We start from the raw sequence: 57,671 nt of genomic DNA, 5'->3' as shown, positions 1-57,671 counted from the left end.
CACCCGAGCCGGCTGCCGGTGGGGAGGCCGTAGTAGTCGAAGAACGTCGTGACGTAGGGTCGACGGCGATCTGCGAGGAAGTCGTGGAGCTCCTCGCAGACCTGCGCGAACGAGCGGAACTTGAGCTCGCCTTTGCCCTTGCCCGTGCCGATGATGGGGATGTGAAGATCGATGTCGAGCAGGCCGAGGTGTTCCCCCAGCAGCCTCTTGAAGAAGCCGTTCTCGGACTGCCCTTCGACGACCACGATCAGCGTGAGGCGTTGCATCTCAGGGCCCGGTCTCGACGATGTTCTTGCGGATGAGGTCGCCGAGGCTGAACTCGTCGAGCCAGCGCTCGAGCTCCGCAGGATCGAGGCGCTCGAGCACCGACTCGGCGCCTCGCCGACGTACGACGATGATGTCCTCCGGCTCGAAATTGTCGACCAAGAGCGGCGACTGGGTCGATATCACGAGCTGGGTCTGCTGCGAGGACTCGTGCATCAGCGCCGCGAGCACGTGCAGCGCGGCGGGATGAAGGCCGAGCTCCGGCTCATCCACCACCAGGGTCGCAGGTGGTGTGGGCTGGAGGAGCGCGGTGACGAGGGCGATGAACCGGATCGTACCGTCCGACAGCTGCCACGGCTGATAGGGGAACGTGCTGCCGCGCTGGCGCCAGTCCAGGCGCACGTGCTCTGCGTCTCCCTTTTTGCGCGGCTCGAGCAGGAAGTCGTCGAAGAACGGAGCGATGATCTGGATCGTCTCGCGGATCCGCTGGTAGCGCCTGGGATCAGACTCGCGCAGGTGTCGGAGGAACGCGGCCAGGTTGTCGGCGTTGGGGCGCAGCTCCTGGTGGTCCTCGATGGCTCCGTCGCGCCGCATGGGGGCCAGTGAGCTCGTGTCGTGGAAGTGATAGACGACCCAGCTCGACACCGCGGCGTAGATGAAGGCGAGGTTCGACGGCCAGTCACCCTGGCTCGACGCGTCGTTTTTCCAGGCCTCGACCCGCGCCTCTCGACTATCGCGGCGGAAGACCTTGCGATGTCCCGCATAGGAAGCTTCGAGCTCCTTCACGACCAGTTCGTCTCCAGGGATGGGTTCGAGTCGGAAGCGAACGTGGTTCGCAGCGAATTGGAGCGTGGCGCCGATCTCTCGAGTGTACTGCGGACCCTCGAAGAACAGGCCGTTGGCGCCGCCGGCTTGATTGACGAAGCCTTGGAGATTCTCCTGGAACATCGCCCGCAACATGCGGAAGAACTCGACGAAGTTGCTCTTGCCCGCGCCGTTGGCACCGACGAGCACGTTCAAATTCCTGAGCGGGAACGCCTGCAGCTCGCGGAACGAGCGAAATCCGGCGATGCTGAGGCTCTTGAGAGCGAATGGGGGCATGAGGTTGCCGCCTGGGAGTGTTCCGCAGGTCTGACAGGCGCGCAAGCCTCGGAGCCGTCGTGCGCGGGCGGTCAATCCACCCCGGGGAACATGCGGAGGCGGGCGACGCGGCGGTACTCGTCCCAGACAGGGCCGCAATCGGCGGCGCAGCGCTGCTCGTCGCGCCATGCGCGGTGGACGAGGGAGCGCAGCAGCCAGAGCGGGACGAGGAAGGGGACGACTGGCGGAGCCGGCGGTACCAGCCGGACACGAGCAGGCGATCGCCGATGAGGCGCGGGCGCTCGCCCGAGAGCCGAACTTCTCCGCGATGATGTCCCAGGATGCCGGCCGTGGAGCTCGACCTGCGCGACGGCGGCGACGAGGAGGTCGATCGGCGACGGTTGATGAGCGAAGGTCTTGAGGTCGACGCCGGGTCGGGTCGGGTCGAGGTCGATGCCCGCCACGGGCCGTGCAGCGCGCGGCGGCGCGGGTCGTCGAGGTCGAGGACGAGGCGACGACGCGCAGCGGCCGGAACTACGCGGTGACGATCGGCGCGATCGACACGTCGGTCAGCAGTGTGGCCCCGATCACGATCATGTGCGTGAGGACGAACAGACCCAGGCCGTTGAAGACGCCGTGCTCGCGGGGGCCGTCGGGCTGGGGAAAGCCCTGAACGAGCGCGCCGGAGAGCACGCGCGCGGTCCTCGGCGAGGCGGAGAAGAACGCGACGCAGGCGGCCGTGGCCGCGGCGGCGCGCGTGAACAGGAGGTCGCCGAGCTGCGCGAGTGCGGCGTCGATCGCAGGCGAGAGCGCGGGCGATCCGTATCCGCGGACCGAGGGTGACCACGGGTGAGCAGCGAGGATTTCTCTCACAGCACGCGCGCGGGCGCCGGTCCGGGCGCATGCGGTAGCTTGCCCCTCGATGTTCACGGTCCCCGAACACGTGCGTCAGACCGCGACGACGCTGCTCTCGACGCTGCGTCCGCTCCCGCTCGACCTCCCCAACCTGCCGCCGATGTTGCCGGGCGGGCTGCCGTTCGTCGGCCACGCCGGCGAGCTGCGCTCGAACCCCGTGGCGATGGTCCAGCGCGGGCGCGACATGTTCGGCGACATCTTCAGCGTGCGCCTGCCGGGCACGCTCGGGGTGGTGATGACGGGGCACGCGGCGCAGGAGAAGTACTTCCGCTTCCGCGACGACGAGGTCAGCCAGCGCGAGGCGTACCAGCTGATGACGCCGGTGTTCGGCAAGGGCATCGCCTACGACGCCGAGCCGCAGATCATGAAGGAGCAGCTGGGCTTCTTCCACGGGGCGCTGCGCGAGTCCCGGCTGCGGACGTACACCGACGGGTTCATCGCCGAGTCGGAGCACTTCTTCGGCCAGTGGGGCGACACCGGCGAGGTCAACATGCTCGAGGTGGGCAACGAGGTGACGCTCTACACCTCGACGCGCTGCCTGCTGGGCGACAAGATGCGCTTCAAGCTCAGCAAGGAGTTCTCCGAGCTGTACGCCGACCTCGAGGGCGGGATCAACGTGATCTCGTTCTTCGCGCCGTACCTGCCGCTGCCGGCGATGCGCCGGCGCGACAGGGCGCGGGTCAAGATGGTCGAGATGATCGAGAAGATCGTCGCCGAGCGGCGCGAGGACCCGGAGGCGCACGAGGACATCCTGCAGACGCTGGTCGAGTCGAGCTACGCCGACGGCCGCAAGCTGACGGTCGACGAGATCACGGGGCTCATCCTGACGATCATGTTCGCCGGCCACCACACCAGCGGCGTGACGTTCTCGTGGATCGCGGTGCTGCTGGCCCAGCACCCGCACATCTTCCGCCGCCTGGTCGCGGAGCAGCGCGAGATCCTCGGCGACCGCGAGCGCATCACCTACGACGACCTGCAGAAGATGAAGCTGCTCGAGGGCACCATCAAGGAGGCGCTGCGGCTGTACCCGCCGATCATCCTGGTGATGCGCCGCGTGCTCAAGGCGTTCGAGTTCCAGGGCAAGCACGTGCCCGAGGGCGCGATGATCATCGCCTCGCCGGCGGTCGGCCACCGCGTGCCCGACGTGTTCCCCGAGCCGCACCGCTTCGACCCCGACCGCTACCTGCCGGGGCGCGAGGAGGACAAGCGCTGGCCCTACGGACACATCGCGTTCGGGGCCGGGCGCCACCGCTGCATGGGCATCGTGTTCGCCCAGCTGCAGCTGCGCGCGCTGTGGAGCCACCTCCTGCGCAACTTCGAGCTCGACATGCTCGACCCGAGCTACCCGGTCGACTACACCAACCTGATCGCGGGCCCGCGCCCGCCGTGCCGGATCCGCTACCGCCGGGTCGCCAAGCCGTCCGCGGGGGCATGACCCGGAGGACATGGCGGCTGTGACAGGTTACGAGGGACATGTCCCGATGCGCAGGGCTGACCAGGTCCTGCTGGTGTTCGCGCTGAGCTTCTGCAGCACGTCGGTGCTGTTCGACCGCATGGCGGCGCTCGAGCCGGGGCCGATGGCGCCGGCCACGAGCGGGCTGGCGGGCTTCTTCTACTGGTGGGGCAGCACCTACGACCCGCTGATCGTGCTGAACCCGCTGTGGCTGCGGATCGCGTCGGGGGTGTCGGCCTTCGTGTTCGGGCCGTTCTACGCGGTGCTGGCGGTCGCGCTGGTGCGCCGGCGCGAGTGGATCCGCTGGCCGGCGATCGTCTATTCGGCGGTGATGCTGTACTCGATGGTGATCTTCCTCGGGGTGCACACCTTCGGCGAGCCGCGGCCGCCGGTGCTGTGGTTGGTGGCGCTGCTCTACGCGCCGTACGTGCTCTTTCCGCTGGCGCTGCTGTGGCGCATGCTGCCGCGGCGCGGGCCCGCGGGCGCGGTCCGCCCGCTGTTCGAGACAGGACGAGGATGACGATGACGGACATGCTGCACACGATCGGTCGCGCGCCGCCGCCGAACTTCGAGGAGGCGCGCAACAAGCGGCAGAAGGTGCGCGCCGCCGGGCTCGACCCCAACCACTGGTACGCGGTCGAGTACGCGCGCGCGGTGCCGCCGGGCAAGGTGGTCGAGGTGACGTTCTGGCGCCGCTCGGTCGCGGTGTTCCGCGGCGACGACGGGGCCCTGCGCGCGGTCGACAACCGCTGCGCCCACCGCCAGCTCAAGCTGTCGGGCGGGCGGGTGCACGGCTGCAACGTGGTGTGCCCGTACCACGGCTGGGAGTACGGCGGCGACGGCAAGCTGTGCAAGGTGCCGCACGAGCTGTTCGGCAAGCCGCTGCCGAAGATCGAGCTGCGCCACTACCCGGTGCGCGAGCGCTACGGGCTGGTGTGGGTGTTCTTCGGCGACCCGGCGCGCGCCGACGCGACGCCGATGCCGGAGATCCCCGAGCTCGACGGGCCGAAGCCGTGGGCCAAGCTGCTGGTGGACTTCACGTGGAAGGCCCACCACTCGATGATCATCGACAACGTCAGCGACTTCACCCACGCGTACCTGCACCGCAAGTACCGCCCGTTCACCGACTCGACGCTGACCGACCTGCGCGTCGAGGGCGACCGCGTGTACGTGTCGTACGATACGAAGGTGGCCGACGGGCCGCTGATGAAGATCTTCGTCGACCGCAAGCGCACCAACGTCAATGCGATGACGTTGTGTTATCAATACCCGTACCAGTGGTCGGACACCGACGGGAAGATCAAGGACTGGTGCTTCTGCCTGCCGATCGACGAGCAGACCACCCGCGCGTTCTTCCTGTTCTACTTCGACGGGTTCAAGATCCCCGGCCTGCCGCTGCGCATGCCCCGGCAGGTGATGGAGCCGGTGCTCGGGATCGCCAAGCAGGTGGTGTTCAAGCCGCTGCTCGAGGAGGACGGCGTCGCCGTCGAGGCCGAGCAGGACGGCTACAACCGCCACTGGCAGGCGCCCATCGCCGAGCTGAACCCGGCGGTGCACGCGTTCCAGGCGCTGACGATCCGCAAGTGGGAGGAGTACCTGGCGTCGAGCTCCGGCCGCGTGGCCGAGGCCCGCTGAGCCGGGCGGGTCACCGGCGGGGATGCCCCGCGGCGCCGTCGTAGGGGCGGAGCCGCGGCCACCAGCGCGGCCCGGTCGCGTGGGGCTCGCCGAAGCGGGCGGGGCGGTCGCTCCTCGAGGGGTCGCACGAAGGCATCCCAGATCACGCCGCCCGCGATCGCGTGGAGGATCGTGAAGGTCGAGGTTGCGGGCGAAGCCGGCGCCGAGACCTTCGAGCGCCAGGGGCGCCCGCGGGGAACGACCTGCGATCAATCGCCCTCGTCGTCCTCATCGTCGTCGTCGTCGGCGTCGCGGCTGTCACACTGCTGCGGCTGGTCCTGCCACTTGTCGCAGAAGCGGTTGGCCAGCAGACCCCCGCGGCTGGGGGAGAGGCTGCCGCACGAGCTGACGTCGTCGAGCGCGTCGAGGCAGGACGGGTAGGCGTAGGGGACGCCGGCGTCGTCGTACATCTTGAGGCGGATCTGGTCGCCGACGCAGACTGCGCCGCCCGGGCCCCACTCGGCCTCGGCGCCCCAGTTCGGGCGACTCATCGTGACCGCGGTCTGGATCCGCGGGGCCAGCCTGTCGGAGATGTCGATGGGCGTGCCGGTGAAGGTGTGCGAGGTGCCGTCGCCGCAATAGTCGGCGCGCGCCATCCGGGTACATGCCTGGTGGTGATCGGCGAGCGAGGTCGAACCCACCTTGGCCCACGGGCGGTAACCCCACTCGACGCACTTGGCGAGCACGGCGTCGCGGCAGGCGAAGGTGACGACGCCGGCGTCGGCGATCCGCGCGCCGGTGGCGAGGTCCCAGTAGTTGGCGAGCGGGATGGCCTGGGTCGGCTGACCGAGATGATCGAAGCAGAGCGGCTCCCAGCCGGTGTCGCCGGGGGCCTGGGCCGAGATCTCGTAGAACCACACGTCGCCGGTCGGGTTCGCGGGGTCCTTGTAGATGTCGTCGAAGCGGAGCTGCCACGGCGCGCCGGCGAGGTCGATGTCGATCACGGCGCCGATCAGCTGGGCTCCGCCGAACACCTGCGAGGTGCCGTTGACGACCGCGGTGGCCGTGAGGCTGCTGCCGTTGAGGCTGAGCCCGTTGAGGTTCCAGCCGTTCAAGCGCATGCCGTTCATGCGCACGCCGTTCAGCGTCGTGCCGTTGGTGCGCATGCCGTTCACGCGCATGCCGTTCAGCACGGCGGAGTTCAACGCCATGCCGTTGTCGACCCCGTCGCGCAGGTCGACCGCCGCGTCCGCTTCGACGGCGCCGTCGCACGCGGCCAGAGCACAGAGGCACACCACCACCGATATCGCGCGGGACAACATCATCGTCGACTCCTGTCCCCGCTGCATGATCGCGGTGGTCGAGTCGCGCAACGTCGACTTGGGTCACGCGATGTCGATCCGGACGAGCCGTCGAGACCGCCGCGTCGGGCAGCCCCGGACGCTTCAGGGGCGCCCCGACAGCGTCACGGGCCCGATGCGGCGAAAGAGGCGGGACGGCCGCTCGCGGCGGCGCGGGCGACCCGCCGACGAGGCCGCTGCGTCGAGGCTGGCGAATCGAGCCGAGGCCGCGGCGCCGAGGTGGTTTTGGCGACGACGGCGCTGCGGCGGGTCGCGTCTGACTCTTCGGACATGTCCATGCAATCTGCCCCGCGGTCGCACGATGTTGTCCGTCAGCCGGCGAACGGGTTGGCGAAGATCTGGACGACGGGGGGCTCGCCGAAGCCCTCGCCGGCGATGATGGCGAGGGTCGCGTCGTCGGGGGCCACGAAGTCGTCGATATAGTCCGCGGTGAGGGCCGCGAGCGGGACCTCCTGCTTCTGCGTGAAGGTGACGGGATCGAGGTCACGCAAGACGGAGACGTTGTTGTCGAAGTCGGGCGGGGTGAGCATGAGGACGCGGCCCTGATCGAGACGCGGGAGGACGGCGCCGGCGAACGGGAACACGCCGCTCTTGGCGGGCGCGGCCGGGTTCGAGACGTCGACGACGTCGCCGCTGGTGGCATAGACGCGGCCATCGGCGTAGACGATGTCGGTGTAAAAGCCGCTGACGAGGCCTTCGTGCTCGGTCTGCGTCGGACCGCCGGCCTCGACCTTGATGGCGTAGAAGCCGAAGCCGGTGTGGAGGTTGTTGTAGCCGAACAACCAGCCGCTCGGGCCGCCGGTGAGGCGCGAGGCGCCGGTGTGACCGGAGGTCTTGGTCGCCCGCGGCACGCCGTCGTCGAGGACGGCGACGCCCTCGAAGCTGGGGCTGTAGTTGTAGTTGTGCAGCGACACGGCGACGCTGTCGGTGGTCCCCGGCAGCACGACCATCGGCCCGGCGACCGCGGGGTCGAAGTCGCCGGGCGGCAGGCCGTGCTGGGCCCCAGGCGTGGGGCTGGCGGTGGTGAGGTCGACGCGCCGGATCTGGAGGCTGCCCTCGAGGCTGATCCACAAAGTCGTGTGATCGTCGGACAGCGCCATGGTCGACGGGTCGGAGCCGACGAACACCGAATCGACGATGCTCGCGGTGGCCGGGTCGATGACGACGAGCTCGTTCGGGTGCATCGGGCTGTCGCTGCGCACGGTGACGTAGAGCCGTCCGCGCGAGCGATCGGCGATCATCCGCACCGGGCGGATGCCGTCGATCGTGCCCTCCTCGCACGGGCCGCACTCGAGCTGGCCGCCGCAGCCGTCGCCGACGCTGCCGCACGCGACGTCGACGCCGCACTCGAGCGGGACGCAGCCGCCCTCGGTGGTGCTCACGCTGCTGTCGCTGCTATTGGTGGTCGGGCCGTCCGAGACGGATGAGCCGGTGGTCGGGTCGGGATCGGCGGTGGTCCAGCCGCCCGGGCCGCCGCCGGTCGGATCGAAGGTCGTGTCCTCGATCGTCGTCGTGCTGCCCGGTTCCGGGCCGTCGGGCAGGCAAAAGCTGCCCTGGGCGTGGGTGCCGGGCCCGCATTGGAGCTGGGGGTCGCCGCAGGCGGCGACAGCGGCCAGCGGGAGGATATGAAGGGCGGACAGCGCCTTGGCTCTCGTCATCGCCTCGGATGTGTCCCCGACCCCCGCTCCGGATCATTTCCTGGTGGAAAACCTGGGGCGAGTTTTCCGTCGTGGACGAGACCTCATGTGTGGTCTCTGAACCTCTGCTCGGCGGGCGCGCCCGGCAATGGTGGCAGTCGATGTCCAATGCAATACCTGCAGCAATGCACGAGGCTCCTCGCATCATTCCAGGTCACGGCATCGAGCCGTTCGAGGTGGGTCGGTCGGGCGAGTCTCAGATCGCGTTGCTCACCGGGGAGCAGGCGGCCGAGGCGCGCGGGCCTCCAGTACGACGCGCTCACCGACACCTATCCCGACGTGTGGAGGACGCAAAAACGGTGGAAGAACACCTGCCGGGTGCTCATCCTCAGTCTGGACGACGGCACCGAGCACCTCGCCTACTTCAAATTCACGAAATGAGCGAGGCTCGGCGGTGAGGCCGGTGGCGACGGGCCGTTCGTCTTCAGTCGACGGTGAAGGGGACCTCGACGGTGCCGAGGGCCTGGCCGGTGTGGGCGTCGACGAGGTGGGTGACGAAATTGACGCGAGAGGTGTCCTCGACGCCCTCGAAGTAGAGATAGCCGGTGATCCGACCCCGGGGCTCGAGGACACCCTCGGGGAGGGCCTTCTGGATCATGTCGCCGGTGGGCAGGGCGACGCGCTCGAAGGCGGTGTAGTAGCTGTCGTAATAGGGGGCGCGGTAGGGGAACGGGCCGTTCCAGGTCGACCAGCCGGGGTACCAGGGGGAGAGGTACGGGGCGACGCCGAAGTGGAGCGGGGGCGAGACCCTGTCGACGGGGGCGTAGACGATGTCGTGGATCTGAAACGGCGGGAGGGCGGCGTAGCGGACGCCGCCAGGGGAGACGAGGCCAAAGTACTCGTAGCGCAGCTCGATGGCGTGAGCGCTGTTGTTGGTGATGGTGACGAGCAGCGGGGTGATGCCGCCCTCGAGGTCGGGCGGGAAGCCGCGCCAGGCGTTGGCGGAGGCGATGATCTCGACGCCGAGGTTCTCGGCGACTGCGGCGTCGCCGAGGCCGGCGACACGCCGGGCCTCGGGCGCAGGCTCGAGGGTGTGGGCGCAGCCGATGAGCACGGCAGACAGCAGGAGGAGCGCGGCCGGACGAGCAGACATGACTGAAAGACCATGCGAGGCCTGCGCCCGACGGGCACGCGGCGGACGGGACGTTGCGAGCGGGCGCAGCGCGAGCCGGCGGGCGAGGCCGTGGATCTGCGGATGCGGTGGCGCTCCGCCGGTGCGACGGTCGGGCTCTCGCGCGGGGCGATGCGCGAGGGTGAGGCGGGGCGAGCGCGAGCGGTATTCACAATCCCGATCGGCCGCCGCCGGAGGCGCTGGAGAGCCTGCTGTTGCCTCCTGGCCGTCGGCGCGCTGACGCTCCACGCGTTCTTCGGGACGCTGCCCGATCCGTCCACGGTCGGCGTCGGCCGGCTCGCGCTCGAGCAAGGGCTGGCGACGCTGGTCGGGTTCTGCTTCGGCAAGCGCTCGTGAGCGGTGGCCGGTCGCGGCGCGGTGGATCAGGCTGAGGCGATGCTCACCGATCGCGGCGGCCTCGATCCCGCGAAGCTCGCCGAGATCGCGGCGGTCGTCGGTCCGCAGCGCACGCTGGCTGCCGTGGCTCGCTGGTGCGGGGCCCGTGGGGGAGCGCTGCCCGAGGTGATCACGCAGGACGAGTACACGCACGACGTGGTGGTCCACTGCGAGGGCGCGCTGCACCTTGTGTACGACACGACGTGACTCGGCGGCGTGACGGCGGTCGCCGTCTGGGACCACGCGCCGAGTGCCGATGAATTGCTGGCAGCGCGGGTGGCCGCGGGTGGCGGCCGACGCCGACGGCGACCCGCGAGGGCGACGTGATCCTCGGCCACGCGGCGTGCCTCGTCCCGCGCACGTGAGCGGCGTTCATGTCACATTCGCGGCGACGGACTGCGGCGATTGTGGGGTGCATCGGGGGCGCCGGGATCCACCAGGCCGGCCCGCGGTGTCGGGAAGGATGATACCGCGGCGTGCAGCCACGGGACGCTCGCGGGCGCGCGGCGGTGGTAGCATCCCGGCCAACCAGGACATCATGGGACTGCTCAACAAACTCTTCGGTGGTGGAACCCAGCTCGAGCTGAAGCTCGACATCGACAAGATCCCGCCCGGTGGCACCGTGGCCGGCTCGCTGACGCTGACGGGCGGCAAGAAGCCGCTCAAGCTGACGGCGCTCAAGGTCGACATCGTGTCGGTGCTGGTGCAGTCGAAGGAGGGCAGCTCGCTGCCGTCGATCGACGTCAAGGTGCTGTCGAGCAACATCGTCGCGCAGGACCGCGACCTGGCGCCGGGCAGCCTCAACAAGTTCGAGTTCCGCTACAAGCTGCCCGAGGACGTGAAGCCGGAGGCGACCTACAAGATCGTGGCGGCGGCCGACATCCCGGGGGTGAAGGACCCGTCGGCCGAGGCGCCGCTGACGGTGCTGGGCGGCGGTCGCGGGGTGCTGGGGGCGGTCAAGTCGCTGCTCGGGATGGCCGACAACGAGAACGCGGTGCTGGAGCGGTTCCCGGGGCTCACGTCGCGTGACACCGACGAGCTCGAGTCGGCGCTGTCCGACCTGCAGTGCGAGGCGTACGACCGCGACAACAACTTCACGGGCATCGGCGGGTTCCTGCTGCGGCTGGTCGAGAAGCACCCCGAGGAGGGCGTGCGGCGGGCGGCGCTGGCGGCGTGGGGGACGGTGCTCGACGACCGGGCGAAGCCGGAGCACATCCGGGCGCTCGAGGCGCTGGCGAGCCGCGACCTGCCGGGCTACCTGATGGAAGAGGTGGTGTCGGTGGCGGCCAAGTTCGCCGAGGAGGGGGCGCTGCCGCTGGTGCAGCAGCTGGCGCGACACCCGGCGCCGGAGGTCCGCACGCGCCTGGCGACGGCGCTGTACCTCGACGCCGACGCCGACCTGCCGGGGCGGCGCGACCTGATCGTGCAGCTGTGCCAGGACGGCGACGTGGGGGTGCGCGCGGCGGCGTTCGGCGCGTGCGCGAGCATGGTCGAGGACCTCGAGCTGATGCGCTGGGTGGCCGCCTGCGCCGGGCAGGACCCGTCGCCGGAGGTGCAGGCCCAGTGCATCTCGGCGATCGCGCTGGCGCACAACTACGGCGGCACCGACCTGGTGTTCGACACGTACCTGCAGCACGCGCAGGGCAACCCGAGCGCCGACGTGCGCAAGGAGATCACGGAGCGCGTGCACTGGTTGCCGACCGACCCGCGGCTGACGCAGCTGGTGTCGACGCTGCTGTCCGACCGCTCGGCGGAGGTCCGCCGCTCGATGGCGTGGCAGGGCTGCAACATGGAGGAGCACCAGGAGCTCGGCCAGCTGTTCCTCGCCGCCGCCACCAACGACCCGGACGACGAGGTCCGCGCCGACGCGCTGCGCGGGGTCGACAAGTTCATGCCGCTGCCCGACGCGGTCGCGTTCCTGCGCCAGCGCCTGGCCCAGGAGCGCAACGAGAAGGCGTTCTGGGCCGCCCTCAACGCCGTCGAGGGCCACATGCCGGCGCGCGAGGCCAGGGCGCTGCTGCAGGAGATCGCTCGCGGGCCGTTCTCGTCGGCGGCCGAGCGCGCGCGCGAGGTGCTGGCGGGCGAGTAGGCTGTCCTTCGGGGCAGATCGACGCGGCCTGTCCTGCGGGACAGGCCCGCGTGTCCGCGGGGACAGGTGGCCTCACGGCGTCGGATCGTACTTGACGCGGGCGATCGTCAGGGTGACCGCGTCGAGGCTGCCCTTGTCGCTGAGGTTGGAGTCGCCGACGCACAGCTTCCAGGCGCCGGCGGCCAGGTCGCCGTGGAAGTCGGCGAGGGCGCCGCCCGGGCCGGCGCCGGGGCTCGGGACCCACTCGCACGCGGGCATCATGTCGTCCTTGCATACGACCTGGGTCGGGTTCGGGAGCGACGCGCCGATCTGCTCGGCCTCGGCGAGGCCGCCGTCGCGGAAGGTCAGGGGGAACGCCTTGGACAGGTCGGCGCTGTCGCCGCAGCAGCCGGTGCCGTCGTCGACCTGCTCGTCGAGGCCGGGACGGCTGAGGAGGGTGAGCGTCTTGCCCTCGGGGCTGATGAGCTTGATCGTGAGGTCGCCGGCCCAGACGTGGTCGATGCCGACGCGGACCTCGACGTCGTCGACGAACGCGATCGGATCGTCGGGGACGACGAGGTCGCGGCAGAGCATGCTGGCCGGGCTGCCGTCGTAGATCGAGTCGGGGATGGCGGCGGCGAGGCCGGTGTGCTCGACGACCTCGAGCTTCTGCGCGCCCGGGCACGCGTTCTTCCACTCGAGGGCGACGATGTCCTCGCACCAGTCGGCGAGGACGGCGACGATCGCGTCCTGGTCGGCCTTGGCGACGGCGTGCGCGGCCATGGCGTCGACGAGCTCGCCGAGCAGGTCGCCGAAGTCGTTGATGTCGATGCCGAGGTTGTTGGCGTCGAGCAGGTCGGCGTGGGCGTCGGCCATCGAGCGACACGGGTCGCCGAGGCCGACGCCGGGATCGGCGGGGGCGGGGGCGTTGACCTCGAGGCCGTACTTGCTCGGGCCGTCGATCGCGGCGAGCTGGCGCGTGAGACAGGTGCGCAGGCGCGGGTAGTCGGCGAAGCCGAAGAAGACGTTGATCGCGGGGTTGAGGGCGACGTTGTCGAGGAAGGTGTCGGCCTCGCCGGAGACGCCGATCATGGCGCGGATCGCCGGCTTGCGACCGACCCGCTGGTAGATGGTCTGGCTGCCCGCAGGGTCCTCGACGACGCCGGCCTCGAAGGCGCCGAGCTGGCTCAGGACGAGGTCCTTGAAGGCGTCGTCGAGCTCGGGGTGGAGGTCCTGGTGGGCGTCGAGGGCGAGCGCGAAGTCGGCGACGAAGTCGGCGAAGTCGTGGCCGGAGATGCCGAGGCCGGCGTGGGCGCTCTTCATGTCGAGGCAGTCGTAGACGACGCCGTCGCACCCGGCGAGCGCGCCGATCTGCTTGCCGAGGCAGGTCCTCAGGTTGTCGGTGTCGACGTCGCTGTTGAGGAAGTAGGCGTTGATCTTGTCGTCGAGGAGGACGCGCTGGACGGCGGCGGCGACGAGGTCGGCGACGCCGGGCGGGCCGCCGAGGGCGCGACAGAGCAGGTCGGTGGGGTCGCCGGTGGTGGTGGGGACGGCGATGGTGGTCGTCGACGGGTCGGCGGCGTCGGTGGTGGTCGAGGCGTCGGTGGTCGGGGCCGCGGTGGCGGTGCCGCTGCTGGCGGACGTCGTCGGCTCGTCGGTGGTGGTCCCGGTGAGGACCGGCGGCTCGCCGCCGCTGCTCGTGCTCGTCGTGCCCGCGCCGTCGGTCAGGAGGCCGCCGGGGGCCGTGTCGGTGGGGCACGCGGTGAGCAGGCCGAAGCCGCCGAGGAGCGCGAGGGAGCGACGATGTCGTGAATGCATGGCAATACCGCGCGGGCCCGGACGGGCCGGAGACTCAGGAGGCGCCAGCCATCAGTTGTGATTCGAAGTGGCGCCCGCGCAAATGTGGCGAGGCGCGACGCTCGCTATAAAACGACGTTCGTGGGCGCGTGGGCGCGGACCCGGGGGAACGATCGATGGCGCGATTCGACCGCCCGGCGCGGCGCGAGGGGGGCGCAACTCGGACCATGTGGAATTGTCGAGTCGACAGGTCCGCGCGATCGATCGAACCGGTCCCCTCCGCGCAATCGAAGGTGGCCGGCGAATGTCGGCAGGCGAGTTCGTGCGAGATCAGGGGCGCGGCCGCGCACCTGTCTTTGCGGACATCTTCTCGATCGCGGCGAGGGCCCGCACGGCGGCGGTCTTCCCGGCCTCGGCGGCGCGCCGCAGCTCGGGTTCGGCGAGCAGGAGCAAGGCGAGGCGGCGCTTGCCGTCGGCGCCGCCGGCGGGGAGCAGGCGGGCGAGCGTGGCGCGGATGATCGCGGACTCCTCGGCGTCGGGCGCGCCGCCGGCGTGGGCGTCGAGGTCGGCGACGGCGCGCTCGCCGGCGGTGCGGGCGTCGGCCTGGCGGCCGAGCGCGAGCAGGGCCTGGGCCCGCAGCGCGTGGAGATAGGGCAGCGGCGGCTGGATCGGCGGCTCGCTCGGGGCGCTGGCGATCAGGCGCTCGGACAGGGCCAGCGCGGCGCCCGGGTCGTCGGTCCACAGGGCGACCTCGACGAGGTTGCGCTCGACGATCCGCGCGTAGACGTGCTCGGGGCCGAAGCGCTGGCGGTACAGCGCGAGCGCCTCCTGGTAGTGCTCGCGGGCGCGGGGCAGCTCGCCGCGCTTGTCGGCGAGCATGGCGAGGTCGTTGTGCAGGGTCGCCCGGTGCATGAGGTCGACGTCGGGCTGGTCGCGGAAGATCGCCAGGGCCTCGTCGTAGCGGGCCTGGGCGCCGTCGAGGTCGCCGCGCTGCTCGGCGATCTCGGCCAGGGTGCGGGCCGACTCGGCGAGCATGGGATTGCCTCTGGGCAATGTCTTTTGGCGCACGTCGTGGGCCTCGCGGGCGAGCGCCTCGGCGCGGTCGAGGTCGTCGCGCTCGAGCGCGAGGACGGCGGCGTGGTTGAGGAAGGAGGCGATGGCCGGGTGGGAGCGGCCGTAGGCGCGCTCGCAGGCCGCGATCGCGCGGTCGAACACGCGCTGGGCCTCGTCGAGGGCCTCGAGGCGCTGGTGGGTGAGGGCGAGGCTGTGCAGGGCGTCGGCGAGGTCGGTGGCGGCGCCGGCGACGTCGCGCTCGTAGATCTCGAGCGCGCGCTGGGCGGGGGCGAGGGCCTCCTCGTAGCGGCCGAGCAGGCGCAGGCCGTTGGCGACGCCGAGGTCGAGGCGGGCGCGCAGGGCCGGGTCGTCGCCGGCGCGGACGATCGCGGCCGCGGCGGCGAGGCGGTGCGACTCGAGGCGGACGGCGTCGGGCTCGTGGGTGCCGACGTGGTAGACGAGGTCGGTCCAGGCGCCGGCGGCGGCGCGGTCGTCGTGGCCGCGCGCGGCGGCTGCGATCGCGGCGGCGAGCGACTCGGCGCTGACGTCGTAGCGGGCCAGGCGCCGCTGGATCCGCGCGCGCACGCGCAGGGCCTCGGCCTCGAGCGGGGCGTAGGCGAGGGCGACGGCCTCGTTGACGGCGACGAGGGCGAGCTCGAAGGCCTGGGTGTAGTCGCCGGCGAGCTCCTGGGCGCCGGCGGCGGCCAGGCGGGCCTCGACGTCGGCGACCTTGACCGGGTCGTCGGGCGGGGGGACGACGCTGTCGAGGGCGTCGGTGGCGGCGCAGCCGGCGAGGTCGCCGAGCAACGAGATGGCCTCGGGGGCATGTTCGATCGTACCGGCACCCGCGCGCGCGAGGCCGTCGCTCAGGGCCTTGAAGCGGCCGAGGTGGCGGTTGAGACAGCGGGTGCGGAGGTCGAGGATCCGCCCGGACTGCTCGCCGAAGATGTGGGTGGCGGCGCAGGCGTCGTGGTGGGCCGCCTGCCACTGGTCGGCCCAGGCCGAGAGCGCGGTCTTCGTGGTCTGCCAGGTGTCGAGGGCGTAGGGCGCTCCGGAGGCGAGGAAGGCGCGCTCGATCTCGGCGACGCGGGCGTCGTCCCAGATCCCGGCGAGCTTCTGCGCGGCGCCCTGGCACGGCGGTTCGGCGACGGGGCCGCGGACGAGCCACAGGCCGAGGCCGAGGCCGAGGCCGGCGAGGCCGGCGAGGGCCCAGGCGCCGCGGCGGCCGAGGCCGCGCTCGCGGGCGAGGGCGTCCAGGAGGGCGCGCATCGACGGGTGGCGGTCTTCGGGGTCGAGGGCGAGGCCGCGGGCGACGATCTTGCGCAGCCACTTCGGCACCTGGGCGCCGGCCGGCGGGGCCTCGACCTTGCCCTTCATGATCTGGAACGCGAGGGCCGACAGGCGCGTGGCGGTGAACGGGCGCACGCCGTAGAGCGCCTGCCACAGGGCGACGCAGAACGAGAACTGATCGCTGAGGGCGTCGGCGGGGCGGCCGAGGTGCTGCTCGGGCGACATGTACGCGGGCGTGCCGATCAGCGCGCCGGTGCGGGTGACGAGCACGGCCTCGGCGATGTGGTCGCGCGAGCGCGAGGCGGAGGTCGAGGCGGAGGCGATGGCGGCGAGGGCCTCGCTGTCGCCGGTGACGCTGTCGGGGGCGTCGCCGTTGGCCCGCGCGAGGCCGAAGTCGAGGACGCGCGGGCGGCCGTCGTCGCCGATGAGGACGTTGTCGGGCTTGAAGTCGCGGTGGACCAGGCCGGCCGCGTGGGCGGCGGCCAGGCCCTCGCCGGCGCGGCGCATGACCTCGAGGACGTCGGGCCAATTGCGCGGCTGTTCTTTGAGCCAGGCGGTGAGGGTGCGCCCGGCGACGAACTCCATGGCGAGGAAGATGTGGTCGCCGTAGGTGCCGACGTCGTGGACGCCGACGACGTTGGGGTGCGACAGGCGGGCCAGCGACTTGGCCTCGCGCAGCAGGCGGGCCCGGGCGTCGAGGCTGGCGTTGCCGCGCGCGTGCAGCAGCTTGAGGGCGATCTTGCGATCGAGCTCGGGGTCGTAGGCGGCGTAGACGACACCCATGGCGCCGGAGCCGAGGCGGCCGAGGATCATGTAGCGGCCGACACATGTCCCTGTGGACAGGTCGTGCGCGGCCGGAGGGGCGCGCGCGAGTTCGCCGTCGCGGGTGATCTCGCTGGTCACCGAGGTGTCCTGCGACGGCGTCCGATCGATCTCCACCGCGCGGGATCTTGCCTCACCGGGCCGGCCCGCTCAACGCCCCTCGCCGCCCGCGGGGGCGGGCGGCCGCGCCGGCGGCGGACGTCACGGTTCGCGGGCGATGGTCCGCGGGCCGCGCGAGAGGTACCCTGCGGCCGACCATGGTCGACGAACACCTGACGCCCGTGCTGATGGCCTGCAGCGAAGCGGAGCTGGCCGTGCTTATCGAGTTCCTCGGACGTCCGCCGTCGGGGCTGCTGTGGTTCGACCGCCGCCTCCGCGACCCCCGGTCGACGCGGGCCGAGCGGGTCGCGGCGGTGATCGAGCGCATCGTCTGGCTCGGCTCGCACAGCGTCCTCGGGCGCACGGGGCCGGGCAAGCAGGCGTACCTCCAGATCGTGTGCGACGCGCTGGCGGAGTTGCAGCTGTCCGAAGAGCCAGCCGAGGACGGGCTCGCGGGCCTCGAGCTGCGGGTGGTCCGTTACGTGCTCGACGCCAACTTCGAGGCGCTGCCGGTCGAGACCCAGCAGGTCCTGCTCGACCAGTTCCGCGCCGGCGACACGTACGCCGAGGGGGTCCGCGACCTCGGGGTGCTCCACGACTTTCTCACGCACGCGAAGGGGCCCGAGCGGCGGGCGCTGCCCGTCGGACACGCGGCGCAGGTGGCGACCGACAAGCTGCGCGACGCGGCGGTGGAGCAGGTGCAGAAGCGGCTCCTGCACGCGGGCCTCAAGGTGGTGCTGCGCGGGGCGGCGGGGCCGGTGTACAACGCGATTCGCCTGTGGGGCTGGGCCGGACCGGCGTTTCGCTACACCGTGCCGGTGATCGTGTACGTGGCGTACCTGCGCGGACACGTCGTCGTCGACGCGGCGGCCTGAGCGCCAGGGACAATCCCGGGCCCTTGATAGGCTCTTGATCGTCGCGTCTGCACTCCTGACGCCCGATTGATCGCGCGCCTGCGATCGTGAGCGGCGAACGAAAGGACTGCACCATGCTGCGTCAATCGCCGAATGCCGTCGTCACCACCGCGCCCGTGCGCGAGACCTCCGACGGCGACGCGTCCGTGTCCGCGGTCAGCGTCGCCGCAGAGGCCGGGAACCTGCTCGCGCCCTACTTCCGCGACCTCGCGGGGGTCGAGGTGATGACCAAGGAAGAGGAGCTCGCGGCCGCGATCCAGATCGCGGAGCTGCGCAAGGGCTTCTGGCGCTCGATCCTGAATTACCCGCCGTTCATCGACGGGATCTGCGGCCTCGCCTCCGAGGTGCTGCCGCCCGAGACCTGCCCGGCCGCGGCGCTGGCGGCGATGAAGCAGACGTCGCGGGCGCTGCGGGACCGCGACCTCCTGACCCACCAGAAAGCGTTCGAGGCCGCGCGCGAGGCGCTGGCGGAGCAGATGGGGCTCTCGGACGTCGACAGCGTGGTGTCCGACCGGATCCTCGCCGACCTCGCCAGCGTCGAGCTCGGGGTGGCGTCGGGCCTCAGCATGAAGGTCAAGCTGCCCCGCCGCGGCAGCGCGCCGTTCTTCCAGTACGCGACGGCGGTCCGCCGCGACCACCACGCGCTGACGCTGGCCAAGAACGCGTTCGTGCGCGCCAACCTGCGCCTCGTGGTGACGATCGCGCGCCGCTACAACCACGGCAAGATGCCGCTGCAGGACCTCATCCAGGAGGGCAACATCGGTCTGATGAAGGCGGTCGACCGCTTCGACCACCGCAAGGGCTTCCGCTTCTCGACCTACGGCTCGTGGTGGATCCGCCACGCGATCAGCCGCTCGATCGCCGACAAGGCGCGCAGCGTGCGGCTGCCGGTCCACATGATCGACGCGTACAACAAGGTCAGTCGCGCCCGGCGCGAGTTCGAGGCGCTGCACGCCCGGCGCCCGACCGACAGCGAGCTGGCGGCGCTCACGGGGGTCAGCACCGAGCGGATCGCGCGCATGCGCTGGTCGCTGGTCGAGGCGCCGATCAGCCTCGACCAGCCGCTGTCGGACGACAGCGGGCTGTCGCTGCTCGACGCGGTCGAGGACCCCAGCCACGTCGCGCCGGCCGAGCAGATCGACGCCGCGCTGCTGCTGTCGCAGCTGCAGGAGGTGTTCAGCCAGCTCAGCCCGATCGAGGCCGACATCCTGCGCAAGCGGATGGGCATCGGCGAGGAGCCGGAGCTGACCCTGAAGGAGATCGGCGAGCGCTACTCGCTCTCGCGTGAACGGATCCGTCAGCTCCAAGAGCAGGCGCTGACCAAGCTGCGCGGGGAGTTCCGCCGGCGAAACCTGTTGTAGGCCGCGCGGGGGGCGGCGCATCGGGCCCCGAGGCCCGCCCCGGCCGGCGGGCAGGGCGTTGACCCCGGGGCCCAACCGTTGCACGCTTTCGCCACCCCCGCTCATGGTTGTACCGGCAAGCCCCTCCGACACCAGGCCCAAGCCGCGTCGGCCGCGGTCGTGGACGATGCACTCGATCCCCATCGACGAGGAGCCGCTGCCGGAGACCCTCGGCGGGCCGATGGGCGCGAGCGGCAAGCCGGTGGAGGTCGAGGTGCTCGGCGACCTCCGCGGGCACGTGCTCGCCGGTCGCTACGTGCTCATCGAGCTGCTCGGCTCGGGCGACCTCGGCTGCGTCTACTCGGGCCGCGACCAGGCGAGCAGTCAACAGGTGGTGGTCAAGGTGCTCGCGGCCCCCGAGCAGCGCGAGGTGGTGGCGCGCATCGCCGAGCGGGCCCGACGTCGCCTCGGCGTGCGTCACCCGTGCGTCGCCGCCGTGCTCGCCGAGGGCACGATGGGCGGCCTGTGGTACGCGGTGATGGAGCACGCGGAGGGCAAGAACCTCTACCACGCCGAGGGTGACCCGCGCTTCGAGGGCGCCGGCCTGCTCAAGCTGGCGGCCGAGCTGGCGGAGGGCCTGGCCACGCTGCACGCGCTGGGGGCCCCGCACGGGGCGATCTCGCCCGGCAACCTGGTGTGGAGCCAGGCCGGCGTGAAGCTGGTCGACCTCGACGTGCAAGCTGCGCCTCGCCTGGCCGAAGGGGCAGAGGCCGACGTGACGCAATTGGCGTCGGTGCTGCTCGAGGTCGTCGGCGTCGGCGAGGCCGAGGCGCCGTGGATCGCCCCGATCGCGCAGGTGGTCCGCGGCGAGGCGCGGCCGAGCGCGGCCGAGTGGGCGCAACAGCTGCGCGCGGCCGAGATCGACGCCCTCAAGCCGCGCGTCGCCGACGCCGCTCGCCACGCCGAGGGCGCCATCGATTCGGCGTGGGACCAATTGTTCGAGGGCGCCGACTTGCCGCACCGGCCGTCGAAGGGCAAGGTGACGATCGATACGGGCCTGCACCGCATCGAGCCGCCGCCGAACCTGGCGGTGCTGTCGTACGAGGTCGAGGCCGAGACGCCCGAGCTGCCCGACCTCGACGACGACGAGCCGTCGGAGGGGCTGTCGGCGACGTCGCTGACGTCGCTGACCGCGCTGGTCGAGGAGCTCGAGCCGGAGGTGGCGGCGACGCCGCTGCGCCCGAACAGGGCCAGGACCGAGAGCAAGGCGAAGGCGGAGAGCAAGCCGAAGGCCGAGGTCAGGAGCAAGCCGGCGTCGGAGAGCAAGCCGGCCGCCAAGCCCAATCGGCCGCCGACCCGTCCCCCGACGGCGCCGCCGGCCGCCGCGGCGGCCGTCACCCCGGCCGCGGAGTCGCCGGCGACGCCTCAGACGTGGCCGGCGCTGCCCGAGCCCTCGCTGCCCGGGGCCTCGCTGCCCGGGGCCTCGCTGCCCGCGACGTCGTCGCCCGGCGCTTCGCTGCCGGAGACTTCGCTGCCCGGGACGTCGTCGCCGGCGACGTCGCTGCCGGGGGCGTCGCTGACCGCGGCCACGGCACCGCTCACCGCATCGACCACGACCCCGGCCACGCGCGTCGAGCCGAGGTGGTCGGCCTCGCCGGCGAGCCGCAACAACACGCAGCTGGCGCTCGGGCTGCTGGTGATCGCGGGGCTGTGTGCGCTGATCGCCTGGCGCTTGCAAGCCTGGGCGACCGCCGACCCGCGTCCGCCGGCGCCGGTGGTCAATCAGCCGCCGACGCCCGAGCCGACCCCCGCGCCGGCGCCGACGGCGGGGCGACCGGACCTGTCCCCGGAGACATCCACGCTGGCGCGCGTGGCCCAGGCCGAGACGCCGCCTGCGCCGGCCCCGGCCGCCGCCCCCGAGGAGGAGCTGCTGATCGCCGATGAGGGGAGCGACGACGCGCCGCCCCTCAGCGGCGGCCTCGAGCAGTTGAGCGCGGGCGACTTCCGCAAGACGCTGCTGCGCACCAACCGCTCGCAGAAGGTCCGCAGCTGCTACGACCGCCACGGGCCCGGCGACGTCCAGCTGGTCGCGCTGGTCGGCCGCAGCGGCAAGGTGCTGAAGCTGCGCATGGACGACGGGCCGCTGGCCGACTGCCTGCGCAAGGTGGTGCTGCGGCTCGAGTTCCCGCGCGCCGCCAAGCAGGCCCAGCACAATTACGTGTTCCACCCGCCGGGTGACGCCGAGGGCTGAGCATCTGGCCTTCGGGTCAGGTGGGTGACCTGTCTGCAGGGACAGGTCGCGGGCACCTGCGGCGGGCCGTCGAGCGTCACCCCGAGGGGCCGCTCGCCCGAGATCGAGAAGGCGGTGATGCGCGCGCTCGCGGCTGCAGGGGCCCGGTACGGACCCGGCGTGCCGGGTTACGGGCGCTTTACGTCCCGTGGACCCCGGGTTTGCGCGGCGAGGCGCATAGCTGCGGGCGCCGGGCGTCGAAACGGCCGTGACGAAAGGAACCACGATGCTGACCACGATTTCGAAGCTGGTGATGACTGCGGTGTTTGGCCTTACTCTGTTCGGTGCGGGCGAGGCGGCGGCGGGCGGCCACCGCGGGGATCGCGGCGCCAAGATGTGCGAGCGCCTCGAATGCACCGACGCGCAGAAGACCCAGCTGCAGCAGATCCGCGAGGCCCACAAGCCGGCGATGAAGGCCGAGCGCGAGGCCATGCGCGACCTCCACCAGCAGCTCACCGCCGAGTACGCCAAGACCCCGATCGACACCGCCAAGGTCAAGTCGCTGCGCGCGCAGCTCGACGCCCGCGAGGCCACCTTCAAGGGCCAGCGCGAGGCGATGAAGGCCAAGGTCGATGCGATCCTGACCCCGGCGCAGCGCACCAAGCTGGCCGAGTTCAAGGCCAAGCACAGGGAGGGCAAGGGCAAGGGCCATCACCGCGGGGGCGGCCGCGGCGACCGCAAGGGCCCCAGCGCTCGCGGTTGAGCGCGCCGCGACCGAGCCCATGGGCCGCGACGGAGCAGCCCGGCGTGCGCTGCTGCGGAGCTCACGTGCCGGGCGCCGGTTCGCCGTCGATGGCGTAGGTGGCACGGCAGTCGACCGGGCCGTCGGGGAGCTCGCCGAGGAGGCGATGGGCGAGCTCGCCGTGCAGCCGGCGCTCGGGGTCGAATTCGCCGTCGAAGCGGGCGTGGAGGTCGATGGTGAACAGGCCGATGGCCAGCCCCGAGAGCCCGGCGAGGGCGAAGCTGCGGTCGCGCTCCACCGCGCCCGACAGCGCCCACGGCAGCGCCGCGGCCTCGGGCGTGAACGTCAGCCAGCCGTCGACCTGGACCACCTGGGCCGCACCGTCGAGGCCGAGCAGCTGGGCCGCCCCGCCGGCGCACAGGTCGACGCCCATGCGCTGCGGGCAGTCGCACTCGAGCACCTCGCTGACGGTGAAGTAGAGGCCGCTCAACGCCTCACCGCGGCCGCGGCCGCCGGCCTCGGCCAGCGCGACCAGCAGGTCGGGGTCGAGCGGATCTTGCGGCTGGTCGTCCGGACATGCACCCAAGAACAGGGCGCAAAGGACAGCCGACCAGGCCGGGCGACGGCGACGCACCCCGGCAGCGTAGCACCATCGCCGCGATCGGACAGGCCGCCGAGGGCCTCTCGTACGGCGTCAAGCGGGGCCGGCGACGCTTGACGCAGGCGGTCCCGCCGTCACCCGGATCGTCACGGCCCCGTGGCGCCGTGTTCGGCGAGGTAGCCCTCGATCGCGCGCAGGCGCGCGTCGTCGATCACGCGCGGGTGGAGGTAGGCCGCGATCTCGCGGATGGTGACGATGGCCCGCACGGGGGCGCCGAGCTCGGTCTGCAGCTCGGCGAGCGTGCTGACGGCGCCGCGGCCCCGCTCCATGCGATCGACGGCGACCACGACCCCGGCGACGGTGACGGCGGCGGCCTTGCGCAGCAGCTCGGCGGCCTCGTGGATCGACTTGCCGGAGGTGATCACGTCGTCGACGATGACCACGCGGGCGCCGTCCCACGGCGCGGTGCCGACGAACACGCCGCCCTCGCCGTGGTCCTTGGCCTCCTTGCGGTCGAAGCAGAACGCGACGTCGCTGCCGGCCCGCGCCCGCGCGATGGCGGTGGCCACCGCCAGCGGCACGCCCTTGTACGACGGCCCGAACAGCAGGTCGCAGGCGAGCCCCTCGCGCTGCAGGCACTCGGCGTAGGCCTCGCCGAGGCCGGCGATCGCGGCGCCGGTGCGCAGCTGGCCGGCGTTGATGAAGTAGGGCGAGCGGCGCCCCGACTTGAGCGTGAAGTCGCCGAAGCGGAGCACCTCGTGGCGGACGAGGAGGTCGATGAAGCGCTGCTTGTAGCTGTCCACGGCGCGGCCTATAGCACGGCCGCGTCGCGCCCGGCGAGCGGCAAACGGACCTGCAGCCGCGCGCCCGGGCGATCGCCGGCGCGGCCCTCGGCCGCGATCGTGCCGCCGTGGGCCCGTGCGATCTGCGCGCACAAGTAGAGCCCGAGGCCGGCGCCGCCGTGGTCGCGGGCGCGGGCGTCGTCGAGGCGGTAGAACGCCTCGAACACGCGCGCCCGCTCGGCCGGCGGGATCCCGGGGCCCTCGTCCTCGACCGCGAGCACGACGTGATCGCCGGCGGCCGCGGCGGTGATCCACACATGTCCCTGAGGACAGGCCCGGCGGGCGTTGCTCAGCAGGTTGGTGATCAGCCGCTCGAGCAGCAGCGGGTCGCCGGCCAGCGTCAGCGCCGGCGGCGTGACCTCGACCTCGGCGGCGAACGGGCCGCCGATCCGGGCGAGGAACGGCGCCAGATCGATCGGCGTGCGCTGGACCGGCGAGGCGTGCGGGCCCGACAGCTCGAGCCGCCCCGACGTGAGGAGGTCTTGCACGAGCGTGGCCAGCTCGCCGAGGTCTTGCTCGAGCTCGACCGCGCCCTGGCGGATCCGTGCGCTGGCAGGGTGCTCGGGCAGCGTCTCGGCGCGCTCGGCCAGCAGCTCGGCGAGCACGCGCAGGCGGGCGATCGGCGTCTTGAGCTCGTGCGAGACGTTGGCGAGCAGCGAGCGCTGGCCGCGGAGCAGCTCGCCGAGCTGCTCGGCCATGTCGTTCATGGTCCGGCCGAGGCCGTCGATCTCGTCGCCGTGCGGGTCGACGCGCACGCGGTGACCGAGCTCGCCGCGGGCGATCCGGGCGGCGCCGTCTTCCAGCAGCGCGAGGCGGCGGGTCAGCGAGCGCGCGAGCAACCACGCAGAGGCGCCGAGCAGGCCGATCAGCGTGGCGATGGCGAGCGCCAGCATGCGGGTGCGGCGGGTCCCGTGATCGCCGGTGTCGGCGACGAGCACGGCGCGGTCGCCGATCGCGAACGCCAGCTGCGGCTCGCCCGACTTCTCGCGCAGCATCACCGGGGCGCCGCGCTCGAGCCGGCTGCGCTGGCGCGGGCGCAGCGGGCGGAGCGGGTGGGTGGTCGGGTCGCCGGCCAGGAGCGCGCCGTCGCGGTCGCGCAAGGCGATGCGCAGCTCGAGCTCCGCCGCCAGCGCCGCGACCTCGCGCTCGAGATCGCCGGCGCCGGCGAGCGCCGCCAGCAGCGCCGACCGGTGGGCCTCGACCGTCGCGTCGGCCGCCTCGACCCACCCGGCGTCGTGGCGCTCGCGGGTGGCGAACTGGACGATCGAGGCCATCGTCACGAACGCCAGCACGGCGGCGAAGAAGGTGAAGAACACCCGGCCGAACAGGCCGCGGCGCCAGCGGGCGAGCGCGGGCGGGCGGGCGCGCGGGGTCTGGTCGCTCACGCGGCGCCCTCGGGCGTGTCGTCGAGGACGTAGCCGACGCCGCGGACGGTGCGGATGAGGCCAGCGGCGCGCGCGTCGGCGGCGGCGAGGGTGCCGCGGATCTTGCTCAGCTGGACGTCGATGCTGCGGTCGACCGAGGGGTCGTAGGTGCCGGGCGCCTGGGACCTCAGCGCGCGCAGACGTTGGTGCAGCTGCTCGCGCGAGAGCACCTGCCCGCGGGCCTCGATCAGCAGCCAGAGGAGGTCGAACTGATGGGCGGTGAGGTCGCAGGCGGCGCCCGCGACCTCGACGCGGCGGCGCGCGCGGTCGACGACCAGCGGCCCGCAGCGCAGGGTGCTGGTCGGGCCCTCCGGCGACGGCACCGCCCGCCGCAGCACCGCCCGGATCCGGGCCACCAGCTCGCGCGGGCTGTACGGTTTGGGCAGGTAGTCGTCGGCGCCGAGCTCGAGGCCGAGGATGCGGTCGATCTCCTCGCTGCGCGCCGACAGCATGATGACCGGCAGCGCCGAGCGCTGTCGCAGCCGCCGGCACACCTCGAGGCCGTCGAGGCGCGGGAGCATGAGATCGAGCAAGATCACGTCGAACTCGCCGCTGAGGGCGCGGGCGAGCCCGAGTTCGCCGTCACCGGCGATCTCGACCGCGAGCTCGTGGCCCTGGAGGTATTCCGCGGTGCGCTCGGCCAGGCGGACATCGTCTTCGATCAGGAGCACCTTCGCCGGGGTTTGCATGGGTCCCCTTCGTGGGGTGACAGGGGGTGGAGCGGTGGAGCGCGAACCGGCCGGGAACGCCGTGGCGCCGGGGGCTCGGGGTGTACGGGGTGACGCGGCGTGCCGTGGTTGACACGACAGCGGGCCCAGAGTACCCCATGAGCCATGCAGTACCACTGCTCCCGCTGCCACTACGTGCTCACGGCGCCGGCCGGGAAGGACGGCGACGGCGGCGAGCTCCAGTGCCCGCGGTGCAAGGCCGAGGCGGGGCTCGAGCCGCAGAGCGCGACGCCGATGCCGATGAAGCTGTTCGCCGCGTTCCTCGGGCTGTCCCTCGTGGCGGTGCTCGCCTCGCTGGCGATGTCGGGCTCCGGCGCCGGCTGACGGGTGTCCGCCCCCTTCTGCTTTGTGCTATGGTGCCGCGAGCGAGCTAGCCCTTGATTATCCGTTGCACAAAATGCAGCACCGAGTTCGACCTGGACCCGAGCCAGGTCGGTCCCGAGGGCGTCACGCTGCGTTGCTCGGTCTGCAGTCACATGTTCCACGCCGAGCCCGAGCCCGACCCCGACGTCGGCGGCGGTCCGTGGCGCATGTCGACGGTCGAGAAGCACCTGTTCGAGCTGCCGACGCTGCGCGAGATCGTCGAGCAGGTCGCGGACGGTCGCCTGCGTCCCGACGACCAGATCTCCCACTCCGGCGGGCACTGGATCAAGCTCGGCGAGATCCCGGAGTTCTCGCCGCTGTTCATCGGCAAAGAGGGCCTCACGCGGATGTTCCGCGCCATCGAGGCGCCCTCGGCCCTCGAGCTCGGGCCGCCGCCGACGTTCGGCACCGGCGTCGACGAGCCGGCGCCGATCCGCCGCGAAGAGACGCACCGCTTCGACCTCGGCGGCGAGCTGCCGGAGCCGGCGCTGCCGCTGCTCGACGACGACGGGCCGGTGCCGGCGCCGCCGCAGTTCGACACCCCGTCGCCGCCGCCGCGGACCACCCGCGCGCAGCGGCGCACCGGCAACGTGTCGTCGATGCTCGACGCGGTCACCAAGGCCGTCAGCAGCGACAGCCTGCCGCGCGTCGAGGACGAGCCCGACAGCCCGCACAACGTCGACCCGCGCGAGCGCAGCCAGCCGATCCTCGTGTCCGACCTGGCCCGGCGCGCGGCCCAGAGCGTGGCGGCGGCGGTCCAGCGGGTCGAGGGCCAGCGGGCCAGCGAACGCGCCGCGCGCGACAAGTCGCGCTCCGGCTCCGAGTCGTCGCGCCCCGGACCTGAACTTTCGGCCAGACTCGGCGAGCGCTCGTCCGAGCTCGACGCGTCGGAGCGCCGGCCGGTGCGCGACGGTTCGTCGGGCCTGCACCGGCCCGAAGAGCGCTCGGCCACCTCGGCGGCGGTCAGCGCCGCGGTCGCGGGTGCGGCGATCTCCGTGCCGCCGACGTCGTCGCTGTCGACGCTCGGCAGCGAGCCGTCGAACCCGGCCACGGCCTCGCTCACCGCCCCCGAGGGGCCGCGGGCGCCCGACGTCGTCATCGTCAAGGTCGAGAACCCGCAGAACAAGGGCGCCGCGGGGGTCTACGCGCTCGCCGGCGTGCTGGTCGCCCTCGGCATCGTGTTCGGCATCCCCGGCATCCGCGAGCGGCTGCTCAACCTCGGCGGCGAGCCGCCGGTGGCCGCCAAGACCGAGGTCAAGCCGCCCGCGGCCGAGCCGAGCGAGTTCATCGCGGCGCGCAACGCCATGCGGACGCTCGGCCTGACCAAGACGAAGCAGGCCATCACCGACCTCGAGCGCGTCGTCGACGACCCCGAGCGCGACCCCGGAGTCGTCGCCGCCGCCAGACTGACCCAGGCCGAGGTCATGCTCCTGCGCGTGTTGTCGGCCCAGATCGCGATCATGCTCGAGCCCGAGAACCGCGACCTGCCGCAGGCCGTCGACGCCGACCTCGCCGACGCCGGCGCGCTGGTCGAGGCCGCGGGCCCCAGCGCCGACGCCACCCAGCTGGCGCGCGTGCAGGTGCTGCTGGCGCTGGCCCAGGGCAAGCTCGACGCCCCCGCGCTGGCCGACGTCAACGCGCCCGAGCAGCGCGTGCTGATCCTCGGCGCGCCGCTGTGGCGCGACCCCAAGGCGCCGATCCCCAACGGCCTCATCACCTCGCTGCAGGGCGTGCCCAACCCGAGCGCGCTGCATCAATCGCTGCTGGCGCTGGCGCTGTGGCGCAGCGGCGACGACGAGGGCGCGCGCAAGGTGCTCGACAGCGTGCTCGGTCGCGTCGGCGACATGCAGGCCGCGGTCGCGCTGCGGGCCGCGCTCGACCGCAGCGCCGCCGAGAAGGGCGAGACCTTGCCGCCGCCGCCGGAGCCGCCGCCCGAGCCGGCCACGCCCGGGGCGTCGGACCCGAACAACCCGGAGGCGCCGCCCGAGGACCCGATCCGCCCCGACGGCGAGCCCGGCACGCGCCCGGTCCGTCCGGCCACGCCGACGTCGCCGGAGAACGAGGCCACCAGCACGCTGATCTCGACCGGCTGTCAGAAGGTCCGCGGCGGCGATCCCGACGGCGGCATCAAGCTGCTGCTGGCGGCCCACGACAAGCTCGGCGGCTCGCGCAACCTCGATCTGTGTCTGTGCCTCGGGACAGGTTTCCTGGCCAAGAACACCCACGACTCCGCGCTCTCGTGGTTCAAGCGCGCGGTCAGTCAGGCGCCCGCCAACCGCGAGGCCATCGCCGGGGCCGCGCGCTCGGCCGAGCTGGCCGGCAAGCACGGCGTGGCCGTCGAGTACTACCGCAAGCTCGTCGAGATCGAGCCGGGCAACCAGACCGCCCGCAACTACCTGCAGAGGCACGACAGCGCCGGCAAGAGCGCCCCGCCGCCCGAGGATCCAGGGGACCTCTTGCCGGTCGGGAAGAAGTCGCCCTGAGCGGTCGCCGCCGCTTCAGGGCCCGGGACGGAGGGCGTGATGAGCAGCGGAACTCTGAGCGAGCAAGAACAGCAGCAGCGCGAGGCTCTCGCGCGGCAGCGCGAGGCCGTCCAGGTCAGGCAGTCCCAGATCTCGTCCGACGAGCGCGAGCACCAGCGCCGGCTGCACTGGATGCACTGTCCGAAGTGCGGCAGCGAGCTCGCCGAGGTCCAGTTTCGCGCGGTCAAGGTCGACAAGTGCTTCTCGTGCAACGGCGTGTTCCTCGACGACGGCGAGCTCGAGCAGCTGACCGGAAAGCCAGGTTGGCTCGAGAGCATGCTGCGCCTGTTCAAGAGCTAGCGCGCGGCGATGCTGTCCTCGCTGGACGACCTGCGCTACCTCGAGGCCTTCGAGCGCCTCGGCTCGGCCGCCGCCGCGGGCCGTGACCTCGGCGTCGCGCCCTCCACCGTGTACCGCCGGATCGCCGCGCTCGAGCAGGCCGTCGGCTTCGTCTGCCTCGAGCGCTCGCGCGGGATCACGGCCGCCGGTCGCGAGCTCGCCGCGCTCGCACGCACCACCGGCGTCACCCTCGCCGGCATCGCCCGCCGCGCTCGCGACCGCCGCGAGGAGGTGCGTGGCACGATCACCGTCACCACCATCGACGGCTTCGGCCCGCTGCTGGTCGCCCCGATCGCCGCGCTCGCGGCCACCTTCCCGCGGCTGCGGGTCGACGTGCACATCTCCGACGCCGGCCTCAGTCTGCGCAAGGGCCAGGCGGAGATCGGGCTCGGCCTGCTCTCGGACCCGCCGCAGACGCTCGTCGGGCGCAAGCTGTTCCCGGTCCAGTTCGGCGTCTACGGCACGCGGGCCCTCGCGGCCGAGCCGGCGCACGCGCGCTGGCTGGTGCTCGGCGCTCCCCTTCACAACACCTGGCTCGGCCAGTGGGAGCGCGAGCACGTGCCGCAGGACCGGGTCGCCTTCGCCACCCCGTCGCGGCGCCTGCTCGTCGACCTCGCCGTCGCCGGCGTCGGCCTCAACCTCATGCCCGTGCGCCTCGCCGCCGAGCACCCCGAGCTGATCGAGCTGAGGCAGTTCCGGGCCACGACGGCGCCGCTCACCCGGCCGGCGTGGATCTTGACCCACCCCGACCTGCGCAAGGACGCCCGCGTCTCGGTGGTGATGAAGATGTTGGCGCGACACCTCGCGCAGAGCGACGGCTGAACCCCGCGACCGGGTCTTCGATCCTTCGTCGGTCGTCCTCACGAACATCGTCGAGGACCGCTGCCCTCATGGGCGCTTGCGCGCTCGCACCACGGCCGTCAGGACGAAAAATCTTTCAAATCTCCTGCGGCGAAGTCCAGTTTTGGTTGCTATGGTAGCAATCCGACACGAGACCGGCGCTCCAGGGATTCTCCATGACGCACCCACGCCCCTTCATCCTCCCCGTTCTCCTCCTCACCCTCGACATCGCCGGTTGCACCCCCCCGGGCAACGACGGGACCGACAGCGCGACCGAGACCGACGCGACGACGACCGACGCGACGACGACCACCGTGAGCACTCTCGAGTCGACCGGCGATCCCACAGACACGTCCGGGCCCTCGACGAGCACGAGCGGGGGCGACGACACGACGACGACGAGCACGACGTCGACGAGCACGACCGAGCCGGTGGACGACACGACGTCGACGAGCACGACCGAGCCGGTGGACGACACCACCACCGCCCCCGACGACACCAGCACGAGCACGAGCGGTGGCGACGACACGACGAGCACGACGACGGGCACGACCGGGCCGGACGACACGACGACGACGGGCCCGGACGACGACACCACCACGACCGGAGGTGACCCCGTGTGCGGCGACGGCGTGGCGTGGGTCCGGCACATCCCCAACCACGCCAAGGCCCGCCTCTTCAACGAGCTCGTCGTCGACGCCGGCGACAACCTGTTCGCCGCCGGTAACTTCTGGCAGACGGCCGACTTCGGCGGCGGCCCGCTCGAGGCCGGGGACCCGACGGCCGCCGATGGCTTCCTCGTCAAGTACGGCCCGCAGGGCGAACACCTGTGGACCCGCCAGTTCGGCGGCGTCGACGAGCAGCGGCTCTACGGCGTCGCCGTCGACGCCGGCGGCGACATCGTCGTCGCCGGCAAGTTCCGCGGCACGCTGGTCCTCGGTGACGCGCAGCTGCACAGCGCCGGGCTCGACGACGGTTTCGTCGCGCGCCTCGACCCCAGCGGGGCGCCGCTGTGGAGCCAGCGCTTCGGCGGCGCCGCGGACGACTCCGGCCTGCGGGTCGCCGTCGACGGCGCCGGGGACGTCGTGCTCACGGCACGCTCGACGGGTCCGCTCGACTTCGGCGACGGGCCGCTGGGACAGGGGGTCGCCGCTCACGTCGTCAAGTTCGACCCCGACGGCGCGCTCCTGTGGCACCGGGCCTACGACGCCCAGCTGATCGACGCGCGGGGCGTCGCCGTCGGCCCGGACGACACCGTCGTCGTCGCCGGCGATTTCAGCGGGACCTGTGACTTCGGCGCCGGCCCGGTGGACAGCCAGATCGGGGGCGACGTGTTCGTCCTCAAGCTCGACCCCGACGGCGACCTCGCGTGGTCCGTCGTGAGCAACGGGTCGAACGACTTCGGCAGTCCCAGCGTCACCGGCGTGGCGATCGACGGCGCCGGGAGGAGCCACCTCGGCGGCTGGTTCACCGGCGAGATCGGGTTCGGCGGGCCGGGCGTGGTCACCGAGGGCCAGCTCGACGCGTGGGTCGCCACGCTGAGCCCGGACGGCGCGCAGGTGTCGATCAGCGCCCACGGCAGCGGCCCGAACACCTGGCAGATGATCACCGACGTGGCGGCCGACGCCGCCGGCCGCACGGCGGTGTCCGGGAGCTTCCAGGGCACGATCGCGTTCGGCGACGACCTCCTCGCGCTCAGCCCCGGGGACACGAAGTTCGACGCCTTCGCCGCGCGCTTCGACGAGGCCGGCGCGCCGATCGAGGCCCACGGCTTCGGGGCGCTCGGGGAGCAGTTCGGCGACGTGATCGCCCTCGGCGCCGACGGCAGCGCGTGGCTCGCCGGCAGCTTCAGGGACACCTTCGAGCTCGGCGGCGAGACGCTCACCGTCACCGAGGACGACGGCTACGTCGCGCGCCTGTGCCCCTGAACCGGACGTCGGGGGCGGTGTCGCCGAATGACTTCGGCGACCCGGACCCCGACGCGCGTCACATCTGCGGCTTGAGCAGCCCGATCTCGATCAGCCGCTGCGTCAGGTACGCGTCGGCCGTGATCGGCTCCGGATAATGATTCGGGTTGTCCGGCGTGACGCAGCTGGGCAGCGACTCGATCAGGAACTCCGAGTTCGGGTGGAGGAAGAACGGGATCGAGTAGCGCGGGATCTCGGCGTAGGGCGACGGCGGGTTGACCACGCGGTGGGTCGTCGAGCGCAGCACGTCGTTGGTGAGGCGCTGCAGCATGTCGCCGACGTTGACGACGATCGCCTCGGGGATGGTCGTCACCGGCACCCACTGGCCGGCGCGGCTCAGCACCTCGAGGCCTGGTTCGCCGGAGCCGATGAGCAGGGTGATGAGGTTGATGTCTTCGTGCTGGCCGGAGCGGACGCTGCCGGGGTCGCCGCGGCCGGGCTCGAGCGGGGGGTAGTGGATCGGGCGGAGGATCGAGTTGCCGTGGTCGGTCTTGTCGGCGAAGTAGCGCTCGTCGAGGTCGAGGCCGAGGGCCACGGCGCGGAGGACCCGGTCGCCCAAGTTTTCGAGCTGGCGGTACAGCTCCCACGTCGCCTCGCGGAACCCGGGGATCTCGGTCGGCCAGATGTTGGGCGGGTAGTGGGCCGTCCAGGCCGCGCCGGGCACGTGTTCGCGGCCGACGTGCCAGAACTCCTTGAGGTCGACGGCCGGGCTGTCCTTGGCGTGTTCGACGCCGAACGGCGTGTAGCCGCGGGCGCCGCCCTTGCCGACGTTGTAGGCCATCTTGGCCGCGGCCGGCAGGTCGAAGAACGCCTTGATCGCGCGGTAGGCGTCGGCGATGAGCGCGTCGGGGATGCCGTGGTGGGACACCGCGACGAAGCCGATCTCGCGGTAGGCGTGGTTGAGCTCGCGGACGAACCCGGCCCGCTCGCGCGGGTCGTCCGAGCGGTCGAAGCGGCGGATGTCGAGGATCGGTACCAGTTCGGTGGACATGTCTTTTGGTTCCTGGCCTGTGGACCAGCCCGACGAGGAGCTCGCGGCGAGCGGGTCAGAGCAGCGCGCCTGCGACGCAGGCGGTGGAGAAGTTGGCGAGCGTGGCGGCGACCAGCGCCAGCGCGCCGAGGCGGGCGATGTCGGGCTTGCGCTCGGGCACCAGGGCTCCGAGCCCGCCGATCTGGATGCCGATGCTCGACAGGTTGGCGAACCCGCACACGGCGAAGGTCGCGATCGCCACCGTGCGCGGGTCGAGCCCGGACGCGGCGTGGAGCTGCTGGAACGCCACGATCTCGTTGACGGCCATGCGCGTGCCGAGGACCCCGCCGACGGTGGTGGCCTCGGCCCACGGGATGCCCATCAGCGCGGCGATCGGCGCGAAGCCCCAGCCGAGCACGCGCTCGATCGACAGCGGGGCCCCGAACGCCGGCACGAGGCCGACGATCGCGTTGAGCAGCGACACCAGGGCGACGAACGAGATCAACATCGCGCCGACGTTGGCGGCCAGGCGCAGGCCGTCGCTGGTGCCGTTGGCGGCCGCCTCGAGGATGTTGCGGCTGCTCTCGACCGGCGCGTCGCGGACCATGCCTGCGGTCTCGGGGGTGCCGGTCTCGGGCACGATCAGCTTGGCGAACACCAGGGAGATCGGCGCCGTCATCGCCATCGCCGTGAGGAGGTGCTCGATCTTCACCCCGCCGAACAGCACGTAGGCGCCGAGGATCGCGCCCGACACCGAGGCCATGCCGGCGACGATCACGGTGAACAGCTCGGACTCGGTCAGCTTGCTGAGGAACGGCCGGATCGTCAGCGGCGCCTCGGTCTGGCCCATGAAGATGCTGGCGGCGATGCACAGCGACTCGGCCCCGCTGGCGCCGAACACGTGGACCATCGCCCGCGCCAGCACGCGGACGATCAATTGCATCACCCCGAGGTAGTAGAGCACCGCGAACAGCGCCGCGACGAACACGATCGTCGGCAGCACCTGGAACGCGAAGATCATGCCGATGCCGCTGGCGCCGCCCTTGGGCAGCCCGAGCTCGCCGAACAGGAAGCCCGAGCCGACGAACGCGTGGTCGAGCACCGCCTGCACCGCCTGGGCCGCGTGGGCCAGGCCGGCGCCGCCCTGGGGCAGCTTGAGCAGCAGCAGGCCGATGACCCATTGCAGCGCCACGCCCCACAGCAGCACCCGCAGGGACACCGCCTTGCGGTCGCGGCTGAGGGCGTAGCCGACGCCGAGCAGGACGACGAAGCCGACGACGCTGACGAGCTGAAGGGGCATCCGCCGCCGACTTTAGCAGCCCGCACGAGGCGCGTGGAGGGAGGTATCCACATTTCACGGCGCCGCGATCGCCGGCCGGCGCGGCTTTACAGGGCGGCGCCCCGCGAGGCACCATCCCGGCGCCCGCATGGCCAAGCTCTACTTCCGTCACGGCACCATGGACAGCGCCAAGACCCTGAACTTGCTGGCGGTGGCCCACAACTACCGCAGCCAGGGCAAGCGCGTGCTGCTGCTGAAGCCGCGGATCGACGACCGCTTCGGCGCCGGCGCGATCGCCTCCCGCGCCGGCCTGCACGCCGAGGCCGACCTCCTGATCGAGCCGGACAGCGTCCTCGACCCCGCGCTGTTCGCCGGCGTCGACTGCGTCCTCGTCGACGAGGCCCAGTTCCTGTCGGCGCGGGTCATCGAGCAGCTGCGCGTGCTGACGCAGGGCGGCCCCCCGGTGATCTGCTACGGCCTGCGCACCGACTTCCGCACCGCGCTGTTCGAGGGCTCGCGCCGCCTGCTCGAGCTGGCCGACAGCATCGAGGAGGTCAAGGTCACCTGCCAGTTCTGCAACCGCAAGGCGATCTTCAACCTCCGCCACGGCGGCGGCGAGGCGGTCACCGAGGGCGAGCAGATCCAGCTCGGCGGGTCCGAGAGCTACGCGCCGGCCTGCTTCGCCTGTTACCAGGCCCGCACCTCCCTGTTCCCGCCGCTGGCGCCGGCCAGCGACGCCTGATCCAGCCGCCCCGAAGTTCGGCCTGTCGATCGCGGCGCGATCGACTCGCTTCGTCGCGCGATCTCCCCACGCCGGCCGGGGGCGTCGGTGCCCTCGGACGGGGCCCCGCGGCGGCTCATCGCCGGCGGCGACGACGGATGAGCACGCCGGCGAGGGCGAGGGCGAGGCCCGTCGCCGCGTGCCCGTCCGGCCGGTCGTCGGCGGTCCGGCACCCGCAGCCCTCGTCCGGGGCGGACGCTCCGGGGCCCCCGCTGTCGGACGCGCCGGCTCCGGTCGCGCTCCCGTCCGAGCTGGTGTCGCCTGCGGAGGAGCCCGCGCCGGTGGTGACCGGGCCTCCTCCTCCGGAGGAGCCCGTGCTGTCTCCGCCGGACGTGCTCGTGCTCGCGGGGCCCGAGGTGGTCGGGTCGTCCGGGCCGGAGGTGCTCGTGCCGTCGCTGCCGGAGCCGGTCGGATCGGGGTCGGGACCGACGGGCGCGCAGCCGATCCGCTCGGTGCTCACCACGACGTTGTCGAACCACGCCCGGTTGCTCACGTCGGTGTCGCCCGGCTCGATGTAGTGCTGCAAGAAGGCCTTGTTCAGCCCGAGCTCCGGGATGTCGCGCCAGTGCAGGCCCGCGGCCGCGTGGCCCGGCTGGTCGTCGATCCAGAACGCCATCTCGCCGTCGGCCTGCCCGGGCGTGTTCAGCTTCATGTACATCTCGAGGCAGACCCACTGATTCTTCGGGAGGACCACCGGGGGCTCGGGCGAGAAGTGATTGCCCCAGCAGCACTCGAGGCCGTCGTCGCACGGCATGTCCTTGTCGGCGCAGCCGGAGCAGATGTTCGCGGCGTAGTCGCCGCTGCAGTAGCCGCCGGCGTCGCAGCCCATGTCCGGGTGGTACGTATAAAAGAAGAGCTCGTGCGACGCGTTGAAGTCGACCGTCGTGCCCGCCCAGCGCTCGCCGTTGGGGCGGCAGCCGGCGTTGCCGTCGGTCTCCCAGAACGCGTCGGGGCGCGAGCCGGCGAGGGCGAGGAAGTGGTGGACGTACTGGTGATCCTCGGCGAGCTTCACCCACGTCCGGAAGTACAGCTGCTCGTGGTTGGTCAGCGCGCAGCCCGCCTGCTTCTCGCCCGCGCAGGTGCGGACCGCGAGCGCGCCGCCCTGGTACTGGGCCGAGGCTTCACCCGGCATGTGCAGCGCCCACTCGCCGGCGAACGCCGCCCCGCGCTCGTTCGTCAGGCGGATCCGGGCGGGGTCGTTCCCGCCGTCCGTGCAGCCCACGCACTGGACGAACGGCGACCCCTCGAACCACGACTGCCAGCCGAGGTCGCCCGACTCGAAGTCCTCGCAGGCGATCCATCCGGGCTCGGGCGCGTCGCACTCGCCGGCCGCCGCGGCGCCCGGGGCGGCGAAGAACGCCAGAACGACGACGGCCGCGACCACCCCGACCGATCCACCCCCTCGCTCGTGTGCACCGCGTAAAAAGGACCGCTGCTGCATCGGCTCACCCTCCCCGGGCAAGAGGGGAGGCGAGAACGCCGCGCCTGTCAATACACCGACGACGCGCAGGCCCGCTGCGCGCCGCGTGAACGACGGGGCGGCGAGGGAGGGGCGCCAGGCCCCCATCGCGATCGCGCCCGGAGGTGCGGCGACGAGCGTCCAAGAGGACAGGTCGGGCGCGCGTGGGCGGTGCGCCTGCGAGTGTCCCGAAGGACAGAGCACCCGTGCACGGCGGCGCCGGGACGTGCGAGGGCGGGTGTCCAGAACGACAGGCCGGCCGCGCGGGGCGTCGCGGAGATGGGTGCCTCGAAGGACAGTTCGTTCGACAGGTGTCCAGAAGGACAGGTCGGCGGCCGCCGGGCCGCGACTAGGCTGTCCTGAAAGACACGTCGATGCAGCCGCCGCGGCACGCCGCGCGGGGGCGCCTCGGTGCGGCGCGTAGCGACCGACAGAGCCGACGCGCCGCGGCGCCGGATCCAGCTGCCCGGCAACGACAGGTCCTTCGCGGCGCGCTCGTACGACATGTCTCGAAGGTCATGTCTCTGCGGGCTTCCACGCCGGGCTCTCCGGCGGCCGGGGCGCCGAGCCCGTGGCGATCCTCCTCGAGGCCCTGCTGCGCGCGGTCGTCGAGGTGCGGGCCGAGCACGTGCTGCTCGACGTCCCGGCGTGCCGGAGGTCGACGCCGAGGCCGCCGGTGACCTGCGCGCCGCGTCGGCCTTGTCGGGAGCTCGCCGCTCATCGCCGACTCGCTCGTCGCGCTCGCGGTCGATCTCGCCGGCGTGCCGGCGTTCGCCACCCTGCAAGACGGGCTGCGCCACGCGCTGGCGGCCGTCGCGGCGCCGGCGACCGCACGCGGCCACGACGGACTCAGGGCGCGAGCAGGGAAGTGGAGCGCTGAACGACATGGTGCGGCGACTCGCGTCGCCCTGGGGTCTCGCGGACACGTGGGCCCTCGGCCCCGGCGGCGCACCCGGCCGCGACGTCGCCGAGGGGCTGGCGCGTAACGGCGATCACACGCAATGCGTGTCGTTGAGGTCTTCGGGGATCACCTGGTCCTCGGGACAGCCCCCAACAATCGCGGCACATCGTGAAAGTCGGCTCCTGGGGCCGATCTCCGGCCCCCTGCGGGCTTCGCGTTCGCACTGAACGAACGTTCAAACGCAGCCGGCGCAGGGCCACGCACTCACAACTTTGTATGTGAAATTTCAACGCCATCCCCGATTGGTTACGCAGAGGACACCCGCCGTCGTGTCGCCGTGGAGTCGATCAAATGTCGCGGCGATGTCTCTGTTTTTCTCCTGGAGCGCGTGCCCCGGCGCCGACTCAGTCGCGTACCATCACTGCCCAGACGTCGTGTTCTTGCGCCGCATGGACAGCTTTTCGCGTCTGGGACCGCCGCTGCTGCTCGCGGCGTCGGTCGGCTGCGTACGCCCGCAGCTGGGGGTCGCCTGTCCGCAAATACAGGCGGGGGACCTGGCGCTGACCGAGCTGCGGCAGAACCAGCCCGGCTCGTACCGCCAGTGGATCGAGCTGTACAACGCCAGCGACGAGCCGATCGCGCTGGCCGGGCTGCGGTTCCAGTTCACCCGCAACGACGGCGTCCCGGCCGGCAGCTTCTTCGTCCGCGACGAGGCGCTGGAGGTCGAGCCGGGCGACTACGTGGTGCTCGGCAGCGACGACCCGATGCGCGCCGCCTACCTCGATTACAGCTACCTGGTCGACTGGCACAGCGCCTCCGACGCCAGCCAGCCGCGCGACCTCCCGAGCGGCGGCCTGCTCGAGGTGACCGCCTGCGGGCGGCTGATCGACCGCGTGGTCCTGCGCAACCTGGCCGCCGAGGGCACCATGTTCTGGCCGGGCGAGCCCGACGCCGCCGGCAACGACGAGGGCGCCGACTGGTGCGTCGACGACTTCACCACCTCGACGGGGCTCGGCCTGTACGGCACCCCGGGGGAGGCCAATCCCGCATGTCCCTGAGGACATGGTCCATCGGACACGCGCTGGCCGTCGCGGCGGCGGCCGTGCTCGCGCCGGCGTGCAACCCGGTCGTCCACCGCTTCGACCGCACCACGGTGGTCGCCAGCCTGGCCAGGGGCAACGAGGCCGCGCTCGTCATCGGCGAGTTCCCGCTGTTGAAGGTCACCGACGGCGACACGATCCGCGTCGCCGGCCTCGACGCCAGCATGCGCCTGCTCGGCCTCGACACCGAGGAGACCTTCAAGCGCAAGTCCGAGTACATGGAGTTCGACAAGGGCTGGGAGCGCTACCTCGCCGAGGCCCAGGCCAAGACGAAGAGCCCGGTCAAGATCCCGACGCCGCTCGGCGAGGAGGCCAAGAAGTTCGCGGAGGCCTTCTTCCAGGACGTCCGCACCGTCCGCCTCGAGCGCGATCACCCCAAGGAGATCCGCGACTTCTACAACCGCTACCTCGCGTACGTGTTCGTCGAGAAGGACGGCAAGACCTACAACTACAACGTCGAGTGCGTGCGCGCCGGCATGAGCCCGTACTTCAGCAAGTACGGCTACTCGCGCCGCTTCCACAAGGAGTTCGTCGCGGCCCAGGAGGAGGCGCGCGCGGCCAAGCGCGGGATCTGGGACCCGGCCAAGCAGCACTACACCGACTACGACCGCCGCCTCGAGTGGTGGAACCGCCGCGGCGACTTCATCCAGGCGTTCGAGATCGAGGCCGCCGACCACAGCAACTGGATCGTCCTGACCCACTGGGACGCGCTCGATCGCCTGCAGGGCAAGGTCGGCCGCGAGGTCGTGGTCCTCGGCGCCGTCGGCGACATCCGCGAGACCGCCGGCCCGACCAAGGTCCTGCTCAGCCGCCGCCGCACCGGCAGCCTGCCGCTGATCTTCTTCGACAAGGACGTGCTGGCCCGCTCCGGCGCGCTCGAGGCCAAGGGCGAGTTCGTCCGCGCCCACGGCGTCGTCACCAAGTACTACAACAAGTACAAGAAGCAGGACGAGCTGCAGATCGTCGTCACCCTGCCGGGGCAGATCCAGCGCGACCTCGAGCCGCCGGCCCCGGCCGAAGACGCCGCCTCCGAGGAGGCTGTCTCTCCGGACATGCCCGAAGCGACAGAGCCCGAGGGGCAGGCCCCCGCGGACACGCTCGACACCGACGCGGCCGACGCGAGCGACGCCGACGCCCGCGCGGTCGAGGCCGCGGAGCGCGAGGGCCGCAACGACAGCCCGGCGCCGCCCGGCGCCGCCCATTGATCGCCCGCCCGGGCGAGACCGAGATCCGACCATGAACCGCCGCACGCTCGCCCGCCTCGCCCTCGTCGTCTCCATCGCCCCGCTGCCGGCCTGCGGCGACAACAGCTCCGGCGGCACCGAGGGGGCCGGCAGCTGCGTCGCCGGGCTCGCCGGCGGCGAGCTCGTGATCACCGAGTACATGCCCGACCCCAAGGGCAGCGACGCCGACGGCATCGAGTGGTTCGAGGTCTACAACCCCGGCACCACGCCGGTCAGCCTCAACGGCGTCGGCCTCGTCAACAGCAAGGCCGACGGCACCGACGCCGACGGCCACCTGATCCAGACCGACCTCGAGATCCCGCCGGGCGCCTACATGACCTTCGGCGCCGTCACCGACGAGACCCGCCCGGAGTACATCGACTACGGCTACGGCAGCGACCTCGGGTCGATGTCCAACACCTCCGGCATGATCACCGTCAAGTGCGGCGGCGTGGTCGTCGACGAGGTCCTCTACGACGCCACCAAGATCAAGGACGGCGTCAGCACGATCCTCGACGGCGACCTCGACCCCGACACCACCGAGAACGACGACCTGTCGAGGTGGTGCACCTCGCCGACCGACGGCGAGCCCTACTTCACCAGCGAGTACGGCTCGCCGCGCCAGGCCAACCCCTCCTGCCCGCTGCCGGCGCCGGAGAACTGCGGCCAGTGCTACGTCGGGCCGCTCCTGCGCGACGCCGTGGCGCCGCAGCCGGGCCAGCTGGTGATCACCGAGGTCATGGCCAACGCCGGCCTGTCGACCATGAGCGTCGGCGAGTGGTTCGAGCTGCAGGTCACCGACGGCGAGTTCGACCTCAACTGCCTGCAGTACGGCGGCAACACCACCAAGTTCGCCGCCGACCCCGAGAGCGCGCAGGTGGTCCAGCAGCCCGAGTGCCTGTCGGTCAAGACCGGCGACACCGTGCTGTTCTCGCAGAAGCAGTGGGACGAGACCGACTTCGTCATCAAGCTGACGCTCAACGACAGCGCCAGCGAGTCGAACCCGAGCCCCGGCGTGTTCATCGCCTGGGCCGGGACGATCCTCGACGAGATCCACTACCCGAGGCCGAAGGACGGCGTCGCCTGGAGCCTCGACCCCGGCGCGACCTCCGTCGCCGGCAACGACGACCCGGCCAACTTCTGCCTCGCCTACGAGCCGTTCGCCGAGGGCGACCTCGGCACCCCGGGGCTGCCCAACCCGGTCTGCCTGGCCAACCCGTGCGACGACGGCGGCCAGGTCCGCGAGGCCCTGTCGCCTGTCCCCGGGGACATCTTCATCACCGAGGTCCACGCCAACCCCTCGACCGGCCTCGGCGAGCCGGCCGGCGAGTGGCTCGAGTTCTTCACCCCGGTCAGCTTCGACCTCAACGGCCTGCAGCTCGGCAAGTCGGCCACCGACATCGACTTCACCTTCGGCGGCGGCCAGTGCCTCAGCGTCGGCCCCGGCCTGGTCCTGCTCGCGCGCGACGGCGCCACCGGCGAGATGCTGGCGCCCGCGGCCACCTACACCGGCCTCGGGCTCAGCAACAGCAGCGGCAACCTGTGGATCGGCGTCGGCGACGTCGAGCTCGACAGCATGCCGTACGACTCGCCGAAGGACGGCGTGGCCCGCCAGGTCGACCCCGCGGTGATCGATGCGTTCATGGTGTCGCTCGACCCGGCGCTCAACGACCCGCCCGAGGCCCGCTGCGACGCGACCGTGCCGTACGCGCCGTTCAACGCCGACCTCGGCACCCCGGGCGCCGACAACACGGTGTGCGGCGGCCCGCCGCCGTCCGGCCAGTGCACCGATCCGGACACGATGATGCCGCGCGACATCGACCCGCCCGCGGCCGGCGAGCTGCTCATCACCGAGTGGATGGCCAACCCGTCGCAGGTCGGCGACACGGCCGGCGAGTGGTTCGAGCTGTTCGCCGACGCCGACTTCGACCTCAACGGCCTCGAGCTCGGCAAGGTGTGGGACCCGTACACCGTCGGCGACACCGTCCCGGCCGCGGGCGACTGCCTCGAGGTCAAGGCCGGCGATTTCGTGCTGATCGCCCGCTCCGGCGACGCGGCGGTCAACGGCGGCCTGCCGGCGCCGCGCTTCGTGACGAAGCTGAGCCTCAACAACTCGAACGCCGGCCTGTTCGTCGGCCACGGCGGCGTCGAGCTCGACCACGTCGCCTACGCCGCGACGAGCGACGGCAAGTCGACCCAGCTGTCGGCGACGCACATCACCCCCGGCGCGCTCGACGTCGCCGTCAACGACGACCCCGCCAACGCCTGCTTCGCCGCGGCGCTCTACAACGCGACGGACAGCGGCTCGCCCGGGGCCGCCAACGCCGCGTGCGGCGGCGGATTCGCCGACCCGTGCTTCGACACCACCCTCAACGCGATGCGCGAGAAGCACTCGCCGGGGGTCGGCGACATCGTCATCAGCGAGTTCCTCGCCAACCCGTCGGGCACGGAGACCGACCGCGAGTGGTTCGAGGTGCTGGCCAACGCCGACGTCGACCTCAACAACGTCAAGGCGCTGTCGAAGTTCGCCCCGACCCCGGCCGAGCTGGCCGCGGGCAAGGTCTTCGGCGGCACCGACTGCATCGCCGTGACCGCCGGCCAGCGGGCGCTCATCGCTCGCAAGGCCGACCCCGCGGTCAACGGCGGCCTCCCGGCGGTCGACGCGACCTTCAGCTTCTCGCTCGCCAACTCGGCCGGCGCGATCTCGCTGTCGGTCGGCGACCTGCTGCTCGACGCCGTGCAGTGGGCGACCAGCCAGGGCGAGGACATCGCCGCCCAGCTCGACCCCGGGACCTCGAACCCCGCGCTCAACGACTCGGCCGACGCCGCGCCCTGGTGCGACGCCGTCGGCCCCGGCACCCCGAAGCAGGAGAACCCCGCATGCCCCTGAAGCACCGGCTCGCGTTCATCCTCACTCTGGCCTTCGGGACAGGCGCCTGCGAGGCCACCGAGCCCGCGGCCGGCACCGACGACGACGGCGAGGAGCCCGAGCTGTCGAAGTGCGGTCCGACCCGGGCCGTCGTCGACAAGGTGATCGACGGCGACACCATCGTCCTCGCCGGCGGCGAGAAGGTCCGCTACCTCATGGTCGACACGCCCGAGATCACCAACGGCAAGAACGAGTGCTTCGGGCAGCAGGCGCGCGAGTTCAACGCCGAGTACGTGCTCGGCCAGGAGGTCACGCTCACCTACGACGTCGAGTGCACCGACGCCTACGAGCGCCTGCTCGCCTACGTCGAGGTGCCGGACGGCGAGCTCAACTCGCTGCTGGTCGCCCGCGGCTACGGGTGCGTGCTCGACATCCCGCCCAACGGCGAGGATCGGGCCGACGAGTTCAAGGCCATGCAGATGTCGGCGCAGGAGCAGAAGGCCGGCCTGTGGGGCATGTGCGGCGACGTCTGCTGATCCGCTGCAGCCTCCGCTTTTCCAGCTTCCGGTCGATGATCCCTCTCATGTCCTCGCGGCCAGCACCCTGCGCCTCGCGCCGCCCCCGCGGCCGCGGAGCGATCGCCGTCTCGCTCGCCCTCGGGCTCGGCGCCGCGCTGGCGCCCGCCCGCGCCGGAGCGGCCCCCTACGAGACCTTCGTCGACGTCGACGACGAGGACGACCTGCTCGAGCTCAGCACCGCCGGCGACATCTCCGGCGAGACCTTCGACACCCTGGTCGAGCTGCTGCGCCGCGGCGTCAACCTCAACAGCGCCTCGCGCGAGGAGCTGTTCACGCTGCCGAACCTGACCTACAAGCAGGTCGACGGCATCATCCGCTACCGCCAGGAGGCCGGCTTCATCTACGACCCGGCCGCGCTGGTGCTGGCCGGCGTGCTCGACCGCGACCAGCTCGAGGCGATCGCCGCGTTCATCTACATCGTCGAGCCCAACCGCCGCTACTCCGCGACCTCCGGCAAGGTGCGCCTGCGCACCGCCTGGTCGCCGCCCGACCGCCGCCTGCCGGCCATGGTCCTCGACGGGCAGGTCCAGACCCTGCGCCACCTCCGGCTCGGCGTCGCCGGCGTGCTCACGCGCAGCCGCGTCGACGACGTCCGCTACGACCCCAACCGCGACGCGCTGTCGGCCGAGCAGCCGCGCCCGCGCGGCTACCTGCCCAAGGTCTACGTGCAATGGGAGGACGACAATTACAACGTCCTGCTCGGCACGTATCGCATCGGCTTCGGCCAGCGCCTGACCTTCGACAACACCCGCAATTACACCCCGAACGGGATCTACCGCGACAACACGATCTATCCGCGCCCGGTCCGCCTGACCCGGCTTTGCAAGGAGTCGGCCGGTGAGCTGGCCAGTTCGCCGTGCGACGGCGACCTCGGCAGCACCTACGTCACCCCCGACTTCCGCTGGCAGGAGACGCTGCAGGGCATCGCCGCCGGCATCAAGAAGCTCGAGCTGCCGGTCGGCTGGATGCAGGCCTACGCGTGGACCAGCGTGCAGGCGCGCAGCGTCTATCAGTACAAGCTGTACGACCCGGCGATCTGCGACGACCCGCGCAGCGACGATCCGCGCTGCGACGCCCCGGCGATCTACAAGCGCCAGCCCGACCCGTTCGCGCCGACGTCCGAGTTCAGCTACCAGACCCTGCCGCGGATGTTCCGCGAGGTCACGAGCGGCGGCAACGTCAGCTACTTCTTCAACCGCCGCTCGTGGATCGGCGCCACCGGCTACGGGACCGCCATCAAGTGGCTCACCGGCGGCAAGGACTACGACTTCCAGGAGTGGGCGCGCCAGCCGTTCGGCGGGCCGTTCGGGGCCGTCGGCCTCAACGGCGCGTGGGGCCACCGCTGGTCCGACCTCGGCATCGAGGTCACGCGCAGCTTCGACTCGATGGCCAGGGCCACCGGCGTCAACCCGGGCGACAGCAAGGGCGGCGGCGGCTTCGCGGCGATCCTCCGCCACACCGCGACGTTCGGCAGGCACGAGATCGAGACGATCGTCCGCTACTACGATACGGAGTTCGCCAACCCGTACGCGCGCCCGCTGGCGTCGCCGGACGTGTACGAGGGCCAGCGCGCCCGCGACGAGGCCGGCGCCCGCATCCGCTACACCGGCAAGCCGAACAAGGCCTCGAACATCCGCACCTACGTCAACGCCTGGGTGTCGCCCTCGACCAAGGCGCCGGGGATCCACGCCTACCTGCGCGGCGACTACCTCGTGACCCGCTGGATGCTGCCGGCGCTGTGGGTCGAGTACCGCGACAAGGACATGCGCAAGACCGGCTACCAGTACTGCTACGGCGGCGACGTCGGCGTGTCCGACCTGGTCTCCGGCGACGACCTCGACGGCGATTCCTACAGCGACGAGCACCTGCTCTACACCAACGTCAACGGCGAGCCGGTGCGCTGCCAGGGCGAGCAGCTCAAGTTCAACGTGCAGCTGGCGTTCATGCCGCACAAGCGGGTCAGGATCGTCCCGCGCTACCAGCAGCGCTTCGTCGGCGACCCGCTCAAGGTCGACCCCGACCTGCCCGGCCTCACGCCCGACCTCTACAACAACGTCGTCCAGGGCGAGCGCACCAAGTACCGCCGCGACTCGCAGGCGTGGCTGACGATCAGCACCCGGCCGATCGATCCGCTGCGGATCCGCGCCCGCATCCGCTGGCTGTCGATGGACACCTCGAGCAACGAATTGCTCGAGCAGTCGCTGTGGAACTACCTCGACGTCGCGTACCTCTTCAAGAAGACCTTCATGATCCAGGTCCGCTACGACCTGTACTTCTGGCTCGACAAGCGCCCGAGCACGCTCGAGCGCATCCCGCGGCCCGAGAACCGCTTCCTGGTGGCGCTCGAAGGCCGCTTCTGAGGCGGTCGTCAGCGGCAGGTCGGCAGCGCGCCGGTCGAGGCGACGTTGAAGCCGACGATCCGCGCCGGCGCGCCGCGGTCGAGGGTCACGCCCAGCTTCGCGGTGCCCTTCTCGCACTTGAGCGCGTAGACGGCCTCGCGCGGCCCGCGGACCTCGAGCGGCTTGTCGAGCGTGCAGACGCCGTGCTCGAACTTCACGTCGGCGAGGGCGCGCTCGAGGCGGGTGCGGGCGAAGCCGGGCGAGAACAGGGCCTCGAACGCGGCCGGGTCGAAGGCGGTGAGCAGCGGCGCGGCGGCCACGGCGGCGGCGTGCAGCTCGGTCGCGGGCTCACCCTTCTGCCACTCGAGCTCGATGCTGTCGATCTTGGGCGTCTGGGCGCTGGTGAGGCCGAGGGTGAGCTCGGCCTCGCCGAGCTCGCACTTGAGGCCGAACACGCCGGACCACGCGCTGGTCGGGCGCTTGAGCTTGTCGAGGGTGCAGTCGCCGAGGCGCTCGTGCAGCCACCGCATCTTGGCGCCGAGCGCCGCGGCCGAGGCCGGGTTGCTCCACCCGTGCGCGGCCCACTTGGCGAAGGTCGGCTCGTCCCACTGCGAGAACAGGTCGACGACGCGCGAGGCCGCCTCGCCGAGCTCGGGCAGCGGCTGCGGAGCGCGGCCGGACAGCGCGCCGGCGCCGTCGAGCACGCGCTGGATGTCGACCGCGATCTGGTCGGTGTTGGCCCAGCTGGCGTTGCCGAGCACGATGATGCCGACGCCCGCGTTCGGCAGCATGCGCACGGTCGCGTGAAAGCCGTCGACCGCGCCGTTGTGGCCGACGACGTAGGCCTGCTCGCACCCGTGCGACACGCTCCACGGCAGGCCGACGCCCGACTCGCCGCCCTCGATGCCGCCGTCCGCGGCCTCGTCGGCGGTGGTGCGGGCGCGGAAGCTGCGATGCGCGCGCAGCCGCTGGGCCTCGCGCAGGGTCGAGCGCGCCAGCGGAGCGCCGTCGGCGTCGGGGCGCGGCGGCCAGGCGTCGAGCTGGAACGCGACGAAGCGCGCGAGGTCGTGGACGGTCGAGAACAGCCCGCCGGCCGCGCTGAGGGCGTTGTGCGCCCGCGGCTTCAGGGCCTTGAGCGTGCCGTCGACGACGACGTGGCCGCTCGTGAGCTGCGCCGGCGCGACGTCGCCGGCCTCCCACACCGTCTCGCTCATGCCGAGCGGCTGCAGGATGGCCTCGCGGATCGCCAGGCCGAACGGCTGGCCGGTGGTCGCGGCGATGATGTGGCCGAGCAACACGAAGCCGAGGTTCGAGTACTCGCTGCCGACGCCCGGCGCGCGCACCAGCGACAGGCCGTCGATCGCGTGCATCACGTCGTCGCGCGTGTACCCGCCCGCGGGCGCGGGCACCGGCAGGTCGGGGTCGCGCGGCAGGCCGGCCGTGTGGGTCAGGATGTCGCGGACCGTCAGCGGGCGCGCGTCGCCGCTGGGATAGACGAGGTTGTTGAGCTCGGGCAGCACGCCCGCGGCCGGGGCGTCGAGGTCGAGCTTGCCCTCCTCCCACAGCCGCAGCGCCGTCATCCCCGTGAACACCTTGGTGATCGAGCCGATCCGGAACGCGGTGTGCGTGTCGATGACGCCGCCGGCCTCGCTGTCCAGCTTCCCGAAGCCCTCGCCGAGCACCAGCTTGCCGTCGACGACGACGCCGATCGCCAGGCCGACCAGCCGATCGGCGGCGACCGCCTTGGCGACGACGTCGTGGATCTTCGGCAGCGCGGCCGCGATCTTGTCCTGCCGCTTGGGATCTTTAAAGACGGGCGGCGGGAGGTCGCGCACCGTCATCGTCGGCCCCATCCGGACCGACTCGAGCGGCGCGGCCGTCGGCTGCGGCGCGGGACGAACGTGGTGGGCACACCCGAGCTCCAGCGCCGCGAGGAAGGACAGGAGAGCGATGCCTCGATGCATCCCGGCGATTATGACCCGGGTGTCGCGCCCGGGAGGTTGAGGCGGTCGACACCCGCGGTGGCATGAAATGGCGGGCGTGCCGAAGGCCACGATGACGGGCGCAGACGCCCGCCGGCGCGTGCCACGGGGCCGGGCAGTCTCGGGCGCTCGCTGCGGAGGCGCCGCGTGGCCTCGCGTCAATCCGCGTACGCGTCCATCGGCGGGCAGGTGCACACGAGGTTGCGGTCGCCGAAGGCGTTGTCGATGCGGGCGACGTGGGGCCAGAACTTGCTGTCGCGGACCCAGGGCGCGGGGAAGGCCGCGACCTCGCGGGGGTAGGGGCGGGCCCACTCGGTGGCGGTGACGACGTCGGCGGTGTGGGGCGCGTGCTTGAGCGGGTTGTTGTCGCGCGGCCACTGGCCTTGCTCGACCTTACGCACCTCTTCGCGGATGGCGATCATCGCGTCGCAGAAGCGGTCGAGCTCGGCCTTCGGCTCGCTCTCGGTCGGCTCGATCATCAGGGTGCCGGCGACCGGGAACGACATCGTCGGCGCGTGGAAGCCGTAGTCCATCAGGCGCTTGGCGAAGTCCTCGGCCTCGATGCCGGCGCTGGCCTTGAGCGGGCGCAGGTCGAGGATGAACTCGTGGGCGACGCGGCCGTTCTCGCCGCGGTAGAGCACCGGGTAGTGGCCCTCGAGGCGCCTGGCCATGTAGTTGGCGTTGAGGATGGCGACCTTGGTGGCGCGGGTGAGGCCGGCGGCGCCCATCATCAGGACGTACATGAAGCTGATCGACAGGATGCTGGCGCTGCCCCACGGGGCCGCCGAGACCGGGCCGATCGCCTGCGCGCCGCCGCACTGGACCACCGGGTGGCCGGGCAGGAACGGGGCGAGGTGGGCGGCGACGGCGATCGGGCCCATGCCGGGGCCGCCGCCGCCGTGCGGGATGCAGAAGGTCTTGTGCAGGTTGAGGTGACAGACGTCGGCGCCGTAGTCGCCCGGGCGGCACAGGCCGACCTGCGCGTTCATGTTGGCGCCGTCGAGGTAGACCTGCCCGCCGTGCTCGTGGATGACGCCGCAGATCTCGCGGATCTGGGCCTCGAACACGCCGTGCGTCGAGGGGTAGGTGATCATCAGCGCGGCCAGGTTGCCGGCGTGCTGGGCGGCCTTCTTGCGCAGGTCGCCGAGGTCGACGTTGCCGCGCTCGTCGCAGGCGACGGCGACGACCTTGAAGCCGGCGAGCACCGCGGAGGCGGGGTTGGTGCCGTGCGCGGAGGTCGGGATCAGGCACACGTCGCGGTGGCCCTGGCCGCGGCTCCGGTGATAGGCGCGGATGACCAGCAGGCCGGCGTACTCGCCCTGCGAGCCGGCGTTGGGCTGCAGCGAGACGGCGGCGAAGCCGGTGATGCTCGCCAGGGCCCGCTCGAGCGCGTCGAACATCGCGGTGTAGCCGGCCGCCTGGTCGCGCGGGACGAACGGGTGGATGTCGCCGAGCTCGGGCCACGACAGCGGCATCATCTCCGAGGTCGCGTTGAGCTTCATCGTGCACGAGCCGAGCGAGATCATCGAGCTCGTGAGCGAGAGGTCGCGGCTCTCGAGGCGGTGGATGTAGCGCAGCAGGTCGTGCTCGCTGTGGTAGCTGTGGAACACCGGGTGGCCGAGGAACTCGCTCGTGCGCGCGAGCTCGCCGAAGCCCAGGTCTGTCCCGCGGGCCAGGTCGTGGACGTCGAGCGCGGTCTGGCTGACGGCGAACACCTCGAGCAGGGCGCCGACCTCCTCGACGGTGCTGCGCTCGTCGAGGGCGACGCCGACGCGGGCGGCGTCGATCGGCCGCAGGTTGATGCCCCGGGCCAGCGCGCGCGCGTGCACGGCCTCGGCGTTGACGCCCTGCAGCGCGACGGTGAGGGTGTCGAAGAACGGGGCGTCGCCGACGTCGTGGCCGAGCTTGCGCAGGCCGGCCGCGAGCGCGGCGGTCAGCGCGTGCACGCGGGCGCCGATCCGCGCCAGGCCCTGCGGGCCGTGGTAGACGGCGTACATGCCGGCCATGATGGCGAGCAGCACCTGCGCGGTGCAGATGTTGCTCGTCGCCTTGTCGCGGCGGATGTGCTGCTCGCGGGTCTGCATCGCCATGCGGTAGGCCCGCTTGCCGCGGGCGTCGCGGGACACGCCGATGACGCGCCCGGGCAGGAGGCGCTTGTGCTCGTCGCGGCAGGCGAGGAAGGCCGCGTGCGGGCCGCCGTAGCCGAGCGGGACGCCGAAGCGCTGGGCCGAGCCGACGGCGATGTCGGCGCCCATCTCGCCCGGCGGGCGCAGGAGCGTCAGCGCGAGCAGGTCGGTGGCGATCACCGCGAGCGCGCCCGCGGCCCGGGCCCTGGCGATGAGGGCGCCGGGGTCGGCGATCCGGCCGAACGTGTCGGGGACCTGCAGCAGCACGCCGCAGACGTCGCCTGTCCCGAAGTCCATGTCCGCAGGGGCAGCCACGCGCACGGCCACGCCGATGGCCTCGGCCCGGGTCTTGACGACGGCGATCGTCTGCGGGTGGCAGTCGTCGGCGACCACGAAGGCGCGCTTCTTGCCGCCGGAGACGTGCAGGCACATCGCCATCGCCTCGGCCGCGGCGGTGCCCTCGTCGAGCAGCGAGGCGTTGCTGAGCGGCAGGCCGGTGAGGTCGCTGATCATGGTCTGGAAGTTGATCAGCGCCTCGAGGCGGCCTTGCGAGATCTCGGCCTGGTAGGGCGTGTATTGCGTGTACCAGCCGGGGTTCTCGAGGATGTTGCGGAGGATGACCCCGGGCGTGTGGCTGGCCGAGTAGCCCATGCCGATGAGGGAGCGCAGGACCTTGTTCTGCTGCATCATGCGGCGGAACGCGGCCAGCGTCTCGGCCTCGCCGGGCTCGCGGCCTTCGACGACGACCGGGCCGAGGTCGAGGGCCGCGGCGGCGCGGATCGAGCCGGGCACCGCGGCCTCGACCAGCGCGTCGAGCGACGCCAGCCCGAGCGTCTGCAACATCGCGGTGATGTCGTCGGGGCGGGGCCCGATGTGGCGGTGGACGAAGGTGTCGGTGGGCGCGAGAAGGGCGGCGATCGGGTCGACGGCGGACATCGGCGGAGCGCATCGTAGCCGCGCGCTCCCGGGCTTTCAGGCTCCGCAGGCGAGAGTTTGGGCACTCACCGCGACGCGCTCGCGGCGGCGACGATCGTGCGCGCCGCGATGCACACAGCGCCGCGGGCGACGGCTACCGCCACGCGCTCACGGCGTCGACGATCGTGCGCGCCGCCTCGGGGCGGGCCGCGGTGCGCATGGCGGCGGACATGGTGGCGAGGCGGTCGGGGGCCTGCAACAGACCGGCGAGCGCGTCGGCCAGCGCCGCGGGCGACCACTCCGACTCGCGCAGGAGCAGCGCCCCGCCGGCGTCGACCAGCGCGCGGGCGTTCCACTCCTGGTGGTTGTCGGTGGCGTGCGGGAACGGCACCAGCACGGCAGGCTTGCCGACCGCGGTGAGCTCCGCCAACGAGGTGGCGCCGGCGCGGCACAGCACGAGGTCGCACCAGGCGTACGGCGCGGCCATGTCCTTGAGGAAGGCGGCCACGCGCGCGCGCGGCTCGCCGAGGCCGAGCGCGGCGTAGCCCTGCTGGACCCGCTCCTCGTCGCCCTTGCCGGTCTGGTGCCAGATCTCGAGGTCGGGCAGCCGCTGGAGCAGCGCCGGCAGGGCCGCGAGCACGGCGTCGTTGATCGCGCGGGCCCCCTGCGAGCCGCCGAACACGAACAGGCGCGGGCCGTGCGGCGCGACCGCCGAAGAAGAAGTGGTTTCGCCGGCGGCGACCAGCTGGCCGAGGATCTGGCGCCGGATCGGGTTGCCGGCCAGCACGACCTTGCGCGCGGGGAACCGACTGCGGACGTCGGGGAAGGTGCAGAACACCTTGCGCACCAGGCGAGACAGGATCCGGTTGGTGATCCCGGGGATGCTGTTCTGCTCGAGGATCGCCGTCGGGATCCGCAGCATCGACGCTGTAGCGACCACCGGCCCGGAGGCGTAGCCGCCGACGCCGAGGACGACGTCGGGCCGCAGGCGCCGCAGCAGGCGCAGGCTCTGCCACCAGGCCCGCGGCAGGCGCAGCAGTCCGCGCAGGAGGCCCGCGACGCCGCGACCCTTGATGCCGGCGACGTCGATCAGCTCGAGCGGGTAGCCCTGCTCGGGCACCGCGCGGGCCTCGATGCCGCGGGCGGTGCCGACGAAGTGGACCTCGCCGCCGCGGGCCCGGATCTCCTCGGCGAGCGCGATCCCGGGGAACAGGTGACCGCCCGTGCCGCCGCCGGCGATCACCACGCGCAGACTGGCGTGCGTCGTCGCGGTCGCCCCCGCGTGGGCCGCCGGGCCCGGGGCGGGGGCCGCCACCGCCTCGCCCTCGCGCAGCAGGATCCGCGGCAGGACGGGGACGGCGGGCGTGTCGGCGAGGATGCGCGTCATGACGCCCGGATATAGACCCATCATTCCGAAGAGGCCAATTGGCGGCGCGTGGCGCCGGCGGTGCGCGTCCAGATCTTGACCAGCTTGCCGACCCTGGCCGGGTCCTGCACGAGGTCGGCCAGGCGCTGGCCGTCGAGGGCCTCGAGGAAGCGCTCGCGGGCCTGGGCCAGCGCGCGCACGAGGCCGCACGCCGGCACGATCGGGCAGGTGTTGTGATCCCCGTCGAAGCACTCGACCACGTGGAAGTGCGGCTCGGTGGCGCGGACCACCTCACCCACCGTCACCTTCGCGGGGTCGCGCGCCAGCCGCAACCCGCCGCCGCGCCCGCGCGCCGACTCGACGTAGCCGAGGCGCGCCAGCTGATGCGCGACTTTGACCAGGTGGTGGTTCGAGATCCCGTAGGCGGCGCTGACCTCCGCGACCGGCACGAGGCGGTCCGGGTGCACCGCCAAATAAAGGAGGGTGCGCAGCGCGTAGTCGGTGAACTGTGTGAGTTGCATTGCGAAGGCTGGCCTCGTGGACAGAAAATATGTATTAAGCATACAACTTTTGTCCCGGCGAGGCCGGGAGGGAGCAGGAGACGACGATGACGAGCCTTTACGATGAACTCGGCGGTGCGGTGGCCATCGATGCCGCGGTCGACATCTTCTACCGCAAGGTCATGGCCGACGAGAAGCTCGCGCCCTTCTTCGACGACGTCGACATGGAGCGGCAGGCGGCCAAGCAGAAGGCGTTCCTCACCATGGTGACCGGCGGGCCGGCGAACTACAGCGGCAAGGACATGCGCCGCGCGCACGCCCACCTGGTGGCCGAGGGCATCGACGACAGCCACTTCGACGCGGTGGTCGGTCACCTCGCCGGCACGCTCAAGGAGCTCGGCGTCGACGACGCGAAGATCGCCCGCGTCGGTGCGGTCGCCGAGTCGGTCCGCAACGACGTGCTCGGGCGCAACCCCGCGAGCTGAGGTGCGTCATGCCGGGCCGGATCCGTCGTGGGTCGCTCGACCTGGTCCTTGAGCCAGGTGAGACCGTGCTCGAGGGCCTGCTGCGCGGCGGCGCGGCGGTCCCGTCGTCGTGCCGCGCCGGCGCCTGCCAGGCCTGCATGCAGCGGGCCGCGGCCGGCGACCCCGGCGCGGCGTCCCAGCAGGGCCTGCACCCGGCGCTGCGCGAGCAGGGCTGGTTCCTGGCCTGCGTGTCCCGGCCGACCGGCGACCTGACGATCGCCGACGGCGAGCCGCCGGCGATCGGCGCCGCGATCACCGAGGTCACCCCGATCGGCCCGGCGATCGTGCGCGTCCGCCTCGAGCCCGACGAGGCGCTGTCCTATCGGCCAGGTCAGTACGTGCAGCTGATCCAGGACGACCAGATCCGCGCCTACTCGCTGGCCAGCTCGCCGGTCGACGGCCCGCGCCTCGACCTCCACGTCCGCGTCCACCGGCACGGCCGCGTCAGCCGCTGGCTCGCCGGGGCCGCCCCCGGCGCGCGCGTGCGCCTGCGCGGGCCGGCCGGCTCCTGCTTCTACACCGAGGGCCGGCCGGAGCAGCCGCTCCTGATGGTCGGCACCGGCACCGGCCTCGCTCCGCTCTACGCGATCGCCCGCGACGCCCGCCGCCGTGGCCACACCGGCCCGATCTCGCTGGTCCACGGCGCCCGCGATCCCGACGGCTTCTACCTCGTCGACGAGCTCAAGCGCATGGTCGCCGAGGCAGGTGTGTTCCGATATGTGCGCTGCGCCATGACCGGGGAGATCGGTGGCGAGATCGAGGTCGGCGATCTGGCGGCAGTGACGCTGCGGCTGTTCCCCAACCTCAAGGGCTGGCGGGTGTTCCTGTGCGGCAGCCCCGACTGGGTCAACGCGCTGAAGAAGCAGTGCTTCCTGCGCGGCGCGGGCCTCAAGGACATCAGCACTGACGCGTTCCTGACCGCGCCGACGCCGGCACCGCCGCGCGCGGCGGTCACGGCGTCGGGCCGCTGAGCTCGAGCCGCGTCGGGTCCGCGACCGCGCGCGCGTCGTCGCGCCCCGGCGGCCGGCGAGCCCGACTGTCCCGAGGCGCGGCGCGTCCTCGCGGGCTCGGAGCGCCCGGCGCACGGGGAGATATGTCCGCGAGGACATGCGCGAAAGAAAATGTTTTAAAAAACATGTCCTTTTGACCATCATGTGACACCGAGCGGCCTGTCCGCACTCGCCGCACAGCGCGCAGGGGCGTCTACAGGCGCGGGACCATCGTCGGCCGACGAATGTGCGTAGGAGCGTTCGCTCCTCGGGCCGGCTCTGACGGCGCCACCAGTGAGGGGAGCGGGGCTCCGCGCTCGGCGCGCCGGCGCGGGCGGCCGGGGATTCGTGGTAGACAGGGCCCCGCGTGTCGGCACGACCGCCCCTGCTGCTACGACAGCACGTCTGGCGCGCCTTTCTGCGGGTCGCGCTGCTGCCGTTGTTGCTCGTCGAGATCGCGCTGATCGCCGTGTACCTGCTGGCGAACGTCGCGGCGACGCAGGAGAACCTGGCGGCGGTGCGCGAGATCGCCGACGCCGAGCTGGCGCGGATCGCCGCCCACAAGGCGACGATCGTCGACGGGCAGCTCGCGGGCGTGCGGCAGATGACGGCGCTGTACGCCCGCCAGACCCAGGAGGCGCTGGCGCGCCCGCACGAGCTGACGCCCGAGCAGCGCGCGACCTACAAGACCTCGCCGCAGGGCGTGTTCTACAGCGAGCCGGGCGCGCCCGGCAGCTCGGTCTACTACAGCGCGGCGACCACGATCGGCCCGGCCGAGCGCGACAAGGTCGAGCGCACGGCCCAGCTCGATCCGCTGATGCGCGACATCCTCGCCAGCAATTCGCTGATCGTGCAGCTGTACTTCAACACGTTCGACTCGATGAACCGGATCTTGCCGGCGGTCGACAGCCTGGCGCAGTACGGCACGGCGATGGACATCCCGTCGTACAACTTCTATTACGAGGCCGACGCGAAGCACAACCCGCGGCGCGAGGCGGTGTGGACCGACGCCTACGTCGACCCGGCGGGGCAGGGCTGGATGGTGTCGTGCATCGCCCCGGTGTACCGCGGCGATTTCCTCGAGGGCGTGGTCGGCCTCGACATCACCACGGCCACGATCATCGCCGAGGCGCTCGACCTGCAGCTGCCGTGGAGCGGCTACGGGGCGCTGCTCGGCAAGGACGGCACGCTGCTGGCGCTGCCGCCGGCCGGTGAGGCCGACTGGGGCGTGCGCGAGCTGACCGAGCACTCGTACACCGAGCACATCCTCCACGACACGTTCAAGCCCGACGACTTCAACCTGTGGAAGCGCGCCGACCTGACCGAGCTGGCCGCCAAGATCGCGGCGGCGCCCCACGGCGTCGCGCCGATCGACCTCAAGGGCCCCAAGCTGGTCGCCTGGGCCACCGCGGCGCAGACCGGCTGGACCCTGCTGATCGTCGTGCCCGAGCACGACATTTACGCCCAGGTCACCAGCCTCGGCAATCGCCTGTTTCGCATCGGCGGCTGGATGGTGTTCGGCCTCGTCGCATTCTATTGCGTGTTCCTGTGGTTCGTCGCCCGCCGGGCCCGCCAGATCTCGGCCGAGGTCGTCACCCCGCTGCTCGCCATCGACGGCCTCGTGCGCCGGATCGGCGCCGGCGAGTACGTCGTCGACCCGCCGCCGATCGTGATCGCCGAGCTCGACGCCAGCGCCCACGGCGTGGCGGCGATGGGCCGCCAGCTCGGGGCCGCGTATCACGAGGCCGAGGTCGCGCGTGACAGCGCCCAGCGGGCCTCGCAGCTCAAGTCGGAGTTCCTGGCGACCATGAGCCACGAGCTGCGCACGCCGCTCAACATCGTCATCGGCATGAACGAGCTGCTGCGCGAGGAGGTGATCGATCAGGAGCAGCGCCGCTGCACCGAGGCGATCGACAGCGCCGGCCGCGACTTGCTACGGATCGTCGAGGACATCCTCGACCTGTCGCGCATCGAGGCCGGGCAGATCGAGCTGGCGGTGGCGCCCTACGACCCGGCGGCGCTGATCGAGTCGGTGGCGGTGCTGCTGACGCCGCAGGCGCGGGCGCGCGGGCTCCACCTCGCGGTCACCGTCGACCCGACGATCCCCGCGGCGGTCGCCGGCGACGAGGGCCGGGTGCGTCAGGTGCTGTTCAACCTGGTCGGCAACGCCATCAAGTTCACGCCGCGCGGCGACGTGGTGGTGCGCGCCCAGCTGGTCGAGTCGCGGCTGCGCGTCGAGGTCGAGGACACGGGGATCGGGATCCCCGAGCAGGCCCGCGAGCGCATGTTCCAGCTGTTCACCCAGGTCGACGGCTCCTACGCGCGCCGCCACGGCGGCACCGGCCTCGGCCTCAGCGTGTGCAAGAAGCTCGTCGACCTGATGGGCGGCGCGATCGGCTACGACAGCGAGGAGGGCGCGGGCTCGCTGTTCTGGTTCGAGCTGCCGCTGTCCGAAGCTGCGGCCGCGCCGGAGATCTTGCCGTTCTCGCACGTCCGCGCGCGCCTGGTCGGTGCGAGCTCACCGTCCCGCGACGCACTCATGTCTACATTGCAGCGACTGGGGGTCGTGGCCCTGCGCGCGCGCGATGTCGCGGGGTTGTCGGCCGCCGACGCCGACGTGTTCTTCATGGAACGCGACGTCGAGCCGCCGCTCGCGGCCGTGGCGGTCGCTCTCGGCGAGGGCTCGCCGCCGTGGGGCTTCGCCGCGGCGCTGGCCGAGCCGTTCACGCGCGAGGCCGTGCGCGCCGTGCTGTCGACAGTTGTCCGCACCCCGGCGCGACAGACGTCCTGAAATCATCATACGGCAATCGCCGTTGCGGGCGGCGCGGGGTTCGCCTATGTGTCGATGCGATCATGCGTCGCGCTGCGAATTATCAATCATGGCTGCTCGGGGCGGTCGCTGTGGCGACCCCCGGCTGTTTCCTCGAAGACCTGTTCGGCGGCGGGCCGCAGCCGCCGGTGCACGACACCGTCGAGCTGTCGACCGGCATCGAGATGGCCTACCACGAGCTCGGCGACCCCGACGGCGACGTGGTCATCTTCCTCCACGGGTACACCGACACCTCGCGCTCGTTCATGCCGACGGCCAAGGCGCTGCTCGACCTCGACGACGACTTCCACGTGTTCGTCCTCGACCAGCGCGGCCACGGCGGCTCGTCGATGCCGCCGGCGGCCGACTGCGCCGCGGCGCCCGAGGCGTGCTTCGAGCCGGCCGACATGGCCGCCGACGTGATCGCGTTCATGGACGCCAAGGGCATCGACCACGCGGCGATCGTCGGCCACTCGATGGGCAGCTTCGTCGCCCAGGAGCTGGGCCTGTCGCACCCGCAGCGGGTCGACAAGCTGGTGCTGATCGGCACCGCCACGGGCGTGGCCGGCAACGCGGTCCTGCAGGACTACATCCTCGCCGAGCCGGTCGAGGGCTCGTGGAAGGACGGGTTCGTCGCCCAGGGCCTCGACTTCCCGGAGGACGTGTACGCGCTCGACCCGCTCGACGCCGACGCCGACGCGCAGGCGTGGATCGAGGGCGCCTGGGTCGTCGACCCCGCGGCCGACCCAGATTTCCTGGCCGCCATCGCGCCCGAGACGGCGGCGACCCGCATGGGCACGTGGATCGGCGTGGCCCGGGCGCTGCTGCAGACCGACAACACCGCGCGCCTGCAGGACCTCGAGGTGCCGACGCTGATCCTGTGGGCCACCCAGGACGGCTTCTTCTACGACGACCCCCACCAGCAGGCGCTGCGCGCCGCGCTCGACGTGGCGGTCGACGCGTGCAAGCTCGAGTACTGGTTCAAGCAGTACGGCAAGCGCCCGCTCGGCCCCGACGGGGTGCAGATCGACGACATCGGCCACAACACGCAGTGGGCCACCCCGGACGAGGTGGCGCGCGACCTCAGGT

General features: G+C 72.1%; 45 protein-coding genes (2 of these 45 only partly in view). 26 read left to right on the top strand and 19 right to left on the bottom strand.

Going from position 1 to position 57,671, the window contains the following annotated elements; translation table 11 throughout:
- From K7C98_RS24810 to K7C98_RS24795, 3 genes are all read right to left on the bottom strand, one after another.
- A protein-coding gene (locus K7C98_RS24810) for a DUF4276 family protein (RefSeq protein ID WP_224194235.1) crosses the window boundary here: on the bottom strand, window positions 1–266 show its 5' portion. It extends 442 nt beyond the left edge of the window; only the first 266 of its 708 coding nucleotides appear in the window; it begins with the start codon at window positions 264–266; its stop codon lies off the left edge, out of view.
- Window position 267: 1 nt separating this feature from the next.
- Window positions 268–1,365, bottom strand: coding sequence for an AAA family ATPase (locus K7C98_RS24805; RefSeq protein WP_224194234.1), 1,098 nt, complete (start codon window positions 1,363–1,365; stop codon window positions 268–270).
- A 513-nt stretch (window positions 1,366–1,878) separates the two neighbouring features.
- Window positions 1,879–2,274: a hypothetical protein gene (locus K7C98_RS24795; protein ID WP_224194232.1), complete on the bottom strand. Its 396-nt coding sequence runs from the start codon at window positions 2,272–2,274 to the stop codon at window positions 1,879–1,881.
- Between K7C98_RS24795 and K7C98_RS24790 the strand changes: the two genes are divergently transcribed.
- The 3 genes from K7C98_RS24790 to K7C98_RS24780 are packed head-to-tail and all read left to right on the top strand — an operon-like array spanning window position 2,267 to window position 5,347.
- A complete protein-coding gene (locus tag K7C98_RS24790) occupies window positions 2,267–3,694 on the top strand; it encodes a cytochrome P450 (RefSeq protein WP_224194231.1) in 1,428 nt (475 codons plus the stop codon). The genes K7C98_RS24795 and K7C98_RS24790 overlap by 8 nt on opposite strands.
- A gap of 46 nt (window positions 3,695–3,740) precedes the next feature.
- Window positions 3,741–4,232, top strand: a complete 492-nt coding sequence (locus tag K7C98_RS24785) for an EXPERA domain-containing protein (RefSeq protein WP_224194230.1) — start codon at window positions 3,741–3,743, stop codon at window positions 4,230–4,232.
- An 11-nt stretch (window positions 4,233–4,243) separates the two neighbouring features.
- Window positions 4,244–5,347 carry an aromatic ring-hydroxylating oxygenase subunit alpha gene (locus tag K7C98_RS24780; RefSeq protein ID WP_224194229.1) on the top strand — a complete coding sequence of 368 codons (1,104 nt, stop codon included), beginning with the start codon at window positions 4,244–4,246 and terminating at the stop codon, window positions 5,345–5,347.
- A gap of 248 nt (window positions 5,348–5,595) precedes the next feature.
- Here K7C98_RS24780 and K7C98_RS24775 read toward each other — a convergent pair whose 3' ends face one another.
- Together K7C98_RS24775 and K7C98_RS24770 are read right to left on the bottom strand one after the other, a co-directional pair.
- Window positions 5,596–6,699, bottom strand: coding sequence for an ADYC domain-containing protein (locus K7C98_RS24775; protein WP_224194228.1), 1,104 nt, complete (start codon window positions 6,697–6,699; stop codon window positions 5,596–5,598).
- Between the two features lie 299 nt (window positions 6,700–6,998).
- Complete coding sequence (locus K7C98_RS24770; protein WP_224194227.1) at window positions 6,999–8,345, bottom strand: YncE family protein; 1,347 nt, start codon at window positions 8,343–8,345, stop codon at window positions 6,999–7,001.
- On the opposite strand from K7C98_RS24770, the gene K7C98_RS44990 reads away from it, so the two are divergent.
- Window positions 8,313–8,765 (top strand): PxKF domain-containing protein, encoded by a 453-nt coding sequence (locus K7C98_RS44990; RefSeq protein WP_346660297.1) that lies wholly within the window; start codon window positions 8,313–8,315, stop codon window positions 8,763–8,765. The two genes, K7C98_RS24770 and K7C98_RS44990, sit on opposite strands and share 33 nt — an antisense overlap.
- Window positions 8,766–8,808: 43 nt before the next feature.
- Here K7C98_RS44990 and K7C98_RS24760 read toward each other — a convergent pair whose 3' ends face one another.
- A complete protein-coding gene (locus K7C98_RS24760; RefSeq protein ID WP_224194225.1) occupies window positions 8,809–9,477 on the bottom strand; it encodes a hypothetical protein in 669 nt (222 codons plus the stop codon).
- A gap of 12 nt (window positions 9,478–9,489) precedes the next feature.
- Between K7C98_RS24760 and K7C98_RS24755 the strand changes: the two genes are divergently transcribed.
- The 3 genes from K7C98_RS24755 (at window position 9,490) to K7C98_RS24745 (ending at window position 11,980) form a co-directional block, all read left to right on the top strand.
- Complete coding sequence (locus K7C98_RS24755; protein ID WP_224194224.1) at window positions 9,490–9,852, top strand: hypothetical protein; 363 nt, start codon at window positions 9,490–9,492, stop codon at window positions 9,850–9,852.
- A 39-nt stretch (window positions 9,853–9,891) separates the two neighbouring features.
- Window positions 9,892–10,098 (top strand): hypothetical protein, encoded by a 207-nt coding sequence (locus tag K7C98_RS24750; RefSeq protein ID WP_224194223.1) that lies wholly within the window; start codon window positions 9,892–9,894, stop codon window positions 10,096–10,098.
- A 331-nt stretch (window positions 10,099–10,429) separates the two neighbouring features.
- Window positions 10,430–11,980, top strand: a complete 1,551-nt coding sequence (locus K7C98_RS24745; protein WP_224194222.1) for a sporulation protein — start codon at window positions 10,430–10,432, stop codon at window positions 11,978–11,980.
- A gap of 72 nt (window positions 11,981–12,052) precedes the next feature.
- Here K7C98_RS24745 and K7C98_RS24740 read toward each other — a convergent pair whose 3' ends face one another.
- Window positions 12,053–13,777 (bottom strand): proprotein convertase P-domain-containing protein, encoded by a 1,725-nt coding sequence (locus K7C98_RS24740; protein ID WP_224194221.1) that lies wholly within the window; start codon window positions 13,775–13,777, stop codon window positions 12,053–12,055.
- A gap of 309 nt (window positions 13,778–14,086) precedes the next feature.
- Window positions 14,087–17,038, bottom strand: coding sequence for a protein kinase domain-containing protein (locus tag K7C98_RS24735; protein WP_224194220.1), 2,952 nt, complete (start codon window positions 17,036–17,038; stop codon window positions 14,087–14,089).
- Window positions 17,039–17,178: 140 nt separating this feature from the next.
- On the opposite strand from K7C98_RS24735, the gene K7C98_RS24730 reads away from it, so the two are divergent.
- From K7C98_RS24730 to K7C98_RS24715, 4 genes are all read left to right on the top strand, one after another.
- Window positions 17,179–17,895 (top strand): hypothetical protein, encoded by a 717-nt coding sequence (locus K7C98_RS24730; protein ID WP_224194219.1) that lies wholly within the window; start codon window positions 17,179–17,181, stop codon window positions 17,893–17,895.
- 113 nt (window positions 17,896–18,008) lie between these two features.
- A complete protein-coding gene (locus K7C98_RS24725) occupies window positions 18,009–19,295 on the top strand; it encodes a sigma-70 family RNA polymerase sigma factor (RefSeq protein WP_224194218.1) in 1,287 nt (428 codons plus the stop codon).
- 166 nt (window positions 19,296–19,461) lie between these two features.
- Window positions 19,462–21,525, top strand: coding sequence for a protein kinase domain-containing protein (locus tag K7C98_RS43875; RefSeq protein WP_263429772.1), 2,064 nt, complete (start codon window positions 19,462–19,464; stop codon window positions 21,523–21,525).
- Window positions 21,526–21,790: 265 nt separating this feature from the next.
- Window positions 21,791–22,267 carry a Spy/CpxP family protein refolding chaperone gene (locus K7C98_RS24715; RefSeq protein WP_224194217.1) on the top strand — a complete coding sequence of 159 codons (477 nt, stop codon included), beginning with the start codon at window positions 21,791–21,793 and terminating at the stop codon, window positions 22,265–22,267.
- 61 nt (window positions 22,268–22,328) lie between these two features.
- Here K7C98_RS24715 and K7C98_RS24710 read toward each other — a convergent pair whose 3' ends face one another.
- From K7C98_RS24710 to K7C98_RS24695, 4 genes are all read right to left on the bottom strand, one after another.
- Window positions 22,329–22,880, bottom strand: coding sequence for a hypothetical protein (locus K7C98_RS24710; RefSeq protein ID WP_224194216.1), 552 nt, complete (start codon window positions 22,878–22,880; stop codon window positions 22,329–22,331).
- A gap of 113 nt (window positions 22,881–22,993) precedes the next feature.
- Window positions 22,994–23,650, bottom strand: a complete 657-nt coding sequence (pyrE, locus tag K7C98_RS24705) for an orotate phosphoribosyltransferase (RefSeq protein ID WP_224194215.1) — start codon at window positions 23,648–23,650, stop codon at window positions 22,994–22,996.
- Window positions 23,651–23,658: 8 nt separating this feature from the next.
- The gene (locus K7C98_RS24700) at window positions 23,659–25,074 is read right to left on the bottom strand and encodes a HAMP domain-containing sensor histidine kinase (RefSeq protein ID WP_224194214.1); all 1,416 of its coding nucleotides are present in this window, start codon (window positions 25,072–25,074) and stop codon (window positions 23,659–23,661) included.
- A complete protein-coding gene (locus tag K7C98_RS24695; protein ID WP_224194213.1) occupies window positions 25,071–25,802 on the bottom strand; it encodes a response regulator transcription factor in 732 nt (243 codons plus the stop codon). Before K7C98_RS24695 ends, K7C98_RS24700 begins: the two co-directional genes overlap by 4 nt.
- A gap of 144 nt (window positions 25,803–25,946) precedes the next feature.
- On the opposite strand from K7C98_RS24695, the gene K7C98_RS24690 reads away from it, so the two are divergent.
- From K7C98_RS24690 to K7C98_RS24670, 5 genes are all read left to right on the top strand, one after another.
- The gene (locus K7C98_RS24690) at window positions 25,947–26,165 is read left to right on the top strand and encodes a hypothetical protein (protein WP_224194212.1); all 219 of its coding nucleotides are present in this window, start codon (window positions 25,947–25,949) and stop codon (window positions 26,163–26,165) included.
- A 53-nt stretch (window positions 26,166–26,218) separates the two neighbouring features.
- The gene (locus tag K7C98_RS24685) at window positions 26,219–28,687 is read left to right on the top strand and encodes a zinc-ribbon domain-containing protein (protein ID WP_224194211.1); all 2,469 of its coding nucleotides are present in this window, start codon (window positions 26,219–26,221) and stop codon (window positions 28,685–28,687) included.
- A gap of 39 nt (window positions 28,688–28,726) precedes the next feature.
- Window positions 28,727–29,026 (top strand): zf-TFIIB domain-containing protein, encoded by a 300-nt coding sequence (locus tag K7C98_RS24680; protein WP_224194210.1) that lies wholly within the window; start codon window positions 28,727–28,729, stop codon window positions 29,024–29,026.
- Window positions 29,027–29,035: 9 nt separating this feature from the next.
- Entirely contained in the window at window positions 29,036–29,887 is an 852-nt protein-coding gene (locus tag K7C98_RS24675; protein ID WP_224194209.1) for a LysR family transcriptional regulator, read from the top strand.
- A 194-nt stretch (window positions 29,888–30,081) separates the two neighbouring features.
- Window positions 30,082–31,833, top strand: coding sequence for a hypothetical protein (locus tag K7C98_RS24670; RefSeq protein ID WP_224194208.1), 1,752 nt, complete (start codon window positions 30,082–30,084; stop codon window positions 31,831–31,833).
- 58 nt (window positions 31,834–31,891) lie between these two features.
- Here the strand turns inward: K7C98_RS24670 and K7C98_RS24665 are convergent, their stop codons facing one another.
- The gene (locus tag K7C98_RS24665; RefSeq protein ID WP_224194207.1) at window positions 31,892–32,863 is read right to left on the bottom strand and encodes an isopenicillin N synthase family dioxygenase; all 972 of its coding nucleotides are present in this window, start codon (window positions 32,861–32,863) and stop codon (window positions 31,892–31,894) included.
- 55 nt (window positions 32,864–32,918) lie between these two features.
- Window positions 32,919–34,142 carry a NupC/NupG family nucleoside CNT transporter gene (locus K7C98_RS24660; protein ID WP_224194206.1) on the bottom strand — a complete coding sequence of 408 codons (1,224 nt, stop codon included), beginning with the start codon at window positions 34,140–34,142 and terminating at the stop codon, window positions 32,919–32,921.
- A gap of 127 nt (window positions 34,143–34,269) precedes the next feature.
- Between K7C98_RS24660 and K7C98_RS24655 the strand changes: the two genes are divergently transcribed.
- A complete protein-coding gene (locus tag K7C98_RS24655; protein ID WP_224194205.1) occupies window positions 34,270–34,863 on the top strand; it encodes a thymidine kinase in 594 nt (197 codons plus the stop codon).
- 115 nt (window positions 34,864–34,978) lie between these two features.
- Here K7C98_RS24655 and K7C98_RS44985 read toward each other — a convergent pair whose 3' ends face one another.
- The gene (locus tag K7C98_RS44985) at window positions 34,979–36,286 is read right to left on the bottom strand and encodes an MYXO-CTERM sorting domain-containing protein (RefSeq protein WP_224194204.1); all 1,308 of its coding nucleotides are present in this window, start codon (window positions 36,284–36,286) and stop codon (window positions 34,979–34,981) included.
- Window positions 36,287–37,711: 1,425 nt separating this feature from the next.
- Here K7C98_RS44985 and K7C98_RS24645 point away from each other — a divergent pair.
- The 5 genes from K7C98_RS24645 to K7C98_RS24625 are packed head-to-tail and all read left to right on the top strand — an operon-like array spanning window position 37,712 to window position 45,392.
- The gene (locus K7C98_RS24645) at window positions 37,712–38,320 is read left to right on the top strand and encodes a lamin tail domain-containing protein (RefSeq protein ID WP_224194203.1); all 609 of its coding nucleotides are present in this window, start codon (window positions 37,712–37,714) and stop codon (window positions 38,318–38,320) included.
- On the top strand, window positions 38,311–39,567 hold the full coding sequence (locus tag K7C98_RS24640; RefSeq protein WP_224194202.1) for a thermonuclease family protein: 1,257 nt from the start codon (window positions 38,311–38,313) through the stop codon (window positions 39,565–39,567). The genes K7C98_RS24645 and K7C98_RS24640 overlap by 10 nt, the downstream gene beginning before the upstream one ends.
- A 31-nt stretch (window positions 39,568–39,598) precedes the next feature.
- Window positions 39,599–42,475, top strand: a complete 2,877-nt coding sequence (locus K7C98_RS24635; RefSeq protein ID WP_224194201.1) for a lamin tail domain-containing protein — start codon at window positions 39,599–39,601, stop codon at window positions 42,473–42,475.
- Entirely contained in the window at window positions 42,466–42,990 is a 525-nt protein-coding gene (locus tag K7C98_RS24630) for a thermonuclease family protein (RefSeq protein ID WP_224194200.1), read from the top strand. The genes K7C98_RS24635 and K7C98_RS24630 overlap by 10 nt, the downstream gene beginning before the upstream one ends.
- Before the next feature lie 47 nt (window positions 42,991–43,037).
- A complete protein-coding gene (locus K7C98_RS24625) occupies window positions 43,038–45,392 on the top strand; it encodes a helix-hairpin-helix domain-containing protein (protein WP_224194199.1) in 2,355 nt (784 codons plus the stop codon).
- Between the two features lie 8 nt (window positions 45,393–45,400).
- On the opposite strand, the gene K7C98_RS24620 is transcribed toward K7C98_RS24625, so the two are convergent.
- The 4 genes from K7C98_RS24620 to K7C98_RS24605 all read right to left on the bottom strand — a co-directional run bounded on the left by K7C98_RS24620 (window position 45,401) and on the right by K7C98_RS24605 (window position 52,281).
- Complete coding sequence (locus K7C98_RS24620) at window positions 45,401–47,335, bottom strand: serine hydrolase domain-containing protein (protein ID WP_224194198.1); 1,935 nt, start codon at window positions 47,333–47,335, stop codon at window positions 45,401–45,403.
- Window positions 47,336–47,511: 176 nt separating this feature from the next.
- A complete protein-coding gene (gcvP, locus tag K7C98_RS24615) occupies window positions 47,512–50,415 on the bottom strand; it encodes an aminomethyl-transferring glycine dehydrogenase (RefSeq protein WP_224194197.1) in 2,904 nt (967 codons plus the stop codon).
- 133 nt (window positions 50,416–50,548) lie between these two features.
- Window positions 50,549–51,781 (bottom strand): undecaprenyldiphospho-muramoylpentapeptide beta-N-acetylglucosaminyltransferase, encoded by a 1,233-nt coding sequence (gene murG / locus K7C98_RS24610; protein ID WP_224194196.1) that lies wholly within the window; start codon window positions 51,779–51,781, stop codon window positions 50,549–50,551.
- Window positions 51,782–51,801: 20 nt separating this feature from the next.
- Window positions 51,802–52,281: an Rrf2 family transcriptional regulator gene (locus K7C98_RS24605; RefSeq protein WP_224194195.1), complete on the bottom strand. Its 480-nt coding sequence runs from the start codon at window positions 52,279–52,281 to the stop codon at window positions 51,802–51,804.
- Between the two features lie 86 nt (window positions 52,282–52,367).
- Here K7C98_RS24605 and K7C98_RS24600 point away from each other — a divergent pair, with 86 nt between their 5' ends.
- The 4 genes from K7C98_RS24600 to K7C98_RS24585 form a co-directional block, all read left to right on the top strand.
- Window positions 52,368–52,745, top strand: a complete 378-nt coding sequence (locus K7C98_RS24600) for a group I truncated hemoglobin (protein ID WP_224194194.1) — start codon at window positions 52,368–52,370, stop codon at window positions 52,743–52,745.
- A gap of 8 nt (window positions 52,746–52,753) precedes the next feature.
- Complete coding sequence (locus K7C98_RS24595; RefSeq protein WP_224194193.1) at window positions 52,754–53,755, top strand: FAD-binding oxidoreductase; 1,002 nt, start codon at window positions 52,754–52,756, stop codon at window positions 53,753–53,755.
- A 385-nt stretch (window positions 53,756–54,140) separates the two neighbouring features.
- Window positions 54,141–56,564, top strand: a complete 2,424-nt coding sequence (locus K7C98_RS44980; protein WP_224194192.1) for a sensor histidine kinase — start codon at window positions 54,141–54,143, stop codon at window positions 56,562–56,564.
- A 62-nt stretch (window positions 56,565–56,626) separates the two neighbouring features.
- On the top strand, window positions 56,627–57,671 hold the 5' portion of the coding sequence (locus K7C98_RS24585; RefSeq protein ID WP_224194191.1) for an alpha/beta fold hydrolase. Its footprint extends 116 nt past the window's final position; 1,045 of the gene's 1,161 nt are visible here — the first part of the coding sequence; the start codon lies at window positions 56,627–56,629; its stop codon lies off the right edge, out of view.

The sequence above is a fragment of the Nannocystis pusilla genome, assembly GCF_020073745.1.
GTDB lineage: Bacteria > Myxococcota_A > Polyangia > Nannocystales > Nannocystaceae > Nannocystis > Nannocystis radixulma.
The sequence above is the reverse complement of the archived record's forward strand: the minus strand, read 5'-3'. Positions and strand labels throughout refer to the sequence as shown.

Excerpts from the sequence above, each read along its gene's own strand:
- K7C98_RS24670 (WP_224194208.1), top strand. The coding sequence starts at position 30,082 with ATGACGCACCCACGCCCCTTCATCCTCCCCGTTCTCCTCCTCACCCTC.
- K7C98_RS44990 (WP_346660297.1), top strand. The coding sequence starts at position 8,313 with ATGAAGGGCGGACAGCGCCTTGGCTCTCGTCATCGCCTCGGATGTGTC.
- K7C98_RS24645 (WP_224194203.1), top strand. The coding sequence starts at position 37,712 with ATGGACAGCTTTTCGCGTCTGGGACCGCCGCTGCTGCTCGCGGCGTCG.
- K7C98_RS24725 (WP_224194218.1), top strand. The coding sequence starts at position 18,009 with ATGCTGCGTCAATCGCCGAATGCCGTCGTCACCACCGCGCCCGTGCGC.
- K7C98_RS24655 (WP_224194205.1), top strand. The coding sequence starts at position 34,270 with ATGGCCAAGCTCTACTTCCGTCACGGCACCATGGACAGCGCCAAGACC.
- K7C98_RS24750 (WP_224194223.1), top strand. The coding sequence starts at position 9,892 with ATGCTCACCGATCGCGGCGGCCTCGATCCCGCGAAGCTCGCCGAGATC.
- K7C98_RS24730 (WP_224194219.1), top strand. The coding sequence starts at position 17,179 with ATGGTCGACGAACACCTGACGCCCGTGCTGATGGCCTGCAGCGAAGCG.
- murG (WP_224194196.1), bottom strand. The coding sequence starts at position 51,781 with ATGACGCGCATCCTCGCCGACACGCCCGCCGTCCCCGTCCTGCCGCGG.
- K7C98_RS24760 (WP_224194225.1), bottom strand. The coding sequence starts at position 9,477 with ATGTCTGCTCGTCCGGCCGCGCTCCTCCTGCTGTCTGCCGTGCTCATC.
- K7C98_RS24740 (WP_224194221.1), bottom strand. The coding sequence starts at position 13,777 with ATGCATTCACGACATCGTCGCTCCCTCGCGCTCCTCGGCGGCTTCGGC.
- K7C98_RS24690 (WP_224194212.1), top strand. The coding sequence starts at position 25,947 with ATGCAGTACCACTGCTCCCGCTGCCACTACGTGCTCACGGCGCCGGCC.
- K7C98_RS24680 (WP_224194210.1), top strand. The coding sequence starts at position 28,727 with ATGAGCAGCGGAACTCTGAGCGAGCAAGAACAGCAGCAGCGCGAGGCT.
- K7C98_RS24770 (WP_224194227.1), bottom strand. The coding sequence starts at position 8,345 with ATGACGAGAGCCAAGGCGCTGTCCGCCCTTCATATCCTCCCGCTGGCC.
- K7C98_RS24640 (WP_224194202.1), top strand. The coding sequence starts at position 38,311 with ATGTCCCTGAGGACATGGTCCATCGGACACGCGCTGGCCGTCGCGGCG.
- K7C98_RS24660 (WP_224194206.1), bottom strand. The coding sequence starts at position 34,142 with ATGCCCCTTCAGCTCGTCAGCGTCGTCGGCTTCGTCGTCCTGCTCGGC.
- K7C98_RS24625 (WP_224194199.1), top strand. The coding sequence starts at position 43,038 with ATGTCCTCGCGGCCAGCACCCTGCGCCTCGCGCCGCCCCCGCGGCCGC.
- K7C98_RS24605 (WP_224194195.1), bottom strand. The coding sequence starts at position 52,281 with ATGCAACTCACACAGTTCACCGACTACGCGCTGCGCACCCTCCTTTAT.
- K7C98_RS24595 (WP_224194193.1), top strand. The coding sequence starts at position 52,754 with ATGCCGGGCCGGATCCGTCGTGGGTCGCTCGACCTGGTCCTTGAGCCA.
- K7C98_RS24785 (WP_224194230.1), top strand. The coding sequence starts at position 3,741 with ATGCGCAGGGCTGACCAGGTCCTGCTGGTGTTCGCGCTGAGCTTCTGC.
- K7C98_RS24805 (WP_224194234.1), bottom strand. The coding sequence starts at position 1,365 with ATGCCCCCATTCGCTCTCAAGAGCCTCAGCATCGCCGGATTTCGCTCG.
- K7C98_RS24620 (WP_224194198.1), bottom strand. The coding sequence starts at position 47,335 with ATGCATCGAGGCATCGCTCTCCTGTCCTTCCTCGCGGCGCTGGAGCTC.
- K7C98_RS24675 (WP_224194209.1), top strand. The coding sequence starts at position 29,036 with ATGCTGTCCTCGCTGGACGACCTGCGCTACCTCGAGGCCTTCGAGCGC.
- K7C98_RS24665 (WP_224194207.1), bottom strand. The coding sequence starts at position 32,863 with ATGTCCACCGAACTGGTACCGATCCTCGACATCCGCCGCTTCGACCGC.
- K7C98_RS24790 (WP_224194231.1), top strand. The coding sequence starts at position 2,267 with ATGTTCACGGTCCCCGAACACGTGCGTCAGACCGCGACGACGCTGCTC.
- K7C98_RS24600 (WP_224194194.1), top strand. The coding sequence starts at position 52,368 with ATGACGAGCCTTTACGATGAACTCGGCGGTGCGGTGGCCATCGATGCC.
- K7C98_RS24745 (WP_224194222.1), top strand. The coding sequence starts at position 10,430 with ATGGGACTGCTCAACAAACTCTTCGGTGGTGGAACCCAGCTCGAGCTG.
- gcvP (WP_224194197.1), bottom strand. The coding sequence starts at position 50,415 with ATGTCCGCCGTCGACCCGATCGCCGCCCTTCTCGCGCCCACCGACACC.
- K7C98_RS24755 (WP_224194224.1), top strand. The coding sequence starts at position 9,490 with ATGCGAGGCCTGCGCCCGACGGGCACGCGGCGGACGGGACGTTGCGAG.
- K7C98_RS24695 (WP_224194213.1), bottom strand. The coding sequence starts at position 25,802 with ATGCAAACCCCGGCGAAGGTGCTCCTGATCGAAGACGATGTCCGCCTG.
- K7C98_RS24635 (WP_224194201.1), top strand. The coding sequence starts at position 39,599 with ATGAACCGCCGCACGCTCGCCCGCCTCGCCCTCGTCGTCTCCATCGCC.
- K7C98_RS24780 (WP_224194229.1), top strand. The coding sequence starts at position 4,244 with ATGCTGCACACGATCGGTCGCGCGCCGCCGCCGAACTTCGAGGAGGCG.
- K7C98_RS24715 (WP_224194217.1), top strand. The coding sequence starts at position 21,791 with ATGCTGACCACGATTTCGAAGCTGGTGATGACTGCGGTGTTTGGCCTT.
- K7C98_RS43875 (WP_263429772.1), top strand. The coding sequence starts at position 19,462 with ATGCACTCGATCCCCATCGACGAGGAGCCGCTGCCGGAGACCCTCGGC.
- K7C98_RS24630 (WP_224194200.1), top strand. The coding sequence starts at position 42,466 with ATGCCCCTGAAGCACCGGCTCGCGTTCATCCTCACTCTGGCCTTCGGG.